The sequence below is a fragment of the Streptomyces sp. NPDC107498 genome, assembly GCF_055582805.1.
In genome coordinates this window covers 8,391-66,061 of the sequence record NZ_JBVJPE010000003.1, presented here as the reverse complement: position 1 = coordinate 66,061, position 57,671 = coordinate 8,391, and the positions used below count along the sequence as shown (strand labels likewise).

The window sequence follows — 57,671 nt, the reverse complement described above, 5'->3', positions numbered from 1 at the left end:
GGGTCCCCCCTGCTCGAGCGGAGCCGAGAGCTTGGGGGAGGGTGGGCATACGGGACGGCGCCCTTCAGCGGCGCCTCCGCGTTCCGAGCCTGGCCCGCACCACGAGTGCGCCGTACCTGTCGGTGCGGGTCAGGGCAACGGGAGCCTCGGGCGCCGGCAGGGGCGCCGTTCCGTTGTGCCCACCCGTTCCGCCCCAGCGGAACGATTGCCCACAACGGGGGGGTGGGTGGGCGCAGCCCACAACGGGGGGGCGGGTGCAGTCCGCAGCGGGGTGAGCGGGGGCGCCGCACCGGCGGAACGACCGCCCGCAACGGCGGGCGCGTCAGGATCCGTTCAAGGACGCCACGTCCTCCGGGGAGAGGGCCAGGGTCGCCGCCCCCGCCGAGTCCCGCGCCGTCTCCGGCCGGCTCGCGCCCGGGATCGGGAGGACCGTCTCCGAGCGGGTCAGGAGCCAGGCGAGGGCAACTCGCTGCGGACTGACCCCGTGCGCCCGGGCCACGCGGTGGAAGGCGCCGAACTGCGGGTCCTCCTCCAGCGCGGACGCCCCGTCCAGGGAGCTGCGCGAGATCCCGCCCAGCGGGCTCCACGGCAGGAAGGCGAGGCCGAGTTCCGCGCAGAGCCGCAGCTCCGCCTCGCCGTCCCGGACCGCCGGCGAGTAGCGGTTCTGCACGGAGACCAGCCGGTCGCCCAGGATCTCGCGGGCCAGCCGGATCCGGGAGACGTCCACGTTCGAGATCCCCGCGAGCCGTACCGTACCCGCGTCCAGCAACTCCCTTACCGCGCCCAGGGATTCGGCGTACGGGACAGCCGGATCCGGCTTGTGCAGCTGGTACAGGCCGATCGCGTCGCCGCCGAGCCGCCGCGCCGAGCCCTCCGCCGCCCGCCGCAGGTGCTCGGGACGGCCGTCCACGGTCCAGCCGCCGTCGGCCGTGCGCCCCCGGCCGCCCTTGGTGGCGACGAGCACGTCGTCCGTGCCGCCGCCGTACGAGGCGAGGGCCCGTCGCACGAGGAGTTCGCCCTCGCCCGGCGCGCCGCCCGGCGGGTGGTAGGAGTCGGCGGTGTCGAGGAGGGTCACCCCCGCGTCCAGGGCGGCGTGCACGGTGGCGACGGCCCGTGCCTCGTCGGGGCGGCCCTCGATGGAGAGCGGCATCGTGCCGAGCCCGACGGCCCCGACGCGTACGTCTCCCAGCATCCGGTGTCGCGTCATCGGCGCATCGCCCCGATCGTCTCCGAGACGGCCTTCGCCAGCCACTCCCCGGAGTCGGTGAAGGAGTAACCGAGGGAAGTCGCGCGGGAGTTGTCCATGCCGTACGAGCGGGCGAAGGAGAACGGCGAGACCTCGCCGACCTCCACCTCCCGGAAGAGGGTCCGGCCGCCCACCAGCTTCTCGATCTCCGCGCAGAGGTCGGCCGTGGTGAGCGGGGAGCGGGAGTGCGCGTTCACCGGTCCGGTGAAGTCCGCCCGCACCGCCCAGGCGAGGAACGCGGCGATCTCCTCCACGTACACATAGGTAGCCGGGTGGTTCACCACCGGCACGGCGATGGGCTCGCCCGCCCGGATGCGCCGCGCGTAGTGGTCGAGCCGGCCGGTGAAGTCGTCCGCGCCGCCCAGGACGTGTGCCACCCGCACCGAGGCCCAGGCGAACGGGGGATCGGCCGCGAAGACCGCCTCGGCCTGCCGCTTCCCCTCCCCGTAGTGCGCGGCGAGGAACTCCGGGTCCTCCCAGGGCAGGTCCGTGTCGACGGTCACCGTGGTCAGGTCGAGGGCGGACTCGGCGACCGGCTCGGCCGAGTCCTCGTACTCGTAGACCTCGACCGTCGACGTCATCACGTAGCGCCGGGTGCGCGTGGCGAACACCCGCCGGGCGATCTCGGCCTGGCGCGGCGTGTAGCAGACCTGGTCCACGACGACGTCGAAGGAACGGCCCGCGAGAACGGCTCCGAGCGCGTTCTCGTCGTCGCGGTCGGCGACCAGCTGCTCGATTCCCTCCGGGGCCGGGGCGGAACCCCGGTTGAGCACCGTGATCCGGTGCCCGGATTCCCGCAGCAGCGCGATGAGCCGCTTTCCGAAATAACGGTTCCCACCGATGACCAGAACGTCCATGAATCCCCACTCCCTTGCCTCTGGGGACAAGTGTTACGTTGTGCGCTCGCCGATCGAAGGGGGAGACATGGGAGTGCGGGCCGTTCCGCCGAAGGAACCACGGCATTCGCGTGCCGCCACCGACGAAACGTCGGCGGCCGCTTTCGATCCCATCGACCGGCAGATCCTGGACCTCCTGCAGACCGACGGCCGGATCAAGCTCAGCGAGCTCGGCCGCCGCGTCCGGCTCAGCCCCGCGGCCGTCACCGAACGGGTCCGCCGCCTGGAGGCGAGCGGGGCGGTCACCGGCTACGGCGCGCACGTCTCGCCGGCCCTGCTCGGCTACGGCATCCAGGCCTTCATCCGCGTGAACCCGCACGGCGGCTACACCCTGAAGCACCCCCGCACCCTGGAGCTGACCGCGCGCCCCGAGGTCCTGGAGGTCCACCACGTGGTCGGCGAGGACTGCTGGATCCTGAAGGTCGCCGTCACCGACACCGTCCACCTGGAAGAGGTCCTGGAGCAGACCTCGGCCCTCGGCCGGACCACGACCTCGATCGTGCTGTCCTCCCCGGTGGTCCGCAAGCCCCTCCTGCCGGCAGCGGAACGCTGACCCCTTGCCCTGACGTCGGCGTCAAGGCCTACCGTCGGGGACATGCGCATCGGAGAGCTGGCCGAGCGGGCCGGGACGACCACGCGGACCCTGCGGTACTACGAGTCCCGCGGTCTGCTGACCGCACGGCGTACGGAGCAGGGGTACCGCACGTACGACGAGGACGACCTGCGGCTGCTCCAGCAGATCAGGACCCTCCAGGACTTCGGGTTCGAGCTGGAGGAGACGCGGCCGTTCGTCGACTGCCTGCGCGCGGGGCACCCGGCGGGGGACTCCTGTCCCGCGTCGATCGCCGTCTACCGGCGGAAGGTCGCCGAGCTGGACGGGCTCATCGAACAGCTCCGGGCGGTACGCGCCCAGGTGGGCGCCCAGCTGCTGCGGGCCGAGGCGGAACTGCCGCACGGCCCGGAGCCCCGGTGCGAACTCGACACGGTGACGGAGACGGTGGCGGAGACAGTGACGGAGACGGAGGGATGACGGAGATGGGGACGTACGCGGAGAGCGTGGCGGAGGTCACGGACGAGGACTTCGGCACGGAGGTGCTGGGCGCCGAACTGCCGGTGCTCGTGAAGTTCACGGCGGAGTGGTGCCCGCCCTGCCGGCAGATGAAGCCGGTGCTCGGCGCGATCGCCGCCGAGGAGGCGGAGCGGCTGCGGATCGTCGAGGTCGACGTGGACCGCAGCCCGGAGACCGCGCTGAAGTACGGGATCCTCGGGACCCCGACCTTCATGGTGTTCCGCGCGGGCGAGCCGGTGAGGTCGATCGTCGGAGCCCGCCCGAAGCGGCTCCTCCTGGCGGAACTGGAGGACGCACTGGCCTGAGGCGGCTCGACACCGAGGCATACGGAAATACCCCGACTAGAATTGACAGTCGGGGTATTGCTTCGCGTATATTAATGGATTCCGTGTCCGACGTATTGTTCAGGCATGGCGGAAGCACGGAGAAGTTCAATAAACGCACTGTATCGCGCCGGGAGTCGAATTGTCAACCGAGGAATTTCGGAATGAGCAGAGATTCATCACGGATCTCTACGCGCGACTCGACGACCTGAGGGACCAGGCCGAGGCCGCCGTCGAGCAGGCGCTGCGCACCCCCGGGGTCGGCAGCAGTCAGGGCCGCCTCGAACGGGACGTGATGGTCGCCGAGCAGTCCGGGCTGCTCGCCGCGCTCAACGCGGGGGAGAGCGGTCTCTGTTTCGGCCGGCTCGTCTTCAAGGACGGCCGCGACCACCACATCGGCCGGCTCGGCATCCGCGAGGACGACCCGAACCGCACCCCGCTCGTCGTCGACTGGCGCGCCGAGATCGCCCGCCCCTTCTACCTCGCCACCGGGTACGAGCCGATGGGGCTCTCCCGCCGCCGGCACATCACCACCCGGGGCCGCGAGGTCGTCTCCCTCCACGACGAGGTCCTCGACCTCGCCGACGCCACCCGCACCGGCCACGAGAGCCGGAACGCCGACGAGGTGCTGCTCGCCGCGCTCGACGCCGCCCGCACCGGCCGCATGCACGACATCGTGCAGACCATCCAGGCCGAGCAGGACGCCATCATCCGCTCCCCGCACCGGGGGGTCCTCGTCGTCGAGGGCGGCCCCGGCACCGGCAAGACCGCCGTCGCCCTGCACCGCGCCGCGTACCTCCTCTACGCGCACCGCGAGCAGCTCGCCAAGCGGGCCGTCCTCATCGTCGGCCCCAACCCCGCCTTCCTCGGCTACATCGGCAACGTCCTGCCCTCCCTCGGCGAGACCGGCGTCCTCCTCGCCACCCCCGCCGAGCTGTTCCCCGGCGTCCGCGCCACCGGCACCGACACCCCGCGCGCCGCCGCCGTCAAGGGCGCCGCCGCCATGGCCGACGCCCTCGCCGCGGCCGTACGGGACCGCCAGCAGGTCCCCGAGCGCGGCGAACCGCTGATCGTCCCGCACGAGGACGGCGACCTGGTCATCGACTGGGACATGGCCCTCGAAGCCCGCCACAAGGCCCGCGAGACCCTCCTCCCGCACAACCTCGCCCGCCCCTACTTCGTCTTCCGCGTCCTCGACGCCCTCGCCGAGCAGCTCGCCGACCGCATCGGCGCCGACCCCTACGGCGGCCCCAACTTCCTCGGCCCCGACGACATCGCCCTGCTCGCCAAGGGCGTCGCCGCCAACCCCGAGGTCCACGCGGCGATCGACACCCTCTGGCCCGCCCTCACCCCGCAGGACTTCCTCGCCGACTACCTGGAGGACCCCACGCACCTCCCCGAGGAGGACGCCGAGGCCGTCCGGCGCACCGGCGGCCCCTGGACCCCCGCCGACGTGCCCCTGCTCGACGAGGCCGCCGAACTCCTCGGTGAGGACGACTCCGCCCGCCGCGCCGCCGAGGAGGCCGAACGGCAGAAGCAGATCCAGTACGCGCAGGGCGTCCTCGACGTCTCCTTCGCCTCCCGCACCTACGAGTTCGAGGACAAGGAGGAACTCGACAAGGACGCCTCCGAGGTCCTCTCCGCCCACGACATCATCGACGCCGAACGCTTCGCCGAGCGCCACGAGGAGGCCGACCACCGCACCGCCGCCGAGCGGGCCGCCGCCGACCGCACCTGGGCCTTCGGCCACATCATCGTCGACGAGGCCCAGGAGCTCTCCGCCATGGCCTGGCGGCTCCTCATGCGCCGCAGCCCCAGCCGCTCCATGACCCTCGTCGGCGACCCCGCCCAGACCGGCGACCCGGCCGGCGTCGGCGCCTGGCAGTCCATCCTCGGCCCGTACGTCGAGGACCGCTGGGACCACGTCCGCCTCGGCGTCAACTACCGCACCCCCGCCGAGATCATGGCCGTCGCCGCCGAGGTGCGACGGGCCGCCGACCCCGGCTTCGAACCGCCCCGCTCGGTCCGCTCCACCGGCGTCGAACCCTGGGACCGGACCGTGGACGACCCGGTGAAGGAGGTCGCCGACGCGGTCGCCGCCGAACTCCGCGAGGAGGGCCGCACCGCCGTGATCGCCCCGCCGGAGCTCCACGCCGGTCTGATCGAGGCGCTCCCCGACGCCTCGTACGGCCCGAAGCCCGACCTCACCCGCCCGGTCGTCCTCCTCGACCCCCGTCAGGCGAAGGGCCTCGAATTCGACGCGGTCCTCGTCGTCGATCCCGACGGCATCCGGGAGGGCGCCACGCACGGCGTCAACGACCTGTACGTGGCGCTCACCCGGGCCACTCAGCGGATGGGCGTGATCAGGCCGGCCGTCACGCGGGCCTGAGCCAGACCGTCGCCAGCGGCGGCAGCGTCGTCCGCACGCTCGACGGACGGCCGTGGAACGGCACCGACTCGGTCTTCACCGGGTCGGTGCCCACCACGTCCGAGCCGCCGTACCGCGCCGCGTCCGTGTTCAGGACCTCCGTCCAGGCCGCGAACGTGTCCGGGACCCCCAGCCGGTAGTCGTGCCGCACCACCGGCGAGAAGTTGCACACCGCGAGCAGCGGCGAACCGAGGCCGTCGTACCGCAGGAACGCGAAGACGTTGTCGTCGGCCGCGTCCCCCACCACCCACTGGAAACCCTCCGGAGCGGTGTCCCGCTCCCACAGCGAGGGCGTCGCCGTGTACACCGTGTTCAGGTCACGGACGAGGTCCCGCACGCCCCGGTGGTCCGCCTCCGCCCCGTACGCCGGGTCGAGCAGCCACCAGTCCGGCCCGTGGTCCACCGACCACTCGCCGCCCTGCGCGAACTCCTGCCCCATGTACAGCAGCTGCTTGCCGGGGTGCGCCCACATGAAGCCCAGATAGGCGCGGTGGTTGGCGCGCTGCTGCCACCAGTCGCCGGGCATCTTCGACACCAGGGACCGCTTGCCGTGCACCACCTCGTCGTGCGAGATCGGCAGGATGTAGTTCTCGCTGTACGCGTACACCATCGAGAACGTCATCTCGTGGTGGTGGTACTTGCGGTGCACCGGCTCCTTCTGCATGTACTCCAGCGAGTCGTGCATCCAGCCCATGTTCCACTTCATGCCGAAGCCCAGACCGCCGAAGCCGCCCGGCCCCACCTGGTCCGTCGCCCGCGTCACCCCGTCCCAGGCGGTCGACTCCTCGGCGAAGGTGACGACGCCGGGGCAGCGGCGGTAGACGGTGGCGTTCATCTCCTGGAGGAAGCGGACCGCGTCCAGGTTCTCCCGGCCCCCGAACTCGTTCGGCAGCCACTCGCCGTGCTCCCGCGAGTAGTCGAGGTAGAGCATCGACGCCACCGCGTCCACCCGGAGGCCGTCGATGTGGAACTCCTGGCACCAGTACACGGCGTTCGCCACCAGGAAGTTCCGCACCTCCTTGCGGCCGTAGTCGAACTCGAGGGTGCCCCAGTCGGGATGGTGCGAACGGCGCGGGTCCTCGTGCTCGTACAGCGGACGCCCGTCGAACTCGGCAAGGGCCCAGTCGTCCTTCGGGAAGTGCGCGGGCACCCAGTCCATCAGCACGCCGATCCCGGCCCGGTGCAGCGCGTCGACGAGGAACTTGAAGTCGTCGGGGGTGCCCAGGCGGGCCGTCGGCGCGTAGAAGCCGGTGACCTGGTAGCCCCAGGAGCCGCCGAAGGGGTGCTCGGTGACCGGCATCAGCTCCACGTGCGTGAAACCGAGGTCACGGACGTACGCGGGCAGCTGCTCGGCCAGCTCGCGGTAGGTCAGGCCCGGCCGCCACGACGCCAGGTGCACCTCGTAGACGGAGATCGGCGCCTCGTGCGGCGGACGCGCCCCGCGCCGCTCCATCCACTCCGCGTCGTCCCACGCGTGGTGCGACGCGGTCACGATCGACGCGGTGTTCGGCGGGCACTCCGTACGACGGGCCATCGGGTCCGCGCGCAGGGTGTGCGAGCCGTCGGGCCGGGCGATGTCGTACTTGTAGACGGTGCCCTCGCCGATCCCCGGCACGAACAGCTCCCACACGCCCGTCGAACCGAGCGAGCGCATCGGCAGCGCGGTGCCGTCCCAATGAGTGAAGTCACCCGTGATCCGCACCCCGCGCGCGTTCGGCGCCCACACCGCGAAGCGGGTGCCGGTGACGCCCTCGTGCGTCATGGGGTGGGAGCCCAGCGCCGTCCACAGCTCCTCGTGCCGGCCCTCGCCGATCAGGTGCAGGTCCAGCTCGCCGAGGGAGGGGAGGAAGCGGTACGGGTCGTGGAGGGCGAGCTCGTCCCCGTCGTAGCGGACGCGGAACTCGTACGCGGGCACCTTGCGCAGCAGGGGGACGAACACCGAGAAGAGCCCGTCGCCGTCGTCGTCCATCGTGAGGCGTTTGCCCTTGGTGAGGACGGCCACCTCCTTCGCCCACGGGCGCAGCGCCCGGATGACGACCCCGCCCTTGACCGGGTGCGCGCCGAGCACGCCGTGCGGATCGTGATGCTCCCCGGCGAGCAGCCGGGCCCGGTCGCCGGGGTCGAGCGCCGGCGCCTTCCGTACGGAGCTGGACGTCTTGCCTGCGGAGCGGGCGGTCACGGGGGTGCCTCCTGGGGGCAGGGGAAGGGGGTACGGGTACGGAACGGTGGGGTGGTGACGGGGGACACTCGGCCGAACGGGGGCGGGTCCTGCTTTCGCAGGCGGGGCGGGGTGGGACGGCACGGGGCACTGCTCCGAACGGGTCGGCACGGCACCCCGCCGGGGCGGCGCCCCCGCCCACCCCCGTTGTGGGCAACTGTTCCGCTGGGGCGGAACGGGTGGGCACAACGGACGGCGCCCTTGCCGGCGCCCGAGGCTCCCGTTGCCCTGACCCGCACCACGTGGTGCGCCGCGCGAAGTGGTGCGGGCCCAGGCGCGGAACGCGGACGCGCCGCCCCTCCGGGCGCGGTCCCGCCCGGAGGGTCACGAGGTGGCGAGGCGTTCGATGGCGGACATGGGGACCGGGAGCCAGTCCGGCCGGTGACGGGCCTCGTACACGACCTCGTACACCGCCTTGTCCGTCTCGTAGGCCCGCAGGAGGGCCGGGTCCGCCCGGGGGTCCACGCCCGCCGCCTCCGCGTAGCCCGTGCAGTACGCCGCCCGGCACCGCGCCGCCCAGTCCGGCTTCCAGGGCCGGTGCGTGCGGGCCGCGTAGTCGAAGGAACGGAGCATTCCGGCGACGTCGCGGACGGTGGGCTGGGGGCTGCGCCGTTCGTCCAGCGGCTTCGCCGGTTCGCCCTCGAAGTCGATGACGGCCCAGGCCCCGTCGGAGCCGCGCAGGGTCTGCCCGAGGTGCAGGTCCCCGTGGATGCGCTGCACCACGCTCCCACCGCTCGCCGCCGCGAACACGGCCCGCAGGCCCGGCACGTGCGGCAGGAGGGCCGGGACCGCCTGGGCCGCCGCGTGCAGCCGCCGGTCCATCGCCGCCGCCAACTGCTCGGTCTCCGAGCGGGCGAGGCGCCGGGTGGGGAGCGCCTCGGCGAGGGCCAGGTGGACCTCGGCCGTCGCGCGCCCCAACGCCCGCGCCTCGGTCGTGAAGTCCCGCCCGTCGGCGAGCGCGTCGAGGGCGAGCCGCCAGCCGTCCCGGGAGTCCCGGAGGTAGGGCTGGAGGACGCCGAGGGTGGAGGCCCCGGACTCGAACCAGGCCACCGGGGCCGGGACCCGGGTGCAGCCGGCCCCCGCGAGGGCGAGCGGCAGCTCCAGGTCCGGGTTGGCTCCGGGGCTGACGCGCCGGAAGATCTTCAGGATGAACGAATCTCCGTAGACCAGGGAGGAGTTGGACTGCTCGGCGTCCAGCATCCGGGGGGCCGGGGCGGGCGGCAGGGCGGTCGTGGCGTGGAAGCGGAGGGGGCCTGTTCGGCCCGGGCTGCGGAGGCGCTCATACAAGAGCCCCGCGAGCCGCGGGTCGCGCAGCCCTTCGTACACGGCCCGTCCGGCGAGCGGTCCCTGCCGGATCCGCCCGATCAGGGCGGGGGCGAGGCGGGGCGGCAGCTGGGACCGTACGCCCAGGAGCACTTGGTAGCAGTCGGCGGGCGTCCCGGCCGGGCGTCCCGGCTGTTCGACCCGTACGAGGAGGTGGAGGAGTCCGGGCCCGGTGCCGTCCAGGGGCAGCAGCTCGGTGGCCGCGTCCAGCGTGAATCCGGTGACCCGGCGGCCCTTGCCCGCGAACCAGCGCTGCCGTGGCAGCCATTCGTGGAGCAGGGGGGCGAGGGACGGAAGGAGGGCGTCCGGGGCCCGGGTGGTGGATGCGGTCTCCGGCATGGCATCGCGTCCTTTCCCCGGGGCGCGCAAGTGGCTTTCGTATGCGTTCAAATGCGCAGAGTGTCCCGGATGGCGGCTGTGACTGTCCGGATGTGCGGGACGTGTCGGAAAGGGAAGATCCGTACGGGTCCGGTGAGTAAACCCGTATGGACCTGAATCGTGTGTCGTTCACAGTGCCCAGGGTGGGACGGGGGCAACCGTCCCACCCGGTTCGAACGGGAACTGGCTCCCGCTCAGCCCCTCTTGAGACGGAACCAGTAGAAGCCGTGCCCCGCAAGGGTCAGGAGGTACGGCAGCTGTCCGATGGCCGGGAACCTCACCCCGCCGATCAGCTCCACGGGGTGCGTGCCGGCGAACCGTCGCAGGTCCAGTTCCGTGGGCTGCGCGAAGCGCGAGAAGTTGTTCACGCACAGCACCAGGTCGGCATCCATTCCCTCTTCGGGGGCGGTCTCCCGCAGGAAGGCCAGTACGGCCGGGTTGGACGCCGGGAGTTCCGTGTACGTCCCCGTCCCGAAGGCGCGGTTCTGCTTGCGGATCTCGATCATCCGCTTCGTCCAGTGGAGGAGCGAGGACGGCGAGGCCATGCCCGCCTCGACGTTGGTCACCTGGTAGCCGTGGACCGGGTCCATGATGGCCGGAAGGTAGAGCCGCCCCGGGTCGCAGGAGGAGAATCCCGCGTTCCGGTCGGGGGTCCACTGCATCGGGGTCCGCACCCCGTCCCGGTCGCCGAGCCAGATGTTGTCGCCCATGCCGATCTCGTCGCCGTAGTAGAGCACCGGCGAGCCGGGCAGCGAGAAGAGCAGCGCGGTGAACAGCTCCATCTGGTTGCGGTCGTTGTCGAGGAGCGGGGCGAGCCGCCGCCGGATGCCGATGTTGGCCCGCATGCGCGGATCCTTGGCGTACTCGGCGTACATGTAGTCGCGCTCTTCGTCCGTGACCATTTCGAGGGTGAGCTCGTCGTGGTTGCGCAGGAAGATGCCCCACTGGCAGCCGGAGGGGATCTCCGGGGTCTTCGCCAGGATCTCGGAGACCGGGTAGCGGGACTCGCGCCGCACGGCCATGAAGATCCTCGGCATGACCGGGAAGTGGAAGGCCATGTGGCACTCGTCGCCACCGGAGCGGAAGTCGCCGAAGTAGTCGACGACGTCCTCCGGCCACTGGTTGGCCTCGGCGAGCAGCACCGTGTCCGGGTAGTGGTCGTCGATCTCCTTGCGGACCCGCTTGAGGAAGGCGTGGGTGGCCGGGAGGTTCTCGCAGTTGGTGCCCTCCTGCTGGTACAGGTACGGCACCGCGTCGAGCCGGAAGCCGTCGATCCCCAGGTCCAGCCAGAACTTCAGCGCGGAGAGGATCTCCTCCTGCACCGCCGGGTTCTCGTAGTTGAGGTCCGGCTGGTGCGAGAAGAACCGGTGCCAGTAGTACTGCTTGCGGACCGGGTCGAAGGTCCAGTTGGAGGACTCGGTGTCGACGAAGATGATCCGGGCGTCGGCGTACTGCTTGTCGTCGTCCGCCCAGACGTAGTAGTCGCCGTACGGGCCGTCCGGGTCGCGCCGCGACTCCTGGAACCACGGGTGCTGGTCGCTGGTGTGGTTCATGACGAAGTCGATGACCACGCGCATGCCGCGCTGGTGGGCCGCGTCGACGAACTCCACGAAGTCGGCGAGGTCGCCGAACTCGGGGAGCACCGACGTGTAGTCGGCGACGTCGTAGCCGCCGTCCCGCAGGGGGGACTTGAAGAACGGCGGCAGCCAGAGGCAGTCCACGCCCAGCCACTGGAGGTAGTCCAGCTTGGACGTGATGCCCTTCAGGTCGCCGACGCCGTCCCCGTTGCTGTCCTGGAAGGAGCGGACGAGGACCTCGTAGAACACCGCCCGCTTGAACCAGTCGGGATCGCGGTCCTTGGCGGGGGTGTCCTCGAAGGTGTCGGGGACGGGCTCGTTGACAGTCGTCATGAGGTGGGTGACCCTCCGGTCTGCGGGGACGGTCGCAGGACGAGGACGTGCGCGGGCGTGACACCCGGTTCCAGGCGCACGTAACTGGCCCTGCCCCAGTGATAGGTCTCGCCGGTGAGCTCGTCGCGCACCGGCACGGTCTCGTGCCAGTCGAGGCCGAGTTCCGGCATGTTCAACGAGACCGTCGCCTCCTGGGTGTGGTGCGGGTCGAGGTTGACGACCACCAGAACGGTGTTCGAACCCGAGCGCTTCGAGTACGCGATCACCTGCGGGTTGTCGGTGTCGTGGAAGGTCAGGTTCCGCAGCCGGCGGAGAGCCGGGTGACGGCGCCTGATCCGGTTCAGGGCGGTGATGAGCGGGGTGATCGTCGCCCCGGCCCGCTCCGCCGACTCCCAGTCCCTCGGCTTCAGTTGGTACTTCTCCGAGTCGAGGTACTCCTCGCTGCCGGCCCGCACCGGGGTGTTCTCGCACAGCTCGTACCCGGCGTACATGCCCCAGGAGGGGGAGAGCGTCGCCGCGAGCACCGCCCGCACCTCGAACGCGGGCCGGCCGCCCTCCTGGAGGTAGGCGTGCAGGATGTCGGGGGTGTTCACGAAGAGGTTCGGCCGCATCTGCGCGGCCGTCTCCCCGGACAGCTCGGTGAGGTACTCCGTCAGCTCCTCCTTGGTGTTGCGCCAGGTGAAGTACGTGTACGACTGCTGGAAGCCGATCGCGCCGAGCGTCCGCATCATCGCCGGGCGGGTGAACGCCTCCGCCAGGAAGATCACGTCCGGGTCCGCCCGGTTGACCTCGCCGATCACCCGCTCCCAGAACACCACCGGCTTGGTGTGCGGGTTGTCGACGCGGAAGATCCGGACGCCGTGGTCCATCCAGAACCGCAGGATCCGCACGGTCTCCGCGACGATGCCGTCCATGGTGTCGGGAGCCCCGTCGAACGCGATCGGATAGATGTCCTGGTACTTCTTCGGCGGGTTCTCCGCGTACGCGACCGAACCGTCCGGCCGGTGGTGGAACCACTCCGGGTGCTTCTCCACCCACGGGTGGTCCGGGGAGCACTGGAGCGCGAAGTCCAGGGCGATCTCCAGACGAAGCTCCCGGGCCCGCGCCACGAAGGCGTCGAAGTCCTCGAACGTGCCCAGGTCCGGGTGGAGCGCGTCGTGCCCGCCCTCCGGCGAACCGATCGCCCACGGCACGCCGACGTCGTTCGGCCCGGCCGACAGGGAGTTGTTCGGACCCTTGCGGTGGGTCTCGCCGATCGGGTGCACCGGCGGCAGGTAGACCACGTCGAAGCCCATCGCCGCGACCGCCGGGAGCCGCTCGGCCGCCGTGCGGAAGTTCCCCGGGACCGTGCGCCCCTTGACCTTCCGCACGCCCTCCGAGCGCGGGAAGAACTCGTACCAGGAGCCGAACAGGGCCCGCTCCCGCTCCACCTGGAGCGGCAACGCGGGCGAGGCGGAGAGCAGTTCGCGCAGCGGGTGCCGGTCCAGGGCGTCGACCACCTGCGGGGCGAGCGCCGCCGCGAGCCGCACGGCCGCCGGGCGGGACGCGTCGCGCAGCACGTCCGCCGCCGCGAGCACGGCCTCCCGGCCACCGCCCTTCTTCGGGACGCCCTTCGCGGCCCGCTCGTGCAGCTCGGCCCCCTCGGCGAGGACCAGTTCGGAGTCGATCCCGGCCGGGATCTTGATCCTCGCCGTGTGGCGCCAGGTGGCCACCGGGTCGCTCCACGCCTCCACGGTGTACGTCCACGGGCCCTCGGCGTCCGGGGTGACCTCGGCACCCCACCGGTCGGTGCCCGGGGCCAGTTCGCGCATCGGGGTCCAGGGGCCGGGGCGGCCCGAGGGGCCGCGCAGCACGACGTTGGCGGCGACCGCGTCGTGGCCCTCGCGGAAGACGGTCGCCGTCACCTCGAAGGTCTCTCCGGCCACCGCCTTCGCGGGGCGCCGACCGCAGTCGACCAGTGGACGGACGTCCAGTACGGGAATGCGTCCCATGAGCGGATTCACAAGGCTTCCCGTTTGGGGGCCGGGCCCTTCGTGGGCGGAAGGGAAGGCGTCCTTGGAGCGGAGCCGCGCGGTGGCGGTGTTGTCTCCGGCATGCTCTGAGGGCAATTTGCTCTCCGATGATCGATCGTACTAGCGTGATTTGCGTGAATTTTGTGGCACAGGTGAAGCTGTTGCCCGCGTCCGCGTATGACGCGGACGCGCTGGCGGCGACCCTGCGTGCCTGCAACCGGGCCGCGAACCACGCCTCGTCGGTGGCGTTCGCCAAGGACCTCAAGCGGCGGAACGTGCTGCAGAAGGAGGTGTACTTCGCCCTCAAAGCGGACTACGACCTCGGGGCCCAGCCCGCCGTTCGGGTCGTGAAGAAGGTCTGCGACGCCTACGCCACCCTGAAGGGCAACATCAGGGCCGGGAACCTCGGTCGGGAGGGTTCGAAGCGCCGCCTGCGAGCGGAGTCGAAGCCGATCGCCTTTCGTGAGGACGCCGCGCAGCCGTTCGACGACCGCATCCTGACGTGGAACCTCGACGCCCGCACGGTGTCGATCTGGACCGTGGCCGGGCGGATCAAGCACATCCCCTTCGTCTGCTCCGCCGAGGCGATGAAGCTGCTGGCCTCCCGCAGGGGAGAGTCGGACCTGGTGTGGCGGGACGGCATGTTCTTCCTGATCGCCACCATCGACCTGCCCGAGCCCGAGGTGTTCGAGCCGGACGGTTTCCTCGGCGTGGACCTGGGCGTCGTCAACATCGCCACCACCTCCGACGGCGAGATCCTGGCCGGCCGCCGGCTCAATCGCTACCGGCAGCGGCACCGTGACCTCCGGCAGAAGCTGCAGAAGAAGCGGACCAAGTCCGCGAAGCGGGCCCTGAAGCGCCTCCGACGCCGGGAGGCGCGGCACGCCGCGAACACCAATCACGTCATCGCCAAACAACTCGTCGCCACCGCTGAACGCACCTCGCGCGGGATCGCCCTGGAAGACCTCTCGGGCATCCGGCAGAGGGTCACGGCCAAGAAGGACCAGCGGGCACGACTGCACTCCTGGGCGTTTGCCCAGCTCGGCGGCTTCGTCGCGTACAAGGCGCGCCGGGCGGGGGTGCCCGTGGTCTTCGTGGACCCGCGCAACACCTCCCGCCGGTGCTCGGAGTGCAAGCACACCCATCGCGCGAACAGGGTGACCCAGGCACGGTTCGTGTGCCGGTCCTGCGGGGCCGTCCTGCACGCGGACCACAACGGCTCCCGCAACATCGCCCACCGGGGCGATGCCGTGTGGAAGCGGGGCGCGGTCGACCGCCCCAGAATCGGCACACGCTGATTCCGGACGCAGGGGTCCACGCGGCAGCCAGTCGCGCTCCACTTGCAATCACGGCCTTTCGCGGATCGGGTGACGAACTCGGTCCTTCGGGGCCGAGAAGTCGACAGCATCACCTGACGGTTGTCGGGGGTGCGGGTGGTGGTGCGCTCTTTCTAGCTCCGTCGGCGGCCGGCGGGTTGCGGGCATGACGGCTCCTGTCCGCGTTCACTCGGATGGCGGGTCCACAGGGATGAACTGGGATGAACGAGGGGCACGGGGGGCGGGGTCGGGGGTCGTACCGGAGGAGCCTTCCCACGGTTGTCGGGTGGGCAATCCGGCGCCTTGTTAACTACTAGGGCGTAGGGGTGAGGGCAAGGACGGGACCCGGACAAGAAAAGGGCCCCGCCCGAGGGGGCGGGGCCGCTTCCCGTGCGGGGCTCAGCGGAGGAGGCCGGCGTCCGGCTCCTCCGCGTCCGTCGCCCACACCTGCCAGGGCTGGCGGGCCACCCACTCCTCCACCGGGGCCGGTGTCACGCCGAGGACCTCCGACGACACCCCGTCGTCGTCCGCCATCAGCAGCGGATCCGCGCCGCTCGCCATGTAGTGGTAGATCCCCGCGACCCCCGCCGCCGTCTCCGGGCCGAGCAGCTGCGCGAGGCCCCGCTCGAACACGGCCGGATCCAGCTCCTCGTACCGCACCGCCCGGCCGAGCCCCCGCCCGAAGGCCGCCGCCAGCTCCCGGCCCGTCAGGGCGCGGTCCCCGCCGATGTCGAAGGTCCGGCCCTCCAGGTCCTCCCGGGCGAGCGCCGCGAGCACCGTCTCCGCGAGGCCCCGGTGCGACAGCCACGCCGTCCGCGCGGACTCCGGCAGCGGATAGGCGAGGACGCCGTCGTCGACCAGGGCCGGCCCGTTCCACGGGGAGAACAGGTTGTCCAGGTACACCGGCGGCCGGAGCACCACCAGCGGCACGCCGCTGTCCCGCAGCACCCGCTCCGCGAGCCGCCGCGTCTCGAAGGCGGCGACGTCCGTCGGGCCCAGCGGGAGCCGGGTGTTGGCGTTGAACACGAGCCGTTCCGTGCCCGCCGCCAGGGCGGCCTCCGCGACGTTCCGCGCGTACGCCTCCACCCGCCCCTCGTCGTACACCAGCGGCATCGTGACGAACGCGTGCGTGGCCCCCGCGAAGAGCCGCCGCACGTCGCCCGGGACCCCCAGGTCGCCGGCGAGGAAGGAGGCGCCGGGGAGCGGCGGCCGGTCCGCCTCCGGGCGCCGGGTCAGGGCCCGCACCCGGTGGTGGCGCTCGGTGAGGAGGCGGGCCACCGCGCCGCCCTGGAAGCCGGTCGCGCCCACGACCGCCACCCGCATCGGAATCTCACTGGACATGTGTGTCTGAGGCCCTTCGATAGGCTGTCACCGCTGCCGTGTCTGCGTCCCTCCAGGCTCGCCGCGGCGGCTTCGGCCGTTCAATTAACAAACCGGGGCGGAAGTTGAAGGATCGTCCATGGAAACCGTGGGAACCGACCGGCACGACCCCCTCGATCCTCCCGGCGGGGGCGAGCACGAGGACCTGCTGAGCGAGCTCCTCAAACCCCTCCGGCTCACCGGCGTCTTCGACAGTCGCTGGCACGTCCGCGCCCCCTGGGCCATCGAGGGGGACGCCGAACGCAGCTGCGCCGTCCTCCACTACGTCGTCGAGGGCGACTGCTGGATCACCGCCGACGACGAGACCCCCGTCGAACTCCACGCCGGCGACCTCGTCGTCTTCCCCACCGGCGCCGCGCACCGCCTCTCCGACCGGCCCGAACGCCAGGGCGTCCCGCTCAAGGCCGTCCTGCCCGAACGACAACCCGGCACCTCCGGCGAGATCGTCATCGACGGCAGCGGACCCGAGAGCCGCCTCCTGTGCGCCGGACTCCACTACGACGCCAGCGCCGCCACCGGCCTCTACACCTCCCTGCCCTGGGCCCTCGTCCTCGACGCCCCCCAGGTCGACCGCGAACCGCTGCTCCGCGACACCCTCCGGCTGCTCGCCGCCCCCGACCGGCCCGTCGGCCCCGGCGACCGGCTCATCACCCTGCGCGCCTTCGAGATGGCGCTCGTCCTCGCGCTCCGCCCGCTGCTCCGCGAGCTCGCCGGCAACCCGGCCTCGCTGCCGCTGCTCCGCCACCCCGGGATCAGCAGGGCCGTCGTCATGATGGCGACCCGGTTCGCCGAGCCGTGGACCATCGACTCCCTCGCCCGCGAGGTCGGCATGTCCCGCTCCGCGTTCACCGCCGCCTTCCGCGAGCTCGTCGGGGAGTCCCCCGCCCGGTACCTCTCCGCCCGCCGCATGCAGGAGGCCGGCCGGCTCCTCACCGAGACCTCCCTCCCGCAGTCCGCCGTGCCCGAGCGGGTCGGCTACCGGAGCGCCGTCGGCTTCCACCTCGCCTTCCGCAAGTGGTTCGGGATGACCCCCGGCGAGTACCGCTCGGGAGAGGCCCGGGCCGCCTGATCCGCCCCCGGCCGGGTCCCGGCCGGCGCCTCCGGGCTTCCCGACCTGACATCTTCGGGAGTCCCTGGCCGGTTCTTAAGGACCCCTGGACGGACGTTCATTGTCCGGCCGGGGCCGCCCCGGTCAGGCTCGGGACCGGCACAGCCGCGACCCCCGAGGAGAGGCGAGACACCGGTGACGAGGTCCGGGCAGGAGTATCTGGAGGGACTGCGCGACGGGCGCGAGATCTGGCTCGACGGGGAGCGCGTCGAGGACGTCACCGCCCACCCCGCCTTCCGCGCCACCGCGGCCTCCTTCGCCGGGCTCTTCGACCTCGCCGCCGACCCCGTGCACCGACCCGTCCTCGTCAAGGGCGGGGTGCGCCGGGCCGGGGCCGTCCCCCGCTCGTACGAGGACCTCGTCGCCCGCCGTCGCGCCTTCCGCACGACCGCCGAGGCGAGCTACGGCTTCCTCGGCCGCACCCCCGACTACATGGCCGCCGGTGCGGCCGGGTTCGCCGCCGCGCCCGCCGTCTTCACCGGCGGGGCCTTCGACGGCGCCGACCACGCCCTCGCCTTCCACCGCCGGCTCGCCGAGGGCGACCTGCACACCGCGTTCACCCTCACCAACCCGGCCCCGGGCCGCGGCGAGGACGACCTCACCCTGCGGGTCGTCGAGGAACGCGACGGCGGGATCGTCGTCCGCGGCGCCAAGACCATCGGCACCGGCGCGGTCTTCGCCGACGAACTCCTCGTCGGCACCATCGAACCGCTCGCCGACGACGACGCCGAGCACGCCGTCACCTTCTCCGTACGGCTCGACACCCCCGGCCTGAAGCTGATCTCCCGCACCTCCTACGAGGAGCGCGCCCGGTCCGTCTTCGACCACCCGCTCTCCTCCCGGTACGACGAGAACGACGCGCTGCTCGTCTGCGAGGACGTCTTCGTGCCCTGGGAACGGGTCCTCACCTACCGGGATCCGGCTACCACCGGCGCGATCTGGTGGCGGACCCCCGCCTACCTGAACCTCGTCCACCAGTCCGCCACCCGCTTCTGGACCAAGCTGGAGTTCCTCACCGGCCTCGCGATCCTGATCACCCGCTCGAACGGCACCGAGAAGCTGCCCGCCGTCACCCAGGCCCTCGGCCGGCTCCTCGGCATGGTCGCCCAGGCCAAGGCCTTCGTGCTCGCCGCCGAGGCCTCGTACGAGGAGGTCGACGGCGGGCGCGGCGGCGTCCGCCCCGGGCAGGAGATCTCCTTCGCCCAGCGGATCATGGCCGGCGAGCTCTACCCGCGCGCCGTCCAGGACGTCAGGCTCCTCGCCGGCGGCGCCCTCGTCCAGCTCCCCGCGAGCGGCCGCGACCTCCTCCACCCCGAACTCGGGCCGCTGGTCCGCCGCTACTTCGCCACGCCCGACCACCCCGCCGAGGACCGCGTCAAGCTCCTCAAACTCGCCTGGGACGCGCTCGGTTCGGAGTTCGCCGGCCGTCACGAGCAGTACGAGCGCTTCTACCACGGCGCCCCGCACGTCTACCTCACCATGCAGACCTGGGCCGGCTCGGCGGGGGAGTGCGAGGACCTCGCCCGCGCCTGCCTCGACGGCTACGGCCTGGGGACGACCCGGTGACGACCCCGCCGACGGCCCCACGGCGCGGGGCGCTCGCCCTCCTCGCCTCCACCCAACTGCTGCTGATCACGGACACCGCGATCGTCAACGTCGCGCTGCCCTCCGTCGGCGAGGACCTCGGATCCGGCTCCACCGGCCTCTCCTGGGTCGCCAACGCCTACCTCATCGCCTTCGGCGGACTGCTCCTCCTCGGCGGACGCGTTGCCGACCTCCTCGGCCACCGGCGGGTCTTCCTCGGCGGCCTCGGCCTGCTCGCCGTCGCCTCCGCCGCCGGTGGTCTCGCCCCCGGCGCCGACGCCCTCGTCGCGGCCCGCGCCGCCCAGGGCGTCGGCGCCGCCCTCGCCGCGGCCGCCGCCTTCGCCCTGCTGCTCCTGCTCTTCCCCGACGGCCCCGCCCGGCACCGGGCCCTCGGCGCCTTCGCCGCCATGGGCGGCCTCGGCGGCGTCCTCGGCACGGTCCTCGGCGGCGTCCTCACCGACGCCCTCGGCTGGCGCGCCACCTTCTGGTTGAACGTGCTCCTCGCCGCCGTCCTCGCCGCCCTCGCCCTCCGGATCCTCGCCCCCCGGCCCGGAGCCGTGCGCCGCGGCGGTTTCGACCTCGCCGGGGCGCTCACCGCCACCGCCGGCCTCGGCCTCGTCGCCCACGCCCTCGTCGGCGGCGCCGACGCCGGACGGCTCTCCGCCCGCACGCTCGGCACCGGAGGCGCCGGCCTGGCGCTGCTGCTCGTCTTCGCGGCCGTCGAGACCCGGGCCGCCACCCTGCTCGTCCCGCCCCCGGTCCTCGCCCGGCCCGCGCTCCGCCTGGCCAACGTCCTCGCCGCCCTCGCCCAGACCACGCTGTTCCCGATGTTCTTCCTGGTGAGCCTCTACCTCCAGAACGTCCTCGGGTACGCGCCCCTCGGCGGCGGCCTCGGGCTCCTGCCGCTGTCCCTGGTCGTCGTCGCGGTCGCCCCGCAGACCGGCCGGATCATCTCCCGCGTCGGCCTGCACCGGACCATGACCCTCGGCTTCGTCCTGCTGTCGGCCGGGACCCTCTGGCTGGCCCTGGCGCTCACCCCCACCGGCACGTTCGCGAGCACCGTCCTCGCCCCCAGCCTCCTGCTCGGCGCCGCCCTGCCGCTGGTCACGGTCACCACCAACGTGGCCGCCACCGCCGGGGCCGCGCCCGACGAGACCGGACTCGCCTCCGGACTCGTGAACACCAGCCAGCAGTTCGGCTCCGTCCTCGGCCTCGCCGTCCTGGTGGCCGTCGCCACCACCCGTACCGGAGGCACCGGGGCCACGGCCGCGGCCCGGGCCGCCGCCGAGACCGCCGGGTTCCGCGCCGCCCTGCTCACCGGCGCCGCCTTCGCCGCCCTGGCCGCCCTGCTCTCCGTACGCCCGCACCTCCCGGCGCGGACCACGGCACCGAAGGAGCGGGTGCCCGACCCCTACTGACCCCGTCCCCACGACGCGATGCCCACCCCACGACCGCCCGGCCGGTGAACCGTGTCCCCCGGCGCACCGAGCCCCGAAGAATAGAGGCCCCCATGCTCGGCGACCTGCGGCACATGACCGAGGACGTACGCGCCGCCGACCCGCTGGGCGCCGACGCCCTGCTCGCCGCGGTGCCCGCGATGAACGCGCGGGCCGACACGGCCGCCCTGACCGTCGCCCTGCGCGCCCTGGTCCCCGACCTCGACCGGGCCGCGCAGTGGAGCGTCGACGGCGCGCTCGCGGCCATGCGGGACCTCGGCATCCTGCTCGGCTCCCTGAAACGGCACGGCGTGCAGCCGCTGCACGCGGTCCCCGAGGCCCTGCCCGTCCTGGAACTCCTCGGCCGCCGCACCGACATGGTGCCCCGCGACACCGTCCACCACTACACGACCTGGAACCCCAAGGGCCCCCGTCGCCGCACCTATACCGGCCACCCGATCGAGGCCCGCCTCCAGGACGCCGTACGGATGGTCTTCCCCGGACTCGTCGCGGCCCTCGACGACTGCGCCCGGGTCGCCCGCCTCGAACCGTACGACCACGGCTTCGCCGCCGCCCTCGACCGGATCGCCGGGTACGTGCGGACGATGGTCGACTCCATCGACCTCACGGTCGCGCAGGTCCCGCCCGAGCACTTCGCGCTCACCCTCCGCCCCTACTTCGAGGAGGTCGAGGTCGCGGGCCGCGACTACCTGGGCCCGGCCGCCGCACAGGTCCCGCTCTGGCTGGTCGACCTGACGCTGTGGCAGTGCGACCGCTCCGACACCGCCTACGACGCCTTCCTCGCCGACTCCCTGCCGTACGCCCTGCCGGCCTGGCGCGCCTTCCACACCCGGTACCGCGGCGGGATCTCCGCCGTCGGCAAGCTGTCGGCGGCCGTCAGCTGGGAGGGCGCCGACCGGCTGCCGCACGCGCTCACCGCCTCCGCCGAGGCGCTCGGCCGCGTCCTGCGGATCCTGAAGACCTTCCGGGCCCGCCACCTCGGCATCGCCCGCAAGGCGTACGGCGACGACGTGCGCCTGTACGAGGAGGGCAGCGGCGGCGCCCCCGTCGCACTGCTGCGCTCGATCCTGGACCTGACCAGGGAGAACGAGACCATGGTGCGCCGCGCGTCCGAGCGGCGCCGTCCCGCCCGGACGCCCGTCGGCCCCACGGCCGCGTCATCGCGCTAAGGAGCAGCAGTCATGTCCCCCCACACCCCGACCCACCCCCACCACGGCCCCCACATCGTCATCGCCGGCGGCGGCGTCGCCGGCCTCACCGCCGCCCTCGCCCTGCACGCCGCCGGATTCGAGCGGGTGACCGTCGTCGAGGCCGCCGCGGCCATCCGCCCCGTCGGCGCCGGGCTCAACCTGATGCCGAACGCCGTCCGCGAACTCGACGCGCTCGGCCTCCTCGACGCCCTGGAGGCGGGCGCCCTGCGCACCCGCGAACTGCGCTACTACCACCGCTCGGGCGGCCTGATATCCCGGGAACCGCGCGGCCTCGGCGCCGGCTACCGCTGGCCCCAGCTGTCCGTCCACCGCGGCCACCTCCAACAGGTCCTGGCCGGTGCCGTCCGCGCCCGGCTCGGCACCACGGCCCTGGTCACCGGCGTCAAGGTGACCGGCGTCGAACCGCTCCCGGACGGCCGGCCCCGGCTGCGCCTGGAGCACCGCGAAGGACCCGTCCGGGGCCGGGCCTCCCTCGAACCGGACGTCCTCGTCGGCGCCGACGGCATCCGTTCCGCCGTCCGCGCCGCGCTCAACCCCGCGGAGGGCGGCCCCCCGTGGAACGGGATGCTCGTCTGGCGGGGCGTGTCCCGGATGCCCGCGCGGGCCGTGGGCTCCTTCATGCTCATCGCGGGCGACGACCGGCAGAAGGCCGTCGTCTACCCCATGGGCCGGCCCACCGGCCCCGGCCGCGAGGTCCTCGTGAACTGGGCGCTCGCCCGCCCCGCCGACACCCCGGCCGCCGCCGGCGAGGAGCGGCTGCGGGGCGACTGGAACCGTGCCGTCCCCGTCGAGACCTTCCTCCCGTACTACGAGGGCTGGGAGTTCGACGGCGTCGACGTCCCCGCCGTCCTGCGCGCCGCCGACACCGCGCACGAGTACCCGATGGTCGACCGCGACCCCCTCGACCGCTGGACCCACGGCCGCACCACCCTCATCGGCGACGCCGCCCACGCCATGTACCCCGTCGGCTCCAACGGGGCGACCCAGTCGATCGTCGACGCCCGCGCCCTCGCCCACGCCCTCGCACGGCACCCCGACGACCCCGCCGAGGGCCTCGCCGCCTACGAGCGCGAGCGCCGCCCCGCCATGACCGCCCTCCAGCACACCAACCGGCAGCTCGGCCCCGAGGTCGTCATCCACCTCGCCCACGCCCGCGCCCCGCACGGCTTCACCGACATCCACCAGGTCATCCCCGCCGAGGAACTCGCCGCCATCGCCGCCCGGTACGCCGCCACCGGCGCCTTCGACCCGGCCACCGTCAACCGGGGCTCCCCGTACGACGTGGCGGTGCCCACCGCCTGACGCCCCGTGGCCCGACGGGCGGGCGTGCCCTACCGTCGGAGCGGCACGCCGGACGCACAGCGTGGTGCGTCCGCTCCGCTCCGTACTCGCCTGCGAAGGTGGACAACGTGAAGGCAATCCGTCGATTCACCGTGCGTCCCGTCCTCCCCGACACCCTTCGACCCCTCGCCGACCTCGCGCACAACCTGCGCTGGTCCTGGCACGAGCCCACCCGGGCGCTCTTCGCCTCCCTCGCCCCCGAGGGCCCGACCGGCGCCGACCCCGTGCGGGTCCTCGCCGCCCTCGAAGCGCCCCGGCTCGCCGCGCTCGCCGCCGACCAGGACTTCCTGGCCCGGCTGCGCGCCGCCGCCGAGGACCTCGACCACTATCTGCACGCCCCCCGCTGGTACCAGGGCCGGCCCGGCGACGCCCCGGCCGCCGTCGCCTACTTCTCGCCCGAGTTCGGCGTCGCCGCCGCCCTGCCCCAGTACTCCGGAGGCCTCGGCATCCTCGCCGGCGACCACCTCAAGTCCGCGAGCGACCTCGGCGTCCCGCTGATCGGCGTCGGCCTGCTCTACCGGCACGGCTACTTCCGGCAGTCCCTCGGCCGGGACGGCTGGCAGCAGGAGCAGTACCCCGTCCTCGACCCCGGCGAGCTGCCCGTCACCCTGCTCCGCGAGGCCGACGGCGCCCCCGCCCGGATCACCCTCGCGCTGCCCGGCGGCCGCAGCCTCCACGCCCATCTGTGGATCGCCCGGGCCGGCCGCGTCCCGCTCCTCATGCTCGACTCCGACGTCGAGGAGAACGGCCCGGGCGAACGGAACGTCACCGACCGGCTGTACGGCGGCGGCAGCGAGCACCGGCTCCTCCAGGAGATGCTCCTCGGCATCGGCGGCGTCCGCGCCGTCCGCACCTACACCCGGCTCACCGGACACCCCGTCCCCGAGGTCTTCCACACCAACGAGGGCCACGCCGGCTTCCTCGGCCTCGAACGCGTCCGGGAACTCCAGGGCGAGGGACTCGACTTCGACAGCGCCCTGGAGACCGTCCGGGCCGGGACCGTCTTCACCACCCACACCCCCGTCCCGGCCGGCATCGACCGCTTCGACCGGGCCCTCGTCGCCCGCCACCTCGGCGACGACGGGGCCCTCCCCGGCGTCGACCTCGGCCGGATCCTGGCCCTCGGCGACGAGACCCCGCTCGGCGGCGAGCCCGGCGTGTTCAACATGGCCGCCATGGGCCTGCGCCTCGCCCAGCGCGCCAACGGCGTCTCCACCCTCCACGGCGCCGTCAGCCGCTCCATGTTCGCCGGACTCTGGCCGGGCTTCGACGCCGACGAGGTGCCGATCACCTCCATCACCAACGGCGTCCACGCCCCCACCTGGGTCGCCCCCGAAGTGGCCCGGCTCGACCCGGACGCGGACGACCGCGAGCTGTGGGAGCTGCGCCGCACCCTCCGCGAACGGCTCGTCGCCGACGTGCGGGAACGGCTGCGGGCCTCCTGGCGGCAGCGCGGCGCGGCCGCCGCCGAACTCGGCTGGACCGAGTCCGTCCTCGACCCCGACGTCCTCACCATCGGCTTCGCCCGCCGCGTCCCCTCGTACAAGCGGCTCACCCTGATGCTGCGGGACAAGGACCGGCTGAGGGCGCTGCTCCTCCACCCCGAGCGGCCCGTGCAGCTCGTCGTCGCCGGCAAGGCCCACCCCGCCGACGACGGCGGGAAGCGGCTCGTGCAGGAACTCGTCCGGTTCGCCGACGACCCCCGGGTCCGGCACCGGATCGTCTTCCTGCCCGACTACGGCATGGAGATGGCCCGCGGCCTCTACCCCGGCTGCGACGTCTGGCTCAACAACCCGCTGCGCCCCCTGGAGGCCTGCGGCACCAGCGGCATGAAGGCCGCCCTCAACGGCTGCCTCAACCTCTCCGTCCTCGACGGCTGGTGGGACGAGTGGTTCCGGCCCGAGTTCGGCTGGGCCATCCCCACCGCCGACGGCGCGGCCGCCGCCGACGAGGACCGCCGCGACGACCTGGAGGCCGCCGCCCTCTACGAACTGATCGAGCGCCGGGTCGCCCCCCGCTTCTACGACCGGGGCCCCGACGGGGTGCCGGTCGCCTGGACGGCCATGGTCCGGCGCACCCTCGCCGACCTCGGTCCGAAGGTCCTCGCCGACCGGATGGTCCGCGAGTACGTCGAGGAGCTGTACGTGCCCGCCGCCGGTGCCCACCGGGCCCTCACCCCGGCCCGGGCGCGGGACCTCGCCGCCTGGAAGGCCCGGGTCCGGGAGGCCTGGCCCAGGGTGGCCGTCGACCACGTCGAGGTCGGCGACGGGCTCGCGGACGACCTCGCCGACGCGGAGCTGGGCGCCACGCCCGTCGTCCGGGTCCGGGTGGCGCTCGGCGCGCTCGGCCCCGACGACGTCGAGGTCCAGGCCGTCACCGGCCGCGTCGACGCCGACGACGCCCTCGCCGCCACCCGGACCGTCACCCTGAAGCCGGCGGGCGGCCCCGACCTGGAGGGACGACTGCCCTACGCGGGCACCCTGGAGCTCGACCGGACGGGCTCCTTCGGCTGCACGGTCCGCGTCCTGCCCGCCCACCCACTGCTCGCCCGGCCGGCGGAACTCGGCCTCGTGGCACTGCCGTCGGAGACGACGGGGGAGGGTGCGGGGGTGCTGCTGCGGTAGGCGGTCCCCAGGGCACCTTCGCCCTGCCGGCGAGCGGCACCCTGATCACGCCGCCGGGGCGTGCAGACGCGCGGGCGCCCGGAGGGAGAGTTCCCTCCGGGCGCCCGCCCCCGTGTGATGCGACTTACGGGAAGGTCAGCTTGAAGCTGTTGATGTAGCCGGTGTCCGCGCCGGCCTTGTCCTGGACGCGGAGCTTCCAGGCACCGTTGGCGACCTCGGTGGAGGCGTTCACGGTGTACGTGGTGTTGATGTTGTCGGCGCTGCCGCCGGCACGGTTGCTCAGGCTGTAGACGGAGCCGTCGGGGGCGACGAGGTCGACGACCAGGTCACCGATGTAGGTGTGGACGATGTCCACGCCGACCTTGAGGGTCGAGGGCGCGTTGCCCGCGATGCCGGTGACGTTGATCGTCGAGGTGACCGCGGCACCGGGGGAGTCCGGGATGGCGACGTCGGCGTCGTTGGTGAACACCGTGCCGCCGCCCGGGTTGCCGCCGCCGGGACGGGTGCCGACGTTGATGGCGGCCCAGGCGTTCTCGACGGCCGTGACCTCGGCGCTGCCCGCGCCGTACAGCTCGGTGGCAGCCGCGACGGTGCCCGTGCGGGCGCCGGCGTAGTTGGTGTTCGAGCTGAACTTGGTGGTGAGCGCCTTGAACCAGATCAGCCGGGCCTTGTCGATGCCGATGCCGGTGACCGGCAGGCCGTCGGAGGTCGGCGAGTCGTAGTTCACGCCGTTGACGGTCTTGGCGCCGCTGCCCTCGGAGAGCAGGTAGAAGAAGTGGTTCGCCGGGCCCGAGGAGTAGTGGACGTCGATGCTGCCGATGCCCGAGTACCACGAGTCCTTGGACGAGCCGTCCTTGCTCGGCTTGTCCATGTAGCGCAGCGGGGTGCCGTTGCCGTTGATGTTGATCTTCTCGCCGACGAGGTAGTCGCCCTTGTCGTTGGCGTTGTTGGCGTAGAACTCGACGGCCGCCGCCATGATGTCCGAGGTGGCCTCGTTGAGGCCGCCGGACTCGCCGCTGTAGACCAGGCCGGCGGTGTTGGAGGTGACGCCGTGCGTCATCTCGTGCGCGGCCACGTCGATGGAGGTGAGCGGCTTGCTGTTGCCCGAGCCGTCGCCGTACGTCATGCAGAAGCAGGAGTCGGACCAGAAGGCGTTGACGTACGCGTTGCCGTAGTGGACGCGGGAGTACGCGCCGACGCCGTCACCGCGGATGCCGGAGCGGCCGTGCACGTTCTTGTAGTAGTCCCACGTGAGCGCGGCACCGTAGTGCGCGTCGGCGCCCGCGGTCTCCTTGTTGGAGGGGAGGCCGTTGCCCCACGTGTCCGTGGTGTTGGTGAACAGCGTCCCGGTGCCCGACGTACCGCCGTTGAGGTTGTACGTCTTGTGGTTGCCGCGGCCGGTGTCGGTCAGCGTGTACGAGGGCGCGGTGCCGAGGGTCACCTGGCCGCTGTACTGCGTGTTGCCGATGCCGGTCTCGATGGCCTGCCACTCGTAGAGCTTCGCGCCGGTCTTCGCGTCCGTCACGACGTGCAGCTCGTTCGGGGTGCCGTCGTGCTGGAGGCCGCCGACGACGGTCTCGTACGCGAGGACGGGCGCGCCCTGGGCCATCCACACGACCTTGCGCGGGGCGCGGTCGGCGGCGGCCTTCTTGGAGCCCTCCGCGGCGGCGCGGCCGAGGGCCTGCTTCTCGGCGGCGGCCGGGGTGACGTCGGCGGCGAGGTCGACGTTCTCGAGCTGCGCGCGGCTGGACTTGATGACCCCGGTGGTGGCGCCGGCCTTGGTCTCGGCGACGATCAGGTCACCGCCGAGGACGGGCAGTCCGGCGTAGGTGCGCTCGTAGCGCGTGTGGGTCGTGCCGTCGCGGTCCTGGACGACGTCGCGGACGACCAGCTTCTCCTGGGCGCCGAGACCGAGGGACTTGGCCGTGGCGGCCTTGTCGGCGTCCGCCGCCTTGATGAGGGCGGCGCGCTGGGCGGGGGAGAGGTCGGCCGGGAGCTTGCCCGGGTTGACCTTGCCGATGGACTGCGCCGCGGGGGCGGACCCGAAGGTGCCGGCCGATGCGGTGCCGGACTGGACGCCGAGGGTGAGCATGGCGGCGGCGGCGATCAGGGCGCCGGTCGCGGTGGCACGGCGGCTGGGCGTGGATCTCACGCAGACTCCTTATGCGAGGGGGGTACCGGCGGACTTGGGTGAGCCCGTCCGGGCGGAGCAAGGAGAGCTGTGGAGCACGTACGTGTGACGCGGAACCCGGCGGATCGGGGCCCAGGGGGTCCGAACCCATTCGGGTGACGCGGTGAACGGTGGTACGAAGAGCCGGGGAGAGAGTGACAGGAATGACGGGGACCTGTCAGGACCACGACGGGAAGTTGGCCGGAAATCGTCCGCTGTCCGAATGTCCGTGTTCGTTAACCGGACGTTTCGCCGATCATGGTCGCGTTGTCGCCCGACGTTCTGCGGAGCCCGCATTCGAAGAGGCTTTCCGGGCCGAGCACGGAGCCGGCGTCATGGGCGGGGGCGTCGAGGAGGGGATACCGACCGCCCGACCGCACCGCGTCGAACCGTGGCTCATTCTGTTCCCTCCACGCGCCGTCCGACCGGCCCGCGCCGAGCCGCGCCGGCGTCTCCGCACCCCCTCCGCACGTCCCCCTGCCCGCCCGCCGTCACCCCACCAGGCTGTCCCGCCAGGCCCGGTGCAGGCCCGCGTAGTGGCCCTCGCCCTTCACCAGGGCCGACGGGGGGCCGTCCTCGACGATCCGGCCCGACTCCATCACCAGGACGCGGTCCGCCACCTCGACCGTCGACAGGCGGTGGGCGATGACCACCGCCGTACGGCCCGCCAGGACCGTGTCCATCGCCCGCTGCACCGCCCGCTCGCCCGGTACGTCCAGGGAGCTGGTCGCCTCGTCCAGGATCAGGACCGCCGGGTCCGCCAGCAGGGCGCGGGCGAAGGCCACCAGCTGGCGCTGGCCGGCCGAGATCCGGCCACCGCGCTTGCGGACGTCCGTGTCGTAGCCGTCCGGGAGGCCGGTGATGAACTCGTGCGCCCCGATGGCCTTCGCCGCCTGTTCGATCTCGTCGCGGGTCGCGTCCGGGCGGCCGATCGCGATGTTGTCCGCGACCGTGCCGGAGAAGAGGAAGGCCTCCTGGGTGACCATCACGATCCCGCGGCGGAGATCGGGGGTCGTGAGGTCGCGGAGGTCCACCCCGTCGAGCCTGACGTGGCCTTCCGTCGGGTCGTAGAAGCGGGCCAGCAGTTTCGCCAGCGTCGACTTGCCCGCGCCCGTCGCGCCGACCACCGCGACCGTCTGGCCCGCAGGGATCGTCAGGTCGAAGCGCGGGAGGACCTCGCCGCCCGTCCGGTAGGCGAACCGCACGCCCTCGAACGTGATCTCCCTGCCGGGAGCCCCGGAGCGGTGGGGGAGTTCGCGGGGCGCCGTCGTCTCCGGGACCCCCGGCTCCTGGGCCAGCAGGCCGGCGATCTTGGCGAGGGACGCCGCCGCCGACTCGTAGGAGTTCAGGAACATGCCGAGGCGGTCGATCGGGTCGTACAGGCGGCGCATGTAGAGGACCGCCGCGGCGAGCACGCCCAGTTCGAGCGTTCCGGCCGCCACCCGGTACGCCCCCCAGAGGCACATCCCGGCCACCGCCGTGTTCGCCACCAGGCGCGAGCCGACCACGTAGCGGGCCATTTCGAGGAGGGCGTCGCCGTTGCTCCGCTCGTGGCGGTGGTTGAGCGCCGCGAACTCGGTGTCGTTGGTCCTCTCCCGGCGGAAGGCCCTGACCGGGCGGATGCCGTTCATCGTCTCCGCGAACTTCACGATCACGCCCGCGATGGCCGTGGAACGCTCCGCGTACACCGTGCCCGCGCGCCGCCGGTAGAGCCGGATGAGGAGGTGGAGGGGGACGAAGGAGGCGACCGCCAGCGCTCCGATGCCCCAGTCCAGCCAGAGCAGGACGAGGGAGATCGACGCGAAGGAGAGGACCACGCCGATCAGTTCCTGCAGGCCTTCCGAGAGGAGCTCCCGGAGGGACTCCACGTCCGTGGTCGAGCGGGAGATCAGCCGGCCCGAGGTGTACCGCTCGTGGAAGTCGACGCTCAGCACCTGCGCGTGCCGGAAGATCCGGCCGCGCAGGTCGAGCAGCGCGTCCTGGTTGATGCGGGCGGCACCGCGGACGAAGGCGTACTGGAGGACGCCCGACAGGACGGCGCAGAGGAGGTAGCCGACGGCCACGGCGACGACGGGGCCGTGGTCCCCCGCGCGGAAGGCCGGGACGCCGCGGTCGATGGCGTACGCGACGAGCAGCGGGCCCGCCTGCAGCGCCGCCTCCCTGACGAGGAGGATCAGGGCCGCGACCACGACCCGCGCGCGGTGGGGGGCGAGGAGGGAGCGGAGCAGGGCCCCCGTCGCGCCCGGGGGCGCGGGCAGGTCGTCGCGGTCGAAGGGATCGGACGGCTCGGCCGGGGCCTTCGCCGTCTTCTCCTGGAGCGTGGTGTCCGTCATCGCTTCTCGTTCCCCTCGCCGGACATCAGCCAGGCGTACTCGGCGCTGCCGCGCAGCAGTTCCTGATGGGTGCCGACGGCCGCGATCCGGCCGCCCGAGAGCAGCGCGACCCGGTCGGCGAGCATCACCGTCGACGGGCGGTGCGCCACGACCAGGGCTGTCGTCTCCCTGAGGACCTCCCGCAGGGCCGCCTCGACCCGGGCCTCCGTGTGGACGTCGAGCGCCGACAGCGGGTCGTCCAGGACCAGGAACCGGGGCCTGCCGACCACCGCCCGGGCCAGGGCGAGCCGCTGCCGCTGGCCGCCGGAGAGGCTGAGGCCCTGCTCGCCGACCTGGGTCGCGGTCCCCTCGGGCAGCCGGTCGACGAAGCCGTCCGCCTGGGCGACGCCCAGGGCGCGGCGCAACTCCGGGTCGCCGGCTCCTGCCGCGCCCATCAGGACGTTCTCGCCGACGCTCGCGGAGAACAGCGTCGGCTCCTCGAACGCCACGGAGACGAGGGAGCGGAGCCTCTCCCGTTCCATGAGGGCGATGTCCTCGCCGTCGAGGAGGATGCGGCCGGCCGTCGCCTCGTGCAGGCGGGGTACGAGGGCGGTGAGGGTCGTCTTGCCGGAGCCGGTGCCGCCGACCAGGGCCAGGGTCTCGCCGGGGCGGATGTGGAGGTCGATGCCGTCCAGGACCGGGGGCGCCTCCTCGGGGGCGTCCGGGTAGCGGAAGGTGACGCCCTCGAAGCGGACCCCGTCGGAGACCCCGCCCGGGCCCCCGCCGTCGCCGGTCGCGGCGGCCGTGTCCGGCTCCTCCTCGGCGTCCATCACCTCGAAGTAGCGTTCCGTCGCGGTCGCCGCCTCCTGGCTCATCGCGAGGAGGAAGCCGATCGACTCCACCGGCCAGCGCAGCGCCAGGGCCGTCGACAGGAACGCGACGAGGGTGCCCGCCGACAGGTCCCCGTCGGCGACCTGGACGGTGCCGAGCACGAGCGCGGCCCCGATGGCCAGCTCCGGCACGATGGTGATGACGGCCCAGATCATGGCGAGCAGCCGCGCCTTGGCCAGTTCCGTGCCGCGGAGGTGGCCGGAGAGCTCGCGGAACGCCTCCGCCTGGCTGCGGTGGCGGCCGAAGCCCTTCACGATCCGGATGCCGAGGACGCTCTCCTCGACGACCGTCGTCAGGTCGCCGACCTGGTCCTGGGCCCTGCGCGCCACGCTCCCGTACCGCCGCTCGAAGAGGTTGGAGACGAGCACGAGCGGGAGCACGGGCGTGAGGAGCACGAGGCCGAGGGACCAGTCCTGGGCCAGGAGCAGGACGTAACCGGCGAGGATCGTCACGCCGTTGACCAGGAGGAACGTCAGCGGGAAGGCCAGGAACATCCGGACCAGCATCAGGTCCGTCGTCCCGCGCGAGAGCAGCTGTCCGGAGGCCCACCGGTCGTGGAAGGCGATCGGGAGGCGCTGGAGCCTGCCGTACAGGTCGGCCCGCATCCGGGCCTCCACGGCGGACAGCGGCCGGGCCACCAGCCAGCGGCGGAAGCCGAACAGGACGGCCTCGGCGATTCCCAGGAGCAGCAGGTACAGGGCGCCGAGCCAGACGCCCCCGGGGTCGCGGTCCGCGACGGGCCCGTCGACCAGCCACTTCAGGACGATCGGGATGACGAGCGACAGACAGGAGGCGACGATCGCGATGATCGCGGCCGTGACCAGCCGGCCCCGCACGGGCCGCACGTACGGCCAGAGACGGAGCAGGACGCGGACCGTCGAGCGGTCGGAGTGCGGGGGGATCGGTTTCTCTGGCATCAGGTCCGACCATACGGTTCACCGCTGACACCGCTCACCCGGTTTTCGGTCGTACCCCGGCATCAGCCGATCGGTTGAAGCCGGTTCGAGCGCGATGGCCGATGTTCCGGATCCGGCGCGCTCGACAGCCTGGGGACATGACAGCGATCGAGGTGCGGGGACTGCACAAGACGTACGACGGCCGGAAGGTCGTCGACGACGTCTCCTTCGAGGTCGGCGAGGGGGAGATCTTCGGGATCCTCGGCCCCAACGGCGCCGGCAAGACCACCACCGTGGAGTGCGTCGAGGGGTTGCGGACCCCCGACGGGGGACGGGTGCGGGTGTGCGGGTTCGATCCCGTGACGCAGCGGGAAGAGGTCACCCGGGTGCTCGGGGCACAGCTCCAGCAGAGCGCCCTGCAGGCCAAGCTGACCGTGGGCGAGGCGCTGGACCTGTACGCCTCCTTCCACGAGCGGCCCGCCGACCGGAACGAGCTCGCCGAGCGGCTCGGTCTCGTCCCGCACCTGCGGACCCGGTTCGGAAAGCTCTCCGGCGGGCAGCAGCAGCGGCTGTTCATCGCCCTCGCCCTGGTCGGCGGCCCCCGGGTCGTCGTCCTCGACGAGCTCACCACCGGTCTCGACCCGCGGGCCCGCCGCGGGGCGTGGGCGCTCGTGGAGTCCCTGAGGGACGCCGGGGTGACCGTGCTGCTCGTCACCCACTTCATGGAGGAGGCGCAGCGCCTCTGCGACCGCGTCGCCGTCCTCGACGGCGGGCGGATCGCCGCGCTCGACACCCCCGACGGGCTGATCGGCCGCGCCTCGGCCGCCCGGGAGATCTCCTTCGACTCCGGCACCGCGCTCGATCCGGCCGCGCTGCGCGCCCTGCCCGGCGCCGCCTCCGTCACGACGGCCGAGGGCCGGACCGTCGTCGGCGGCACCGAGGAGACCGTCGCCGCCTTCGTCTCCCTGCTCGCCCGCGAGGGCGTTACGGCCGCCCGGCTCCGGGTCGCCGACGCCTCCCTCGACGACGCCTACCTCGACCTGACGGGAACCGACCGATGAGCACTCCGAGTCCCGCCCTGACCGTCCTGCGCACCGAAGCCCGGCTCTTCGGCCGCGAGCCCGCCGTCCTGTTCTGGGCGATGGTCGCGCCGACCCTGCTGCTCGTGATCCTCGGCGGCCTGGTCCCCTCCTTCCGGGAGGCCTCCCCGGACCTCGGCGGACGCCGCGTCATCGACGTGTACGTGCCCGTCGCCGTTCTCTTCGCCCTCGTCATGGCCTCGATCCAGGCCATGCCGCCCGTACTGTCCGGCTACCGCGAACGCGGCATCCTCCGCCGGATGTCCACCACCCCCGTCCGGCCCGGGGCGCTGCTCACCGCGCAGCTCGTGCTGCACGGCGTCGCCGCGCTCGTCTCCTCGCTGCTCGTGATCGCGGTGGGGCGGATCGCCTTCGGCGTCGCCCTGCCGGAGAACCTCGTGGGGTACCTGCTCGCCCTGCTGCTCGCCGTCGCCGGTGGGCTCGCCCTCGGGGCCGCCGTGTGCGCCGTCTTCCGCACGCAGAAGGTCGCCACCGCCGTCGGCACCCTCGTCTCCTTCCCGATGATGTTCACGGCGGGCGTCTGGGTGCCCGTCCAGGCCATGCCGGATACCCTGCGGCGGATCGTCGGGATCACTCCGCTGGGCGCCGCCTCCGAGGCCCTCGACTCGGCCGCCTCGGGCGGCTGGCCCGGCCGGGTCGCGCTCGGGGTGATGGTCCTGTGGGCGGTCGTGCTGACCGGTGCTTCGGTGCGCTGGTTCCGCTGGGAGTGAGCCGGGCCGGCCGGGAGCGAGCGGTGCCGTCGGGAGCGAGGGGAAAGGGAGCCGGGATGCCCACCACCGTCGAGGAGCGCTGGCGGCAGTTCTTCCGCTGGGGGCCGTTCGGACTGCTCGGCGTCGCCACCGTGATCGCCGGGGCGTCGGCGGACCTGTTCATGGGCCGTACGCGGATGGTGGCGGCCGCCGCCCTCGTGGTGGCGGCGCTCCTCCTCCAGGTGGTGTGGGCCCTCCGCTGCGGGCGGGTCGTCGCAGCCTCCGGGTGGGGGCCGGAGGAGCCGGGGGCCGGGCCCGTGCTCGTTCCGGCGGCCCCCGGACCCGCCTCCGTCGCCCACTTCGCCCTCCGCACCGGGCTCGCCTTCGCCCTGACCTGGCTCAACCCGTTCTTCGCGGTCTACGCCTGCGTCGGCTACTTCGACGCCGTCCACCTGCTGCCCCGCCGCCTGTCCCGCGCCGGGCTCCTCGTCACCGCCGTCGCCATGGCCGGCTCCCAGTCCGGCGGCCTGCCGCCCGCCTCCCTCGTGCAGTGGCTGGCCTTCGGCGGCCTGCTGGCGCTCAACGCCGCCCTCTCGCTCGGCTTCTCCCACCTCGCCACGAAGGACGCCGAGAAGGCCGCCGAGCGGGCCGCCACCATCGCCGAGCTCGGCCGCGCCAACAGCCGCCTCGAACAGGCCCTCGCCGAGAACTCGGCGCTCCAGGCCCAGCTCCTCCTCCAGGCCCGCGAGGCCGGGGTCGACGACGAGCGGCGCCGGCTCGCCGCCGAGATCCACGACACGATCGCCCAGGGCCTCACCGGGATCGTCACCCAGCTCCAGGCCGCCTCCGCGGCCTCCGCCGCTTCCGACCGGGAGGGCGCCGAGGCACACCTCCGGCGGGCCGCCGACCTCGCGCGGCACAGTCTCGGCGAGGCCCGCCGCTCCGTGCGGAACCTCGGGCCGGTCGCCCTGGAGCACGACGAGCTCCCGGAGGCCCTCCGCAAGACGGTCGCCGACTGGGCCGAACGCACCGGTGTGGGCACCCGGTTCACCGTGACCGGCACCGAGGTGCCGCTGCACGACGAGATCGCCGCGACGCTGCTGCGGATCGCCCAGGAGGCCCTGTCCAACGCGGCACGCCACTCCGGGGCCGTGCGGGCCGGCGTCACGCTCTCCTACATGGGCGACGAGATCACCCTGGACGTACGGGACGACGGTCGCGGCTTCGACCCGCTCGCGCGCCGCGAACGGGGCCGCGACGGCGGTGGGTTCGGGCTCGACGGCATGCGGGCGCGGGCCGAGTGCCTCGCCGGCACGGTCACCGTGGAGACGGCGCCGGGCGAGGGCACGGCGATCTCCGCTCGCGTACCGTTGGGCGGACCATGACCGACATCACGCTCCTGATCGTCGACGACCACCCCGTCGTACGGGACGGCCTGCGCGGCATGTTCACCGCCGAGGGCTCCGGCTTCCGCGTCCTCGGGGAGGCCCCCGACGGTGTCCGGGGCGTCGAACTCGCCCTGGAACTCGACCCCGACGTCGTCCTGATGGACCTGCGCATGCCCGGCGGCGGCGGTGTCGACGCGATCGCGGCGCTCACGCGGCACGGTGCCCGCTCCCGGGTCCTCGTCCTCACCACGTACGACACGGACACCGACACCCTTCCGGCGATCGAGGCCGGCGCGACCGGCTACCTCCTGAAGGACGCGCCCCGCGAGGAGCTGTTCGCGGCCGTGCGGGCGGCGGCCTCGGGCCGTACGGTCCTGTCCCCGGCCGTCGCCTCCCGCCTGGTCACCGCCGTACGCTCACCCGCCGCCGACACCGCGCTCTCCGCCCGCGAGAGCGAGATCCTCGCGCTCGTCGCGAAGGGCACGGCGAACCGGGCGATCGCGGCGGAGCTCTTCATCAGCGAGGCGACGGTGAAGACGCATCTCACCCACATCTATGGCAAATTGGGCGTCAGGGACCGCGCGGCCGCCGTCGCCGCCGGCTATGACCGGGGGATTCTCGGGCGGAACTGACGGGACCCGTCGACGATCCGGAAGGAGCCGGTCCGTAAGATCCCGGCCCCGAGGGACGACCAGGGGCGGGAGAACGACGATGAGGCATTCCGGAAGATTCCGCGCGGCGGCCGTCACGCTGCCGTTCCTGCTGGCGGCCGTCGGCTGCCAGACGGCCGGCCAGGCGGAGGAACCGGCCGCGAAGACGGCCTCGCCGACCGGCAAGCCGGTCTTCGAGGAGCGGCTGCGCGACCAGCTGAACGCCGCCTCCCGGGCGACCGCCGCGAGCGGCTCGGCCCGCTTCACCGCCACCGTCACCTACGGTTCGGCCGGCGGCGACGCCGTCGAACGGACCACCGGCGTCCTCGACTACGGGAAGGACACCGCCCGCGTCGAGCGGTCCGTCGAGGTCCCGCGCGGTTTCCCGGAGAAGGCGGCGACCGAGGACCTCGGCCGCGCCCCGGGCGTCAGGATCCGCGAGCGGTTCGCGGTCGAGGAGAACGACATCAGCTACCGGACCCCACGCGGCACGTGGCTCCGCTACTCCGCCTCCGGTTCCATGGAGTTCGCCGACTCCGTCGAGGGTCTCCTGGAATACGCGGGCGAGGCCGCGCCCTGGGGCCACACCCTGGCCGAGGTGGTGCGTCACGTGCATCCGGAGCGGAGCCCGGCGAGGACCGCCGGCGGCGGCCGCCGCTACGAGGTGCGGATCCACGCCTCGACCGCGGCCGAGGCCCTGCCGGACGAGGTCGCGTCCCACCTGGACCCGAGCTCCTCCGACGAGGTTCCGCTGACGGTGGACCTGGACGAGGACGGGCGCCTGGTCCGGGCCGCCGTCGACTTCCGGCCGGCCCTCGGCGGCCTGCACGCCAGGGGCGCCCTCGGCGGCGTCACCTCACTGCGCGCGGAGTACGTCCTGACCGACCACGGGAAGGCGACGGTTCCGCCCGTGCCCGCCGACGAGCGATCCCAGGACGCCGAGCGGGTCACCACCACCCTGGCCGGCCTGAAGCCCGGTGCCTGCGGCTCCACGGCCACCGGCCTCGGGTCCGCGGTCCGCGTCCTGCCGGCCCCCTGCGGCAAGGACGCGGACCTGCGCGTCTTCGGTCACGTGCGGGTCGACAGGACGGTCCAGGGCGACCCGAAGGGCGTGGGGGAGGCGGCGGCCGGCGAGAAGTGCCGTGCCCGCTTCCGCTCGGCGCCCGCCGCGTGGACCTCGGGAGCCCGGCCCGCGGGCTCGTACACGGTCTACGGCGGCACGAGCATCAGCCAGGGGTACACCGGTCCCGACTCCGACGTCAGCGGTGACTACACCTGTTACGTCACCCTGCGCTGACCCGCCCCGCCCCCTCACGCCCCCACCCGCAGCAGCACCACCGACCGGGCCCCCACCGTGATCGTCCCGCCGCCCGGGTGCTCCGTGCCCGGCGCGCGTGACTGGTCCTCCCGGGCCGTGTCCACGACCAGCTCGTACGACTCCGCCCACGGCGGGCCCGGCAGCCGGAACTCCAGGGGGAGGTGGCCGGCGTGGAGGACGGCGAGGAAGCTGTCGTCGGTGATCTGCTCGCCCCGCGCGTCCCGCCCCGGGATGTCGCGGCCCGACAGGTAGAGGCCGAGCGTGGCCGTCGGCGCGTACCAGTCCCGCTCCGTCATCTCGGCGCCCTCGGCGGTGAACCAGGCCAGGTCCCGCAGGCCGTCCGCGGCCTGCGGCCGGCCGGAGAAGAAGGCCCGGCGGCGCAGCACCGGATGGCGGTGGCGGAGGGAGAGGAGCCGGCGGGCGAGGGCGAGCAGGTCGGCCCGGCCGGGGTCGTCCGGGAGCGACCAGTCGAGCCAGCCGAGCTCGTTGTCCTGGCAGTAGGCGTTGTTGTTGCCGCCCTGGGTGCGGCCCATCTCGTCGCCGGCGACGAGCATCGGGACGCCGGTGGAGAGGAGCAGGGTGGTGAGGAGGTTGCGCTGCTGGCGGAGGCGGAGGGAGGTGATCCCGGGGTCGTCGGTCTCGCCCTCCGCGCCGCAGTTCCAGGAGCGGTTGTCGTGGGTGCCGTCCCGGTTGCCCTCGCCGTTGGCCTCGTTGTGCTTGCGTTCGTACGTGACGAGGTCGCGCAGGGTGAAGCCGTCGTGGGCGGTGACGAAGTTGACCGAGGCGTACGGCCGGCGCCCGCCCCAGGCGTACAGGTCGCTGGAGCCGGACAGCCGGTAGCCGAGGTCCCGCACGTCGGGCAGCGCCCCGCGCCAGAAGTCCCGGACGGCGTCCCGGTAGCGGTCGTTCCACTCGGTCCAGAGGGGCGGGAAGGCGCCGACCTGGTAGCCGCCGTTGCCGACGTCCCACGGTTCGGCGATCAGCTTGACCCGGCGCAGGACCGGGTCCTGGGCGATCACCGCCAGGAAGGGGGACAGCATGTCGACGTCGTGCATCGAGCGGGCCAGGGCCGCCGCCAGGTCGAAGCGGAAGCCGTCGACGCCCATCTCGGTCACCCAGTAGCGCAGGGAGTCGGTGATGAGGCGGAGGACCTGCGGCTGCACGACGTGCAGGGTGTTGCCGCAGCCCGTGTAGTCGGCGTACCGGCGGGCGTCGGACTGGAGCCGGTAGTAGCCGCGGTTGTCGATGCCCTTCAGGGAGAGGGTGGGGCCGAGCTCGCCGGCCTCCGCCGTGTGGTTGTAGACGACGTCGAGGATGACCTCGATCCCGGCCGCGTGCAGCGCCCGCACCATCCGCTTGAACTCGCCGACCTGCTGCCCGGTCGTCCCCGAGGCGGAGTAGCCGGCGTGCGGGGCGAAGTAGCCGATCGAGTTGTAGCCCCAGTAGTTGCGCAGCCCGCGCCGCAGGAGGTGGTCCTCGTGCGCGAACTGGTGGACCGGCAGCAGCTCGACCGCCGTCACCCCGAGGCGTACGAGGTGGTCGATCGCGGCGGGGTGCGCGAGCCCCGCGTACGTGCCCCGCAGGTGCTCCGGGATGCCGGGGTGCAGTTTCGTGAAGCCCTTGACGTGCAGCTCGTAGATGACCGAGTCCTGCCAGGGCGTCTTGGGTCTGCGGTCGTCGGACCAGTCGTCGTCGTCGTGGACGACGACCCCCTTGGGGACGTGCGGTGCGGAGTCCCGCTCGTCCCGGACGGTGTCGGCCACGTGCTGCTGCGGCCAGTCCCGGACGTGCCCGTACGCCTCCGGGGGCAGCGCCGCGAAGTCGCCGTCGACGGCCCGGGCGTACGGGTCGAGGAGCAGCTTCGCCGGGTTCCAGCGGGCGCCCGTCCACGGGTCCCAGCGACCGTGCACCCGGTAGCCGTACCGCTGACCCGGCCCGACGCCCGGCACGAAGCCGTGCCAGATCTCGTGCGTCAGTTCGGCCAGCCGGAGCCGCGTCTCCGTGCCGTCGGCGTCGAAGAGGCACAGCTCCACGGCCTCCGCCCCGCCCGCCCACAGGGCGAAGTTGGTGCCCGCCACCCCGCCGGGGCCGACCCGGCAGCGGGCCCCCAGGGGCGTCGGCGCCCCCGGCCACACCGGTGGCCCGGCCCGCTCCAGGGCACGCTCGGTCACCGCCTCCTGCTCGGCTGCGCTCGCCACCGTCCCGGCCTCCCGCGGCTCGTCGGGCCCGCACCCGGGGGAGCGGCGGCGTCCCGGCCGCCGCTCCCCCGCGTGGTTCTCCCCCTGTTCTGCCCGCACCGCCGTGCTCCCAACATGACCCGCACGCACGTTTCCCCTGGAGGGTGGCCGTCGTTGGGCCGGGCGTGACACTTGTATGGGAGCGGGCGAGGCGGGCCCTCGTGGTGACGGGACTGGTGGCGGGGCTTGCGACGGCCCTCGCGGGCTGCACCGGGGCGGACGGCGAGGGGGGCGTCGGCATCGGCATGCCGGGCAAGGCGCGGGCCCCGGGCGACGTCATCCGGGTGAGCCCGGAGGACGGCAGCCGGGCGGTGCCGGCCGGCGGGCCCGTCGAGGTGAAGGTGGACAGCGGGCGCCTCGAACGGGTGACGGTCGTGCAGGTCGAGGACGGCCTGCGGGCCGAGGTCGCCGGGGAGGTCTCGGCGGACGGGCTGCGCTGGCGGCCCCGGCCGGGAACCCGGCTCGCGCTGGCCGCCAAGTACAGCGTGGACGCGGTCGCGCTCGACGGGCACGGGCGCCGCTCGGCCCGGCACACCACCTTCACCACCGTCGTCCCCGGGTCCCGCTTCATCGGCTACTTCAAACCGGAGAACCGTTCCACGGTCGGCACCGGAATGATCGTCTCCTTCGGCTTCAACCGGCCGATCGAGAACCGGGCCGAGGTCGAGCGGGCCGTCCGCGTCACCTCGGACCCGCCGGTGGAGGTCGTCGGCCACTGGTTCGGCAAGGAGCGGCTCGACTTCCGGCCCGCCGCGTACTGGCGGCCCGGCACGAAGGTGACCGTCGAGCTCGCCCTGCGGGACGTCGAGGGGGCGCCCGGGGTGTACGGCATCCAGCGCAAGAAGGTCGGCTTCACCGTCGGCCGCTCCCAGGTCTCCCTGGTCGACGCCGAGGAGCACACGATGGAGGTCCGGCGCGACGGCCGGGTGCTCGCCACGCTGCCGGTCACCGCGGGCGCGCCGAAGACCACGACGTACAACGGGAAGATGGTCGTGACCGAGCTGTACGACGTGACCCGGATGGACGGCAGGACGGTCGGGTTCGGCGGCGAGTACGACATCAAGGACGTGCCGCACGCGATGCGCCTGACCGACTCGGGGACCTTCCTGCACGGCAACTACTGGGCGGCGGCCTCCACCTTCGGCTCCGCCAACGTCAGCCACGGCTGCGTGGGCCTCCGTGACGAGAAGGGCGGCAGCGCGGACTCGCCCGCGGGCTGGTTCTTCGACCGGACGCTGATCGGCGACGTGGTGGAGGTGGTCAACTCCCGGGACAAGGAGGTCGCTCCCGACAACGGCCTCGGCGGCTGGAACCTGGACTGGAACCGGTGGAAGGCGGGCTCCGCGCTGCTGTGAACCGGGGTGGCCCCCGTATCACGCCGACTGGTGCCGAACGGTGACATTCGCGAGGATCTTTCGTGTCCTGCGGTGTGATTGTCTAGCGCTGTGTGCGCGAGTGGATGCGCACGGGGGTGGGGCCGTGGCGTTGCCAGGCCGTGCGAGGGGAGAAGACCACAGTGAACGGGCAGCCGATATCGGGGGCATCGGTAGGGGCGACGGGGCGGCGCGGCCGACGCGGGGGCGTCGGGCTGCAGGCCCTGGCGGCGGGGGCGCTGCTCCTGGTCCTGACCGCCTGCGGCGGCGGTGAGACCGCCACCGGCGGCGGTGCGGGGGGACAGGGACCGGCGGCCCAGGGCGGCGGCAAGCAGGAGAACGCGGCCTCCCAGGCGGTCGTGACGATCCTTCCGAAGGACGGTGCCGACTCGGTCGCCACCAGCGGCGCCCTCAAGATCACCGCGGCGCAGGGCAAGCTGACCACGGTCGAGGTCGCCGACTCCAAGGGCGACAAGGTCGAGGGCCGGATCGCCGCGGACGGCGTCAGCTGGTCGCCGAGCGCGCACCTGGCCGCGGCCACCCAGTACAAGGTCCACGCGATCGCGAAGGACTCCGAGGGCCGCGAGTCGGCGAAGGACACCACCTTCACCACGCTGGTCCCGAAGAACACCTTCATCGGCCAGTACACGCCCGAGGACGGTTCGACCGTCGGCGTCGGCATGCCGGTCTCCGTCAACTTCAGCCGGGGCATCACCGATCCCGAGGCCGTCGAGAAGGCCATCAAGGTGACGGCCGTCCCGGCCGTCCGGATCGAGGGCCACTGGTTCGGCAACGACCGCCTCGACTTCCGTCCGAAGGACTACTGGGCCGCCGGCACCAAGGTCACGGTCGAACTGAACCTGGACGGCGTCGAGGGCCGCCCCGGCGTCTACGGCAAGCAGAAGAAGTCGATCTCCTTCACCATCGGCCGCCGTCAGGTCTCCACCGTCGACGCGAGCGCCAAGACGATGAAGGTCGAGCGGGACGGCGCGATCATCAAGACGCTGCCGATCACCGCGGGCGCGCCGTCCACGACCACGTACAACGGTCAGATGGTCATCAGCGAGAAGTACCAGGTGACCCGCATGAACGGGGCCACGGTCGGCTTCGGCGGCGAGTACGACATCAAGGACGTGCCGCACGCGATGCGCCTGTCCAACTCGGGCACCTTCGTCCACGGCAACTACTGGGCGCCGTCCTCCACCTTCGGCTCCACCAACGTCAGCCACGGCTGCGTCGGCCTGGAGGACGCGCGGGGCGCGGGCGACAGCTCGACGCCGGCCGCCTGGTTCTACGACCGCTCGATCATCGGCGACGTCGTCATCGTGAAGAACTCCAAGGACAAGCAGATCACTCCGGAGAACGGCCTCAACGGCTGGAACATGGACTGGTCGGAGTGGATCGCCTAGATCTCCCGTCGGACGTCGCCTGAGGGGCCCGGTGCTGTGAGCAACAGCACCGGGCCCCCTTCCGTTAACGGCCACTAACCTTTCCCCCATGACTGTGAACCTCGAAGTCGCCGAAGGCGTCGGCACGATCCGCCTCGACCGCCCCCCGATGAACGCCCTGGACGTCGCCACCCAGGACCGGCTGCGCGAGCTGGCCCAGGAGGCGACCGACCGCGACGACGTGCGGGCCGTGGTCCTCTACGGCGGCGAGAAGGTGTTCGCGGCCGGTGCGGACATCAAGGAGATGCAGGTCATGGACCACGTGGCCATGGTCAAGCGCTCGCGCGCCCTTCAGGACTCCTTCACCGCCGTCGCCCGCATCCCGAAGCCGGTCGTCGCCGCGATCACCGGTTACGCGCTCGGCGGCGGCTGCGAGCTCGCGCTCTGCGCCGACTACCGGATCGCCGCCGACAACGCCAAGCTGGGCCAGCCGGAGATCCTCCTCGGCCTGATCCCCGGCGCGGGCGGCACCCAGCGCCTGTCCCGGCTCGTCGGCCCCTCCAAGGCCAAGGACCTCATCTTCACCGGCCGCATGGTGAAGGCCGACGAGGCCCTGACGCTCGGTCTGGTCGACCGGGTCGTCCCGGCCGCCGAGGTGTACGAGCAGGCGCACGCCTGGGCCGCCAGGCTGGCGCAGGGGCCGGCCGTCGCCCTGCGGGCCGCGAAGGAGGCGATCGACCAGGGCCTGGAGGCCGACATCGACACCGGTCTCGCCATCGAGCGCACCTGGTTCGCCGGCCTCTTCGCGACCGAGGACCGCGAGACCGGGATGCGCAGCTTCGTCGAGGAGGGCCCGGGGAAGGCGAAGTTCGCCTGACGATCCTTCACGGACGGGGGCCGATTCCATCGGAACGGCCCCCGCGGAGGGTCCCGTGCGGCCATGATGGGGGCATGGCGGGCCTGGAGGGTAGGGAACAACCGCGGCAGCGCGCGAGCGCCGCCGCATCGCGGTGGACACCGGCCGCGGACGACGAACAGGCCGCCGAGGCAGTGGAGTTGTACGGCAACCCGGCCGAGGAGGACGTCCGGCTGCCGTCCCGTCCCGAGTCCGCGTGGGTGGCCCGCAGGCTCACCCAGCACGTCCTGCTGCGGCAGTGGGCGCTGGGCCCGCAGCTCGCCGAGCACGCGGTGCTCCTCGTCTCGGAGCTCGTCGGGAACGCCGTCCGGCACACCGGCGCCCGCGTGTTCGCGCTGCGGTTGCAGCGGCGCCGCGGCTGGATCCGGATCGAGGTGCGCGACCCCTCGCGGGGGCTGCCCTGTCTGATGCCGGTGCACGAGCTCGACATCAGCGGCCGCGGGCTCTTCCTCGTCGACAAGCTGGCCGACCGCTGGGGCGTGGACCTGGCGCCGCGCGGCAAGACGACCTGGTTCGAGATGCGGGTGTCGGACCGCTGACGCGCCCCGGACGCACGGAAGCCCCCGTGCGCCGAGGTGAGGCGCGTGGGGGCTTTCGTGTGGTGCGCCGTGGACGGGGGGGTGTATCCACGGCCGCTCTGTCGACCTGGCCCGGGTCAATGGGGGTCGTGTCTCCGACTATGACAGACAGAGGGCCTCGTCGCCAAAAGCCCCTACTGGTGCAATATGGGGCAAAGGTGGACAGTTCAATTATGAATCGTTGGTGACATGGAGCACTCACCTTGTAAACAGTGAATGACTATGCGGTTCGCCGGGTGTTTCTGGGGCTCGTCCGCATGCTGGACTTCTGGCGTGTTACTGCAAACGTCCTGAATTGGCCTAATCGGCATCAATCGGGCGTCGCCCCCCTTGAATGGTCGCGTGAAGCCGACCGACCGCCGAGGAGCCCTCCGCGCGGGCGCGGCCGCCGCCCTCGCGGGAGCCCTCTCCACCGCCTGCGGCACGGAACCCCGCCCCGCCCCCGTCGCCGGGGACCATCCGGCCGCCGGGGACCATCCGGCCGCCGGGCGCCGTCCCGTCGCCGTGCCCGTCGCCGCTCCGGCCCCCCGCCGCTTCCCCGGGCAGCCGGACGAGATCGCCCACGGCCCCCGTGACCGGCCCCGGGTCGCCCTCACCTTCCACGGCCAGGGCGACCCCGCCCTCGCCCGAAGGCTCCTCGCCCAGGCGGAGAAGGCCGGCGCCCGCGTCACCGTCCTCGCCGTCGGCAGCTGGCTCGACCAGCACCCCGACATGGCCCGCCGCGTCCTCGACGGCGGCCACGACCTCGGCAACCACACCCAGCACCACATCGACGTCAACGCCATGACCGAGGCCCGGGCCCTCGCCGAGATCGAGGCCTGCGCCGCCCGGCTGCGCCGGCTCACCGGCTCCGTCGGCACCTGGTTCCGCCCCTCCCGCACCCGGAACGCCGCCCCCGCCGTCCTGCGTGCCGCCCGCCGCGCCGGGTACCCGCACGTCCTCTCGTACGACGTCGACTCCCTCGACTTCACCTCGCCCGGCAGCGCGGCCGTCGTCCGCAATGTCACCGGGCCGGTCCGCGCCGGATCCGTCGTCAGCCTGCACTTCGGCTACCCGGACACCGCCGCCGCGCTGCCCCTCCTCCTCGCCGATCTCGACCGCCGCGGCCTGAGCGCGGTCACCACCACGGAGCTGCTGAGCTGATGGCAAACCTCAAGAAGAGATCCAGGACCCTCCTCGCCGCCGCCCTCCTCGTCGCCCTCGCCGGCTGCGGCACCGCGAACCACCCCGAGGGCGCCGCCCCCGTGAAGAAGGCCGCCGCCGTGCCCGAGCGGGACACCGCCCCCGCCGGGCTCCCGGGCATGCCGCCCCTGCTCGACCCGCACGACGTCTACGCCGCCGACCGGCCGAACCGCCTCTCCCCGGTGGTGCGGAACTTCCCCTCCCGGGTCTACGTCCCCAACACCAACTCCAACACCGTCTCCGTCATCGACCCCGCGACCTACCAGGTCGTCGAGACCATCCCGGTCGGCCTCCAGCCCCAGCACGTCGTCCCCTCCTGGGACATGAAGACCCTCTGGGTCAACAACGACCGGGGCCACACGCTCACCCCCATCGACCCGGCCACCGGCGTCGCCGGCAAGCCCGTCGAGGTCCACGACCCGTACAACCTCTACTTCACGCCCAACGGCAAGTACGCCGTCGTCATGGCCTCGCTCGACCGCGAACTCGTCTTCCGCGACCCGCACACCATGGAACGGAAGAAGTCCGTCCCCGTCAGCTGTTACGGCGTCAACCACGCCGACTTCTCCGCCGACGGCCGCTACTTCGTCGTCTCCTGCGAGTTCTCCGGCGAACTCCTCAAGGTCGACACCGAGAAGATGGAGGTGATCGGCCAGCAGAAACTGCCCCTGGAGGGCGCCATGCCGCAGGACGTGAAGATCTCCCCGGACGGCAAGACCTTCTACGTCGCCGACATGATGGCCCACGGCATGTGGGTCCTGGACGGCGAGAAGTTCACCACCCCCACCCTGCTCCCCACCGGCAAGGGCTGCCACGGCCTCTACGTCGGCCGCGACTCGCGCGAGATGTACGTCTCCAACCGCGGCGAGGGCTCGGTCTCCGTCTTCGACTTCCAGCAGAACAAGCTCACCAAGAAGTGGTGGCTCCCGGGCGGCGGCTCCCCGGACATGGGCGGCGTCTCCGCCGACGGCAAGGTCCTGTGGCTCTCCGGACGCTACGACTCCGAGGTGTACGCGATCGACACCACCACCGGCAAGCAGCTCGCCCGCATCCCCGTCGGCAGCGGCCCCCACGGCCTCGCCGTCTACCCCCAGCCGGGCCGCTACTCCCTCGGCCACACGGGCATCTTCCGGTAGCGGGCCCGGCCGGCTCGTCCGGCAGTCGCTCAGTCGGCGATCAGGAGCGCCTCCGAGGCCACCGGGCGGTAGCCCGCCGCCTGGAAGACGCGGACGCTGCGGGCGTTGCCCGGGGACTGCTGGGCCCACACCACCTCGCCCGGGACGAGGTGGCGGGCCGCCGTCGCCAGGGCCCGCCCCAGCCCCCGGTGGCGCACCTCCTCGTCCACCTCGATCGCCGTCTCCCAGCGGCCCGCCACGCCCCGGCCCAGGACGAGGACACCGCCGTCCGCCGCCCACACCCGGACGTCGTCGCGGAACCTCAGCGCCCGCGCCACCCGCGGGTGCCCCGGGGCGTCGATCTCGCGGAGCTCCAGCGGGGGAGGGCCCGGCAGCGCGTCCGCCACCGTGAGCAGGTCGACGGTGTTCATGTGCCGGCCGGTGCGGGCCATCAGCGCGAGCAGGAAGGCCGGGTTCATGCTCGCCGCGAGCGGGTCGCCCGGCGTGGCCGCGAGCGTGGCCCGCACCCATTCCGGGTCGGCGTCCGTGAAGACCACCGAGTGGGCGGTGAAGGCGAGCACCCCCGTGTCCCGGGCGCCCGGCTGCGGCACCACCGTCGTCGAACCGTCCGGGGGCGGGAACGCCCCGCGCGCCGCCGCCGCCAGGAGCTCCGCCACATCACTGCTCATACCCCCATCATCGGGCAGCGGCGGGCCAGCTAATCTGACCCCCGACAGAACAGCACCGAGAAGGGGCGGAAGCAGTGGCGGACATCGAGTCGGCACGTACGGCATTCAACAAGTTCGACGTGGACGGCGACGGCTTCATCACCGCCGCGGAGTACAAGCACGTCATGGCGCAGCTGGGCGACTTCCACGTCACCGAGACGGTCGCCGAGGCGCTCATCAAGCAGCGCGACGACAACGGGGACGGGGTGCTGTCCTGGGACGAGTTCTGGGGTCACCTGAACAAGGCCTGACCTTCCCGCCCGGCGGAAGGGAACGGCCCGTCCCGGGGCTCCCGGGACGGGCCGTTCCTCGTGGGTGAACGGTTCAGCACTCGATGATGTTCACCGCGAGACCGCCGCGCGCGGTCTCCTTGTACTTGACGCTCATGTCGGCGCCCGTCTCCTTCATGGTCTTGATGACCTTGTCGAGGGAGACCAGGTGGCTGCCGTCGCCGCGCATCGACATCTTCGCCGCCGTGACGGCCTTGACCGCCGCCATGCCGTTGCGCTCGATGCACGGGATCTGCACCAGGCCGCCGACCGGGTCGCAGGTCAGACCCAGGTTGTGCTCCATGCCGATCTCGGCCGCGTTCTCCACCTGCTCCGGGGAGCCGCCGAGGACCTCGGCGAGCGCGCCGGCCGCCATCGAGCAGGCCGAGCCGACCTCGCCCTGGCAGCCGACCTCGGCACCGGAGATCGAGGCGTTCTCCTTGAAGAGCATGCCGACCGCGCCGGCCGCGAGGAGGAAGCGGACGATGCCGTCCTCGTCCGCGCCCGGGACGAAGTTCATGTAGTAGTGCAGGACGGCGGGGATGATGCCGGCCGCGCCGTTCGTCGGGGCGGTGACCACCCGGCCGCCCGCCGCGTTCTCCTCGTTCACGGCCATCGCGTAGAGGGTGATCCACTCCATCGCGTGGGCCGTCGGATCGCCCTCGGAGCGCAGCTTGCGGGCGGAGGTCGCGGCGCGGCGGCGGACCTTCAGGCCGCCGGGCAGGATGCCCTCGCGGGACATGCCGCGCGAGACGCAGGCCTGCATGACCCGCCAGATCTCCAGCAGGCCCGCGCGGATCTCCTCCTCCGTGCGCCAGGCCTTCTCGTTCTCCAGCATCAGGGAGGAGATCGACAGGCCGGTCTCCTTGGTGAGGCGGAGCAGCTCGTCACCGGTGCGGAAGGGGTACTTCAGCACGGTGTCGTCCGGGATGATCGGGTTCTCGCCGGCCACCGCGTCCTCGTCGACGACGAAGCCGCCGCCGACCGAGTAGTACGTCTTCTCCAGGACGAGGCCGCCCTCGGCGTCGTACGCGAAGACCGTCATGCCGTTGGCGTGGTACGGCAGCGCCTTGCGGCGGTGCAGGACCAGGTCGTCGTCGAACGAGAAGGGGATCTCGTGCGCGCCGAGCAGGTTGATCCGGCCGCTCGCCTTGATCCGCTCGAACTCGTCGTCGGCGCTCTCCACGTCGACCGTGCGCGGCGAGTTGCCCTCCAGGCCGAGCAGGACGGCCTTCGGGGTGCCGTGGCCGTGGCCGGTCGCGCCGAGCGAGCCGTACAGCTCCGCCCGTATCGACGCCGTGTGGGTGAGCAGGCCCTCGTTCTTCAGGCGGCGGGCGAACATCCGGGCAGCCCTCATGGGGCCCACCGTGTGGGAGCTCGACGGACCGATGCCGATCGAGAACAGGTCGAAGACCGAGATGGCCACGGAAGGACTCCTTGTGGGGGCTAGACGCCGTTGTCTGCCGGGGTGGAGCAGAAAAGCGCGGAGGAGGGCTGGCATGGGGCGGGGCACCGTGCCCACTGTCCAGTGTGCGCGGTGCCCCGGAGCTTCGTCCGAATGAAACCGGAACTAAAGCGTACGAAATTACTTCAGGCCGGGGTACAGCGGGTGCTTGTCCGCGAGCGCGGTCACCCGGGCCTTGAGGGCCGCGGCCTTGTCGGCGTCGAAGTCCGGCTTCAGGGTCTCCGCGATGACGTCGGCGACCTCGGCGAAGTCCTCGGCCCGGAAGCCGCGGGTCGCGAGCGCCGGGGTGCCGATGCGCAGACCGGAGGTGACCATCGGCGGGCGCGGGTCGTTCGGAACGGCGTTCCGGTTGACCGTGATGCCGACCTCGTGGAGGCGGTCCTCGGCCTGCTGGCCGTCGAGCTCGGAGTCGCGCAGGTCCACCAGGACCAGGTGCACGTCCGTGCCGCCGGACAGGACGGAGACGCCGTGGGCGGTGACGTCGTCCTGAACCAGGCGCTCGGCCAGTGCGCGGGCGCCGTCCAGGGTGCGCTGCTGGCGCTCCTTGAACTCCTCCGAGGCCGCGACCTTGAAGGAGACGGCCTTGGCCGCGATCACGTGCTCCAGCGGGCCGCCCTGGAAACCGGGGAAGACCGAGGAGTTCAGCTTCTTCGCGAACTCCTTCTTCGCGAGGATGATGCCGCCGCGCGGGCCGCCGAGCGTCTTGTGCGTGGTGGAGGTCACCACGTCCGCGTACTCGACCGGGTTCGGGTGCAGGCCCGCGGCCACGAGGCCCGCGAAGTGGGCCATGTCGACCCACAGGTAGGCCTCGACCTCGTCGGCGATCCGGCGGAACTCGGCGAAGTCCAGCTGACGCGGGTACGCCGACCAGCCGGCGATGATCACCTTCGGGCGGTGCTCCTTGGCGAGGCGCTCGACCTCGGCCATGTCGACCAGACCGGCCTCGTCCACGTGGTACGCGACCACGTTGAACTGCTTGCCGGAGAAGTTCAGGCGCATGCCGTGGGTGAGGTGACCGCCGTGCGCCAGGTCCAGACCCAGGATCGTGTCGCCGGGCTGGGCGATCGCGAAGAGGGCGGCCTGGTTCGCGGAGGCGCCGGAGTGCGGCTGGACGTTGGCGTACTCGGCGCCGAACAGGTCCTTGATCCGGTCGATGGCGATCTGCTCGGCCACGTCGACGTGCTCGCAGCCGCCGTAGTAGCGGCGGCCCGGGTAGCCCTCGGCGTACTTGTTGGTGAGGACGGAGCCCTGGGCCTCCATGACCGCGACCGGAGCGAAGTTCTCCGAGGCGATCATCTCGAGGGTGGACTGCTGGCGGCGGAGCTCGGCGTCGACGGCGGCGGCGACGTCGGGGTCCAGCTCGTGGAGGGGAGTGTTCAGAAGCGACATGAATCGATCCCTAGGGGTCTCGGGCCCGGTCTCAGTTCCCGGCGAACGCGGTGTACTCGTCGGCGGAGAGCAGCTCGTCCGGCTCACCCGTGACGCGCACCTTGAACAGCCAGCCACCCTCGAACGGAGCCGTGTTCACCAGGGACGGGTCGTCCACCACGTCCTGGTTGGCCTCGACGACCTCGCCCGTGACGGGGGAGTAGAGGTCGCTGACCGACTTCGTCGACTCCAGCTCGCCACAGGTCTCGCCCGCGGTGACGGTGTCGCCGACCTCGGGGAGCTGGGCGTAGACGACGTCACCGAGCGCGTTGGCCGCGAACTCCGTGATGCCGACCGTCGCGACGCCGTCCTCGGCGGCCGACAGCCACTCGTGCTCCTTGGTGTAGCGCAGCTGCTGGGGGTTGCTCATGACCTGATTCTCCTGGATCGGGGGAGTGCTGATGAACGTGGGTCTTACGGGGTGAGACGCGGAACGAGACGACTGCGTCACTTCTGGCGCTTGTAGAAGGGCAGCGCCACGACCTCGTACGGCTCGTGGGTGCCGCGAATGTCCACACCTACACCCTGGGTGCCGGGCGCGGCGTGCGCCGCGTCCACGTACGCCATCGCGATCGGCTTTCCGAGCGTCGGGGACGGGGCGCCGGAGGTGACCTCGCCGATGACCTCGCCGTCCTTGACGACCTGGAAGCCGGCGCGCGGGACACGGCGGCCCTCGGCGATCAGGCCGACCAGCTTGCGAGGCGGGGCGGTCTCGGCGCGCTCGGCGGCCTTCTCCAGCGCCTCGCGGCCGACGAAGCGGCCCTCGTTGGTCGTCTTCTCGAACTTCACGACCCGGCCCAGGCCCGCGTCGAAGGGGGTGAGGGCGGTGGTCAGCTCGTGGCCGTACAGCGGCATGCCCGCCTCCAGGCGGAGCGTGTCGCGGCAGGACAGGCCGCAGGGGATCAGGCCGACGCCCTCGCCCGCCTCGGTCAGCGCCTTCCAGACGCCCTCGGCGTGCTCGGGCTTCAGGAACAGCTCGAAGCCGTCCTCGCCGGTGTAGCCGGTGCGGGCGATCAGTGCCGGCACGCCCGCGACCGTGCCGGGCAGGCCGGCGTAGTACTTCAGGCCGTCCAGGTCGGCGTCGGTGAGCGACTTCAGGATGCCGGGGGACTCCGGGCCCTGGACCGCGATCAGGGCGTACGCGTCGCGGTCGTCGCGGACCTCGGCGTCGAAGCCGGCCGCGCGCTCGGTCAGGGCGTCCAGGACGACCTGGGCGTTGGAGGCGTTGGCCACGACCATGTACTCGGTCTCGCCGAGGCGGTAGACGATCAGGTCGTCGAGGATGCCGCCGTCCTCCTGGCAGATCATCGTGTAGCGGGCGCGGCCGTTGCCCACGGTGGAGATGTTGCCGACCAGGGCGAAGTCGAGCAGCTCCACGGCCTGCGGGCCGGTGACGGTGATCTCGCCCATGTGGGAGAGGTCGAAGAGGCCGGCCCTGGTGCGGACGGCGGTGTGCTCGTCGCGCTCGCTGCCGTACCGGAGCGGCATGTCCCAGCCGGCGAAGTCGGTCATGGTCGCGCCCAGCGAACGATGCAGGGCATCGAGGGCGGTCAGGCGGGGGGCAGTGCTCATGGGGTGGCTCCCGGGTCCCAAGGGCGTGATCGGTGACGAAAACACATGACGGGCGAGGACGTCCTCCCCATCTGTCATGGAACCTGAGAGGTTCACCGAGGGCATCTCGTCACCGAGGGATCGGCACCGAGAGTTCGGCTTGCACCTTGGGTGGGGACGCGTGAGGCGTCCCGCTTTTCAGATCTGCCTCATCCACGCGGTACGGGGCCTGAGAGATTCAAGGGAGGGTCTTGCTCCTTCGGCGCCCGGACGCGCTCGGCGGTCCGGAACTCTCCCGCGCGGATTCGAGCGGCCGGTATGCGATTGTGCGGCGACTGTGCGCGCCTGGCGCGCACATCATTGCACGCGGTGTCGGCGGGGCAAATCGCTTGCGCCGCATTACCGTTTCTTTACACTTCATGGGCAAGGGTCTCCTCAGGTCTCCTGAGACCCGACAGGGGGAGAGCGATGAGGATCCAGCACACCGGCGCGTACGCGGCGAGCACCGGCATACCGTCCCAGCGGGCCCGCGCCCGGAGCCGCGGACGCCTCCTGCGGGACCTGCGCGAGCGCGGCGGCCGCGGCCCCCGTTCCCTCACCTTCGCGGCCGGCGACCTCGTCGTCGTCTCCGGGCTGCCCGGCAGCGGCAAGTCCACCCTGATGAAGCGCGCCGCCCGGGGCGGTGCCGTCGACTCCCAGGACGTCCGCGAGCGCTGGGAGGCCCGCATGCCCCGCCTCCTGCCCTACGCCGTCTACCGCCCCCTGGTCCGGATCGCGCACTACGCCGCACTGCGCCGCGCCCTGCGCTCCGGCGCGAGCGTGATCGTCCACGACTGCGGCACCCAGGCCTGGGTGCGGGGCTGGCTCGCCCGCGAGGCGGGCCGGCGCGGCCGCTCCCTGCACCTGCTCCTCCTCGACGTCACCCCGGACACCGCGAAGGCCGGCCAGCACGCCCGGGGCCGGGGCGTCTCCGCGTACGCCTTCGGGCGCCACCGGCGGGCCGTCGACCGGCTCCTGCGGGCCGTCGAGTCCGGTAGCCTCCCGCACGGCTGCGCCTCGGTGACCCTCCTCGACCGGCCCGCCGCCGACTCCCTCCGCAGCATCGGCTTCCGACAGGCCGCCTGAACGGCGTCCCGGTCGTCCCGGGACGGCCGTACCCTTCCCTTCTGGCCACGGCGGTGCCGGGGCGGCGTTAGGGTGCTGCCGGGCGGCCGGTGCGGAAGGCCGTGCGAGAAGGGGAAACGCGACCGTGGACGTGACGTGGCCGGGCAACGAGCTCGAAGAGGTCCTTGCCGCCTCACTGGGCAACCCCGAGGCGGGGGCCCGCCTCGTCGAGGTGCTGGGCCGCAGCCCGGTCTGGGTGCCCCTGCCCAACGGCGGCGGCCCCGACAGCCAGGGCCTCGACCTCGCCACCATGGAGATCGACGGCGCGGCCTACGTCCCCGTCTTCAGCTCCGAGCAGCAGTTCCTCGCCTGCGTCGGCGACCACATGTCCTTCACCGTCGCCCCCGCCCGTGACTTCGCCCGCGGCCTGCCCCCGCAGCTCGGCATCGCCGTGAACCCCGGCGGCGCCGTCGGCGTCCCGCTGCCCCCGCCCGCCGTCGCCGAGCTCTGCCGCGTCGGCCGCACCCCGCTCGACGGCCCCGCCAGCGGCGGCCGCGTCCGGCTCTTCGAGCCCGACTGGCAGGACGATCCGGTCGACTTCCTCGCCGCCGCCTCCGCCGAGTTCGAGGCCACCGGCGTCGTCGCCACCGCCCGACGCGCCCTCGCCAGCGTCGAGGGCACCGAGCCCGCCCTCTTCATCGGCGTCCAGCTCTCCCACTGGGAGGGCGCCGACCGCACCGCGCCCCTGGACGCCCTCGGCCGCGCCCTCGGTCGGGTCGAGGTCGCCTGGCCGGTCAACCTCATCCTGCTCGACATGGCGCAGGACCCGGTCGGCGACTGGATGCTGGAGCGGGTGCGCCCCTTCTACCAGCGCGGCGGCGTCTGAGCGGCACCCCGCTTAAGCTGAACTGACTCGATCGCTGGACAGACGTACGTGGTGGACGGAAGAGGGGCGGGACCCAGGGTGAGCGCGTCAGGCACCGCTGCGACCGGAGGACGGGTCGAGCACACGCTGCGCCAGGTGGCACCCGGACGCTACGACGCGTACGAGCAGCTGTTGCACGCCCTCGCCGACGGCGAGCTGTGGATGCTGCTCTGGCAGGGCGCCCCCGGCTCGCCCGACGCCCAGTACGGGAACATGGAGGTCGACGGCCACGGCTACGCGCCGTGCGTCACCTCCGCCCAGGAGCTCGCCGCCTCCGGCTGGAACCGCGCCCACGAGCTCGTCACCGGCCGCGACATCGCCCGCGCCCTCTACCCGGACCGCTGGGGCGTCTGGCTCAATCCGCACGCTCCCGGCGGCGGCGTCGGCATCCCCTGGCCCGACCTGCGCCGGATCGCCACCGGTCTCGACCGGATGCCCGCGGGACCGCTGCGCGTCACCGAGCCCGCCCTGGAGATCCCGCAGTTCTACGCCCTGCTCACGCAGAACGCCCACCGCACCCCGGCCGTCCGGGCGCTGCGCCGCGGCTGGGTGCAGCCGGCGCTCGGCTCCCCGTACCTCGCCATCGGCCTCGATCTGTACGACACGTCCACGGCGGCCGTCGACGAGGTCCGCGCGATGATGCGCCAGTCGATCGGCACCGTCCCCGACGGGCTGCCCGTCTCGACGGTCGCCCTCTCCGACGCGTACGACCCGGTGGCCCTGTGGCTGCGGGCGAACGCGCGCCCCTTCTACGACCGCGAGGCGCACGCCGGACGCGGCTCCGCCGCCGTGCCGGGATACGGATACCCCCCGTCGGCGCCGTCCGGATACTGAGACGTCCCTCGTGCCCCACTTGTCGGCAAAGGCCTCCGGAGTCCGCTCCGGAGGCCTTCGTTCACCCCAATTCGGCAGCTCGCGACACCAGTTGAGCGACATGTCCGATTGCGGGCGAGAGGGACCCGGTTGGTCCGCTCACGTGATCACGACGTCCGGATAACGGAAGTCGCAGCACCGCATCACGTTTGAGCAAACATTCCCCGTCAGGGCTGGCGGGTGATCGCGAGCACATTGAAGACTCCCCGGAACACAGGGCGTTCGGTTCCTTTCGAGCCGATGTCCAGCAGGTTGTTCCACCGAACCGCTACCCGCGGCGGGCAAGGGCCGGCTACCGGCGGCCGAGAGGGGTCCTCACCACGATGACGGCACCACTGCACGAGACGAGTGCGGGCGGGGCGACCGCCACCGTCGACGGCGCGCCCGTCGCTCCCGGCACCCCGGACACCACCGGCGTCCCCGGCAAGGCGATCGAGGGGCGCTCCCCCTGGAAGATCGCCTGGACCCGCCTCAAGCGCGACAAACTGGCCCTCGCGGGCGCCTTCGTCGTCGTCTTCCTGATCCTCGTCGCGATCTTCGCACCGGTCATCGTGGGCCTCCTGGGCCACCCGCCGGACGAGTTCCACGAGGACCAGATCGACCCGCTGTTCGGCACGCCGATCGGCTCCTGGGGCGGCGCCAACGGCGACTTCCTCTTCGGCGTCGAGCCCGTCAACGGCCGCGACGTCTTCAGCCGGATCGTCTACGGCGCCCGGATCTCGCTGCTCGTCGCCTTCCTGGCGGCGGTCTTCGCCGTCTTCCTCGGCACGATCCTCGGCGTCATCGCGGGCTACTTCGGCGGCTGGATCGACGCGGTCCTCAGCCGGATCATGGACGTGATGCTGGCGTTCCCGCAGCTGCTCTTCACGATCGCCCTGGTCTCGGTGCTGCCCAACCAGTTCCTCGGCCTGGACGGATCGGGCGTGCGCATCGCCGCCCTCATCCTGGTGATCGGCTTCTTCGGCTGGCCGTACGTCGGGCGCATCGTCCGCGGCCAGACCCTCTCGCTGCGCAACCGCGAGTACGTCGAGGCCGCCCAGAGCCTGGGCGCCGGCCGCTTCTACATCCTGCGCCGCGAGCTGCTGCCCAACCTGATCGCCCCGATCATGGTCTACGCGACCCTCATGATCCCCACCAACATCCTCACCGAAGCGGCGCTCAGCTTCCTCGGCGCGGGTGTGAAGCCTCCCACCGCTTCCTGGGGCCAGATGCTGTCGACGGCCATCACCACCTACGAGTCGGATCCTCTGTTCATGATGATCCCCGGCCTCGCGATCTTCATCACCGTTCTGGCGTTCAACCTCTTCGGCGACGGCGTGCGTGACGCGCTCGACCCGAAGGGCTCCCGCTGACCGTTCGCCGACGACACGCAAGACCCGCCCCTGCCGCTGCCGACAGGAGGCCGAACCCCAATCGGCGGACCGCCGTAACGGCCGCCACTATCCCGGAGGTTGCTGGACCCATGCTGAAGAGCTCTCAGCGCAGAATCGCCGCGGGCGCGCTGCTTGCCGCGGCCACGATGGTCGTCACGACCGCCTGTGGCGGCGGCAACGGCGACGGTGGAGGCAAGGGCAGCGCGGGCGCGGCCGGCTTCAACGCCGCCGTCAACAAGGTCGCCAACGCGTCCGCCAAGAAGGGCGGCGAGCTGAAGTTCATCGGCTCGCAGGAGGCCGACTCGTGGGACCCGCAGCGCGGCTACTACGGCTTCGTGTGGGACTTCGCCCGCTACTACACCCGCCAGCTCGTCACCTTCAAGGCCGAGCCGGGCGCCGCCTCCACCGAGCTGGTCCCCGACCTCGCCACCGACGCCGGCAAGGTCTCGGCCGACGGCCTCACCTACACCTTCACCCTGAAGGACGGGATCACCTGGGAGGACGGCAAGCCGATCACCTCCAAGGACATCAAGTACGGCATCGAGCGCATCTGGGCCCAGGACGTCATCTCCGGTGGCCCGATCTACCTCCAGCAGGTCCTCGACCCCAAGGGCGAGTACAAGGGCCCGTACAAGGACGCCTCCGCGGACAAGCTCGGCCTGAAGGCGATCGAGACCCCGGACGACAAGACCATCGTCTTCAAGCTGCCGGTCGCCAACGGCGACTTCCTGCAGATGCTGGCCATGCCGGCCGCCTCCCCGGTCCGCCAGGACAAGGACACCAAGGCCAAGTACGGCCTCAAGCCCTTCTCCTCCGGCCCGTACAAGTGGCAGTCGTACACGCCGAACAAGTCCATCAAGCTCGTCCGCAACGACAAGTGGGACGCCAAGTCCGACACCGTCCGCAAGGCCCTGCCGGACAGCATCAGCGTCACGTTCACCACGAACGCCGACGACATGGACAACCGTCTGGTCGAGGGCGAGTACGACCTCGACATCAACGCGACGGGCGTCGGCGCCGCCGCCCGCCAGAAGGTGCTCCAGCAGCACAAGGACAACGTCGACAACCCGCAGACGGGCTTCATCCGCTACGCGGTCTTCCCGCAGACGGTGATCCCCAACGTCGAGTGCCGCAAGGCGATCATCTACGCCGCCGACTCGAAGTCCCTCCAGACCGCCCGTGGCGGCCCGCAGGCCGGTGGCGACATCGCCGCCAACATGCTGCCGCCGGCGATCAAGGGTGCCGACCCGAAGGCCGACCCGTACGGCAAGCTCGCCGGCGCCCCCGACCTGGCCAAGGCCAAGGAGGCGCTGAAGAAGTGCGGTAAGCCGAACGGCTTCAAGACCACGATCGCGGTCCGCAACAACAAGAAGATCGAGATCGCGACCGCCGAGTCCCTCCAGCAGTCGCTGAAGGCCGTCGGCATCGACGCCCAGATCGACCAGTTCGACGGCGCCCAGACCTCCGGCATCATCGGTTCGCCGAAGGTGGTCAAGGAGAAGGGCTACGGCATCATCATCATGGGCTGGGGCGCCGACTTCCCCACCGGCCAGGGCTTCCTCCAGCCGCTGGTCGACGGCCGCTTCATCCTGCAGAGCGGCAACAACAACTTCTCCGAGCTGAACGACAAGGCCGTCAACGGCCTGTTCGACCAGGCGCTGAAGGAGACCGACCCGGTCAAGGCCGGCGAGCTCTACAAGCAGATCAACACGAAGGTGTCGGAGGCCGCGGTCTACCTGCCCTTCACCCACGAGAAGAACATCATCTGGCGCAGCTCCCGGCTGACCAACGTCTACACGGCGGACGCCTACAACGGCCGCTACGACTACGCGTCGCTCGGCGTCGTCAAGTAATCCGACCCGCTTCACCGGCGCACCACCCGCCGCCAGGTCCGAAGGGCAGGTGATGGCCGCCCGGCGGCCGGGGAA

General features: G+C 72.5%; 44 protein-coding genes and 1 riboswitch. Of the genes, 28 read left to right on the top strand and 16 right to left on the bottom strand.

From position 1 onward, the window contains the following. Positions 1–322 precede the first annotated feature (322 nt). Together ACZ66Z_RS05990 and ACZ66Z_RS05985 are read right to left on the bottom strand one after the other, a co-directional pair. Complete coding sequence (locus tag ACZ66Z_RS05990) at positions 323–1,207, bottom strand: aldo/keto reductase (protein ID WP_469932791.1); 885 nt, start codon at positions 1,205–1,207, stop codon at positions 323–325. Beyond that, on the bottom strand, positions 1,204–2,103 hold the full coding sequence (locus ACZ66Z_RS05985) for an NAD-dependent epimerase/dehydratase family protein (protein WP_469932790.1): 900 nt from the start codon (positions 2,101–2,103) through the stop codon (positions 1,204–1,206). The genes ACZ66Z_RS05990 and ACZ66Z_RS05985 overlap by 4 nt, the downstream gene beginning before the upstream one ends. 67 nt (positions 2,104–2,170) lie before the next feature. Between ACZ66Z_RS05985 and ACZ66Z_RS05980 the strand changes: the two genes are divergently transcribed. The 4 genes from ACZ66Z_RS05980 to ACZ66Z_RS05965 all read left to right on the top strand — a co-directional run bounded on the left by ACZ66Z_RS05980 (position 2,171) and on the right by ACZ66Z_RS05965 (position 5,923). Beyond that, positions 2,171–2,695, top strand: coding sequence for an Lrp/AsnC family transcriptional regulator (locus ACZ66Z_RS05980; RefSeq protein ID WP_469932789.1), 525 nt, complete (start codon positions 2,171–2,173; stop codon positions 2,693–2,695). Between the two features lie 42 nt (positions 2,696–2,737). Then, complete coding sequence (locus ACZ66Z_RS05975) at positions 2,738–3,172, top strand: MerR family transcriptional regulator (protein WP_469932788.1); 435 nt, start codon at positions 2,738–2,740, stop codon at positions 3,170–3,172. Between the two features lie 5 nt (positions 3,173–3,177). Further along, a complete protein-coding gene (locus ACZ66Z_RS05970) occupies positions 3,178–3,516 on the top strand; it encodes a thioredoxin family protein (protein WP_469933183.1) in 339 nt (112 codons plus the stop codon). A 160-nt stretch (positions 3,517–3,676) separates the two neighbouring features. Further along, positions 3,677–5,923, top strand: a complete 2,247-nt coding sequence (locus tag ACZ66Z_RS05965) for a HelD family protein (protein ID WP_469932787.1) — start codon at positions 3,677–3,679, stop codon at positions 5,921–5,923. Here the strand turns inward: ACZ66Z_RS05965 and glgB are convergent. The 4 genes from glgB to ACZ66Z_RS05945 form a co-directional block, all read right to left on the bottom strand. Next, the gene (gene glgB / locus ACZ66Z_RS05960) at positions 5,910–8,141 is read right to left on the bottom strand and encodes a 1,4-alpha-glucan branching enzyme (protein ID WP_469932786.1); all 2,232 of its coding nucleotides are present in this window, start codon (positions 8,139–8,141) and stop codon (positions 5,910–5,912) included. The genes ACZ66Z_RS05965 and glgB overlap by 14 nt on opposite strands. Before the next feature lie 363 nt (positions 8,142–8,504). Beyond that, positions 8,505–9,842, bottom strand: coding sequence for a maltokinase N-terminal cap-like domain-containing protein (locus ACZ66Z_RS05955; RefSeq protein WP_469932785.1), 1,338 nt, complete (start codon positions 9,840–9,842; stop codon positions 8,505–8,507). A gap of 233 nt (positions 9,843–10,075) precedes the next feature. Continuing rightward, the gene (gene treS, locus ACZ66Z_RS05950) at positions 10,076–11,791 is read right to left on the bottom strand and encodes a maltose alpha-D-glucosyltransferase (protein ID WP_469932784.1); all 1,716 of its coding nucleotides are present in this window, start codon (positions 11,789–11,791) and stop codon (positions 10,076–10,078) included. Continuing rightward, positions 11,788–13,782, bottom strand: coding sequence for an alpha-1,4-glucan--maltose-1-phosphate maltosyltransferase (locus tag ACZ66Z_RS05945; RefSeq protein WP_469932783.1), 1,995 nt, complete (start codon positions 13,780–13,782; stop codon positions 11,788–11,790). The genes treS and ACZ66Z_RS05945 overlap by 4 nt, the downstream gene beginning before the upstream one ends. Positions 13,783–13,937: 155 nt before the next feature. Between ACZ66Z_RS05945 and ACZ66Z_RS05940 the strand changes: the two genes are divergently transcribed. After that, positions 13,938–15,101 (top strand): RNA-guided endonuclease InsQ/TnpB family protein, encoded by a 1,164-nt coding sequence (locus ACZ66Z_RS05940; RefSeq protein WP_469932782.1) that lies wholly within the window; start codon positions 13,938–13,940, stop codon positions 15,099–15,101. Positions 15,102–15,518: 417 nt separating this feature from the next. Here the strand turns inward: ACZ66Z_RS05940 and ACZ66Z_RS05935 are convergent, their stop codons facing one another. Further along, complete coding sequence (locus tag ACZ66Z_RS05935) at positions 15,519–16,460, bottom strand: SDR family oxidoreductase (protein WP_469932781.1); 942 nt, start codon at positions 16,458–16,460, stop codon at positions 15,519–15,521. Positions 16,461–16,578: 118 nt separating this feature from the next. Between ACZ66Z_RS05935 and ACZ66Z_RS05930 the strand changes: the two genes are divergently transcribed. The 6 genes from ACZ66Z_RS05930 (at position 16,579) to glgP (ending at position 25,824) form a co-directional block, all read left to right on the top strand. After that, complete coding sequence (locus tag ACZ66Z_RS05930; protein WP_469932780.1) at positions 16,579–17,568, top strand: AraC family transcriptional regulator; 990 nt, start codon at positions 16,579–16,581, stop codon at positions 17,566–17,568. A 174-nt stretch (positions 17,569–17,742) separates the two neighbouring features. Continuing rightward, positions 17,743–19,173, top strand: coding sequence for a 4-hydroxyphenylacetate 3-hydroxylase family protein (locus tag ACZ66Z_RS05925; RefSeq protein WP_469932779.1), 1,431 nt, complete (start codon positions 17,743–17,745; stop codon positions 19,171–19,173). Continuing rightward, positions 19,170–20,609, top strand: a complete 1,440-nt coding sequence (locus ACZ66Z_RS05920) for an MFS transporter (protein ID WP_469932778.1) — start codon at positions 19,170–19,172, stop codon at positions 20,607–20,609. The genes ACZ66Z_RS05925 and ACZ66Z_RS05920 overlap by 4 nt, the downstream gene beginning before the upstream one ends. A 44-nt stretch (positions 20,610–20,653) precedes the next feature. Then, complete coding sequence (locus tag ACZ66Z_RS05915; protein ID WP_469932777.1) at positions 20,654–21,817, top strand: monodechloroaminopyrrolnitrin synthase PrnB family protein; 1,164 nt, start codon at positions 20,654–20,656, stop codon at positions 21,815–21,817. Positions 21,818–21,829: 12 nt separating this feature from the next. Beyond that, positions 21,830–23,161 carry an FAD-dependent monooxygenase gene (locus ACZ66Z_RS05910; RefSeq protein ID WP_469932776.1) on the top strand — a complete coding sequence of 444 codons (1,332 nt, stop codon included), beginning with the start codon at positions 21,830–21,832 and terminating at the stop codon, positions 23,159–23,161. A 107-nt stretch (positions 23,162–23,268) separates the two neighbouring features. Beyond that, positions 23,269–25,824 (top strand): alpha-glucan family phosphorylase, encoded by a 2,556-nt coding sequence (gene glgP / locus ACZ66Z_RS05905; RefSeq protein WP_469932775.1) that lies wholly within the window; start codon positions 23,269–23,271, stop codon positions 25,822–25,824. A 124-nt stretch (positions 25,825–25,948) separates the two neighbouring features. Here glgP and ACZ66Z_RS05900 read toward each other — a convergent pair whose 3' ends face one another. The 3 genes from ACZ66Z_RS05900 to ACZ66Z_RS05890 form a co-directional block, all read right to left on the bottom strand. Continuing rightward, a complete protein-coding gene (locus ACZ66Z_RS05900) occupies positions 25,949–27,976 on the bottom strand; it encodes a M4 family metallopeptidase (RefSeq protein WP_469932774.1) in 2,028 nt (675 codons plus the stop codon). A 509-nt stretch (positions 27,977–28,485) separates the two neighbouring features. Beyond that, positions 28,486–30,327, bottom strand: coding sequence for an ABC transporter ATP-binding protein (locus ACZ66Z_RS05895; protein ID WP_469932773.1), 1,842 nt, complete (start codon positions 30,325–30,327; stop codon positions 28,486–28,488). Beyond that, positions 30,324–32,114 (bottom strand): ABC transporter ATP-binding protein, encoded by a 1,791-nt coding sequence (locus ACZ66Z_RS05890; protein ID WP_469932772.1) that lies wholly within the window; start codon positions 32,112–32,114, stop codon positions 30,324–30,326. Before ACZ66Z_RS05890 ends, ACZ66Z_RS05895 begins: the two co-directional genes overlap by 4 nt. A 137-nt stretch (positions 32,115–32,251) precedes the next feature. On the opposite strand from ACZ66Z_RS05890, the gene ACZ66Z_RS05885 reads away from it, so the two are divergent. The 5 genes from ACZ66Z_RS05885 (at position 32,252) to ACZ66Z_RS05865 (ending at position 37,217) form a co-directional block, all read left to right on the top strand. Then, positions 32,252–33,154, top strand: a complete 903-nt coding sequence (locus ACZ66Z_RS05885; RefSeq protein ID WP_469932771.1) for an ABC transporter ATP-binding protein — start codon at positions 32,252–32,254, stop codon at positions 33,152–33,154. Continuing rightward, positions 33,151–33,903 carry an ABC transporter permease gene (locus tag ACZ66Z_RS05880; RefSeq protein WP_469932770.1) on the top strand — a complete coding sequence of 251 codons (753 nt, stop codon included), beginning with the start codon at positions 33,151–33,153 and terminating at the stop codon, positions 33,901–33,903. Before ACZ66Z_RS05885 ends, ACZ66Z_RS05880 begins: the two co-directional genes overlap by 4 nt. Positions 33,904–33,959: 56 nt before the next feature. Further along, positions 33,960–35,267, top strand: coding sequence for a sensor histidine kinase (locus ACZ66Z_RS05875; RefSeq protein ID WP_469932769.1), 1,308 nt, complete (start codon positions 33,960–33,962; stop codon positions 35,265–35,267). Continuing rightward, positions 35,264–35,902, top strand: coding sequence for a response regulator (locus ACZ66Z_RS05870; RefSeq protein ID WP_469932768.1), 639 nt, complete (start codon positions 35,264–35,266; stop codon positions 35,900–35,902). Before ACZ66Z_RS05875 ends, ACZ66Z_RS05870 begins: the two co-directional genes overlap by 4 nt. 79 nt (positions 35,903–35,981) lie before the next feature. Next, on the top strand, positions 35,982–37,217 hold the full coding sequence (locus ACZ66Z_RS05865) for a hypothetical protein (protein ID WP_469932767.1): 1,236 nt from the start codon (positions 35,982–35,984) through the stop codon (positions 37,215–37,217). A 14-nt stretch (positions 37,218–37,231) separates the two neighbouring features. Here ACZ66Z_RS05865 and glgX read toward each other — a convergent pair whose 3' ends face one another. Continuing rightward, positions 37,232–39,436, bottom strand: a complete 2,205-nt coding sequence (gene glgX, locus ACZ66Z_RS05860; RefSeq protein ID WP_469932766.1) for a glycogen debranching protein GlgX — start codon at positions 39,434–39,436, stop codon at positions 37,232–37,234. Between the two features lie 164 nt (positions 39,437–39,600). Here glgX and ACZ66Z_RS05855 point away from each other — a divergent pair, with 164 nt between their 5' ends. From ACZ66Z_RS05855 to ACZ66Z_RS05830, 6 genes are all read left to right on the top strand, one after another. Next, positions 39,601–40,830: a L,D-transpeptidase gene (locus ACZ66Z_RS05855; protein ID WP_469932765.1), complete on the top strand. Its 1,230-nt coding sequence runs from the start codon at positions 39,601–39,603 to the stop codon at positions 40,828–40,830. Positions 40,831–40,991: 161 nt separating this feature from the next. Further along, entirely contained in the window at positions 40,992–42,257 is a 1,266-nt protein-coding gene (locus ACZ66Z_RS05850; RefSeq protein WP_469932764.1) for a L,D-transpeptidase, read from the top strand. 88 nt (positions 42,258–42,345) lie between these two features. Beyond that, positions 42,346–43,113, top strand: a complete 768-nt coding sequence (locus tag ACZ66Z_RS05845; protein ID WP_469932763.1) for an enoyl-CoA hydratase/isomerase family protein — start codon at positions 42,346–42,348, stop codon at positions 43,111–43,113. Between the two features lie 74 nt (positions 43,114–43,187). Then, positions 43,188–43,691: an ATP-binding protein gene (locus ACZ66Z_RS05840; protein WP_469932762.1), complete on the top strand. Its 504-nt coding sequence runs from the start codon at positions 43,188–43,190 to the stop codon at positions 43,689–43,691. A 381-nt stretch (positions 43,692–44,072) separates the two neighbouring features. Beyond that, a complete protein-coding gene (locus ACZ66Z_RS05835) occupies positions 44,073–44,873 on the top strand; it encodes a polysaccharide deacetylase family protein (protein ID WP_469932761.1) in 801 nt (266 codons plus the stop codon). Then, positions 44,873–46,048: a YncE family protein gene (locus ACZ66Z_RS05830; protein ID WP_469932760.1), complete on the top strand. Its 1,176-nt coding sequence runs from the start codon at positions 44,873–44,875 to the stop codon at positions 46,046–46,048. The genes ACZ66Z_RS05835 and ACZ66Z_RS05830 overlap by 1 nt, the downstream gene beginning before the upstream one ends. Before the next feature lie 29 nt (positions 46,049–46,077). Here the strand turns inward: ACZ66Z_RS05830 and ACZ66Z_RS05825 are convergent, their stop codons facing one another. Then, complete coding sequence (locus ACZ66Z_RS05825; protein ID WP_469932759.1) at positions 46,078–46,716, bottom strand: GNAT family N-acetyltransferase; 639 nt, start codon at positions 46,714–46,716, stop codon at positions 46,078–46,080. A 74-nt stretch (positions 46,717–46,790) separates the two neighbouring features. On the opposite strand from ACZ66Z_RS05825, the gene ACZ66Z_RS05820 reads away from it, so the two are divergent. Further along, positions 46,791–47,006: an EF-hand domain-containing protein gene (locus ACZ66Z_RS05820; RefSeq protein WP_030694068.1), complete on the top strand. Its 216-nt coding sequence runs from the start codon at positions 46,791–46,793 to the stop codon at positions 47,004–47,006. A gap of 73 nt (positions 47,007–47,079) precedes the next feature. Here ACZ66Z_RS05820 and ACZ66Z_RS05815 read toward each other — a convergent pair whose 3' ends face one another. The 4 genes from ACZ66Z_RS05815 to gcvT form a co-directional block, all read right to left on the bottom strand. Then, positions 47,080–48,450, bottom strand: a complete 1,371-nt coding sequence (locus tag ACZ66Z_RS05815; protein WP_469932758.1) for an L-serine ammonia-lyase — start codon at positions 48,448–48,450, stop codon at positions 47,080–47,082. A gap of 159 nt (positions 48,451–48,609) precedes the next feature. After that, positions 48,610–49,878: a serine hydroxymethyltransferase gene (glyA, locus tag ACZ66Z_RS05810; RefSeq protein WP_469932757.1), complete on the bottom strand. Its 1,269-nt coding sequence runs from the start codon at positions 49,876–49,878 to the stop codon at positions 48,610–48,612. 31 nt (positions 49,879–49,909) lie between these two features. After that, on the bottom strand, positions 49,910–50,287 hold the full coding sequence (gene gcvH, locus ACZ66Z_RS05805) for a glycine cleavage system protein GcvH (RefSeq protein WP_469932756.1): 378 nt from the start codon (positions 50,285–50,287) through the stop codon (positions 49,910–49,912). Positions 50,288–50,364: 77 nt separating this feature from the next. Then, the gene (gcvT, locus tag ACZ66Z_RS05800) at positions 50,365–51,489 is read right to left on the bottom strand and encodes a glycine cleavage system aminomethyltransferase GcvT (RefSeq protein ID WP_469932755.1); all 1,125 of its coding nucleotides are present in this window, start codon (positions 51,487–51,489) and stop codon (positions 50,365–50,367) included. A gap of 187 nt (positions 51,490–51,676) precedes the next feature. Beyond that, positions 51,677–51,776, bottom strand: a riboswitch (glycine riboswitch). A gap of 160 nt (positions 51,777–51,936) precedes the next feature. Between gcvT and ACZ66Z_RS05795 the strand changes: the two genes are divergently transcribed. From ACZ66Z_RS05795 to ACZ66Z_RS05775, 5 genes are all read left to right on the top strand, one after another. After that, positions 51,937–52,593 carry an AAA family ATPase gene (locus ACZ66Z_RS05795; RefSeq protein WP_469932754.1) on the top strand — a complete coding sequence of 219 codons (657 nt, stop codon included), beginning with the start codon at positions 51,937–51,939 and terminating at the stop codon, positions 52,591–52,593. 124 nt (positions 52,594–52,717) lie between these two features. Continuing rightward, positions 52,718–53,458 (top strand): enhanced serine sensitivity protein SseB, encoded by a 741-nt coding sequence (locus ACZ66Z_RS05790; protein ID WP_469932753.1) that lies wholly within the window; start codon positions 52,718–52,720, stop codon positions 53,456–53,458. Positions 53,459–53,536: 78 nt separating this feature from the next. Further along, the gene (locus ACZ66Z_RS05785; protein WP_469932752.1) at positions 53,537–54,331 is read left to right on the top strand and encodes an enhanced serine sensitivity protein SseB C-terminal domain-containing protein; all 795 of its coding nucleotides are present in this window, start codon (positions 53,537–53,539) and stop codon (positions 54,329–54,331) included. 362 nt (positions 54,332–54,693) lie between these two features. Beyond that, positions 54,694–55,722 (top strand): ABC transporter permease, encoded by a 1,029-nt coding sequence (locus tag ACZ66Z_RS05780; RefSeq protein WP_469932751.1) that lies wholly within the window; start codon positions 54,694–54,696, stop codon positions 55,720–55,722. Between the two features lie 110 nt (positions 55,723–55,832). Next, positions 55,833–57,596, top strand: coding sequence for an ABC transporter substrate-binding protein (locus tag ACZ66Z_RS05775; RefSeq protein ID WP_469932750.1), 1,764 nt, complete (start codon positions 55,833–55,835; stop codon positions 57,594–57,596). Positions 57,597–57,671 lie beyond the last annotated feature (75 nt).

Coding starts and splice junctions, on each gene's coding strand:
- ACZ66Z_RS05990 (WP_469932791.1), bottom strand. CDS start 1,207: ATGACGCGACACCGGATGCTGGGAGACGTACGCGTCGGGGCCGTCGGG.
- ACZ66Z_RS05985 (WP_469932790.1), bottom strand. CDS start 2,103: ATGGACGTTCTGGTCATCGGTGGGAACCGTTATTTCGGAAAGCGGCTC.
- ACZ66Z_RS05980 (WP_469932789.1), top strand. CDS start 2,171: ATGGGAGTGCGGGCCGTTCCGCCGAAGGAACCACGGCATTCGCGTGCC.
- ACZ66Z_RS05975 (WP_469932788.1), top strand. CDS start 2,738: ATGCGCATCGGAGAGCTGGCCGAGCGGGCCGGGACGACCACGCGGACC.
- ACZ66Z_RS05970 (WP_469933183.1), top strand. CDS start 3,178: ATGGGGACGTACGCGGAGAGCGTGGCGGAGGTCACGGACGAGGACTTC.
- ACZ66Z_RS05955 (WP_469932785.1), bottom strand. CDS start 9,842: ATGCCGGAGACCGCATCCACCACCCGGGCCCCGGACGCCCTCCTTCCG.
- treS (WP_469932784.1), bottom strand. CDS start 11,791: ATGACGACTGTCAACGAGCCCGTCCCCGACACCTTCGAGGACACCCCC.
- ACZ66Z_RS05945 (WP_469932783.1), bottom strand. CDS start 13,782: ATGGGACGCATTCCCGTACTGGACGTCCGTCCACTGGTCGACTGCGGT.
- ACZ66Z_RS05935 (WP_469932781.1), bottom strand. CDS start 16,460: ATGTCCAGTGAGATTCCGATGCGGGTGGCGGTCGTGGGCGCGACCGGC.
- ACZ66Z_RS05930 (WP_469932780.1), top strand. CDS start 16,579: ATGGAAACCGTGGGAACCGACCGGCACGACCCCCTCGATCCTCCCGGC.
- ACZ66Z_RS05910 (WP_469932776.1), top strand. CDS start 21,830: ATGTCCCCCCACACCCCGACCCACCCCCACCACGGCCCCCACATCGTC.
- ACZ66Z_RS05895 (WP_469932773.1), bottom strand. CDS start 30,327: ATGACGGACACCACGCTCCAGGAGAAGACGGCGAAGGCCCCGGCCGAG.
- ACZ66Z_RS05890 (WP_469932772.1), bottom strand. CDS start 32,114: ATGCCAGAGAAACCGATCCCCCCGCACTCCGACCGCTCGACGGTCCGC.
- ACZ66Z_RS05885 (WP_469932771.1), top strand. CDS start 32,252: ATGACAGCGATCGAGGTGCGGGGACTGCACAAGACGTACGACGGCCGG.
- ACZ66Z_RS05880 (WP_469932770.1), top strand. CDS start 33,151: ATGAGCACTCCGAGTCCCGCCCTGACCGTCCTGCGCACCGAAGCCCGG.
- ACZ66Z_RS05875 (WP_469932769.1), top strand. CDS start 33,960: ATGCCCACCACCGTCGAGGAGCGCTGGCGGCAGTTCTTCCGCTGGGGG.
- ACZ66Z_RS05870 (WP_469932768.1), top strand. CDS start 35,264: ATGACCGACATCACGCTCCTGATCGTCGACGACCACCCCGTCGTACGG.
- ACZ66Z_RS05865 (WP_469932767.1), top strand. CDS start 35,982: ATGAGGCATTCCGGAAGATTCCGCGCGGCGGCCGTCACGCTGCCGTTC.
- ACZ66Z_RS05845 (WP_469932763.1), top strand. CDS start 42,346: ATGACTGTGAACCTCGAAGTCGCCGAAGGCGTCGGCACGATCCGCCTC.
- ACZ66Z_RS05840 (WP_469932762.1), top strand. CDS start 43,188: ATGGCGGGCCTGGAGGGTAGGGAACAACCGCGGCAGCGCGCGAGCGCC.
- ACZ66Z_RS05830 (WP_469932760.1), top strand. CDS start 44,873: ATGGCAAACCTCAAGAAGAGATCCAGGACCCTCCTCGCCGCCGCCCTC.
- ACZ66Z_RS05825 (WP_469932759.1), bottom strand. CDS start 46,716: ATGAGCAGTGATGTGGCGGAGCTCCTGGCGGCGGCGGCGCGCGGGGCG.
- glyA (WP_469932757.1), bottom strand. CDS start 49,878: ATGTCGCTTCTGAACACTCCCCTCCACGAGCTGGACCCCGACGTCGCC.
- gcvH (WP_469932756.1), bottom strand. CDS start 50,287: ATGAGCAACCCCCAGCAGCTGCGCTACACCAAGGAGCACGAGTGGCTG.
- gcvT (WP_469932755.1), bottom strand. CDS start 51,489: ATGAGCACTGCCCCCCGCCTGACCGCCCTCGATGCCCTGCATCGTTCG.
- ACZ66Z_RS05795 (WP_469932754.1), top strand. CDS start 51,937: ATGAGGATCCAGCACACCGGCGCGTACGCGGCGAGCACCGGCATACCG.
- ACZ66Z_RS05780 (WP_469932751.1), top strand. CDS start 54,694: ATGACGGCACCACTGCACGAGACGAGTGCGGGCGGGGCGACCGCCACC.
- ACZ66Z_RS05775 (WP_469932750.1), top strand. CDS start 55,833: ATGCTGAAGAGCTCTCAGCGCAGAATCGCCGCGGGCGCGCTGCTTGCC.